This window comes from Bacillus silvicola (genome assembly GCF_050524305.1).
Classification (GTDB): Bacteria; Bacillota; Bacilli; order Bacillales; family Bacillaceae_G; genus Bacillus_A; species Bacillus_A cereus_AT.
In genome coordinates, this window is the sequence record NZ_JBNGVC010000007.1 from 1 (window position 1) to 57,671 (window position 57,671).

Sequence of the window (57,671 nt, forward strand, 5' to 3'; positions counted from 1 at the left end):
TATAATAATTTTTACTTGTGTCAATTCGATCTACTACCACATCTACCGAATCGGATGGGGTAGATGCACTTGCTTTCTCTATTGGGGAAAATCCTAACAATGTAACTAAAACCAGAAAGTATAGTAATAATCCTTTAAATTTCACAAAAACACGTCCTTTCATATTTAAATATTATAGAGATAAAAACATTTTGAGAACATAAAAGCCTACTAGCTTAATATTAATTACTTATTCACGTATTATCATTTAAACAAGTTATATTTAAAAACTTATATAAACTTTAAGACGCGGGTACTAATTTCCACACAACTTTTTCTTTACCTAAGCGAGCAAATGTAAGAGGACCATACAGTGGTGATTCACCATCTTTATAATCAAGGTATCCACCTTCCGCTTGCAGTATATATCCTCCTTCTACAGGAGTTATTGTCCAATCAGCCGCGTATTGTTCGCCCAAAATAAGGTGTAAGCTACTACCTATAAATTGATCCACAAGTCCTATCCCAGGCATCGGATAAGGCATCCCAATATGGTATGTCTTTTTTTCTTCAGAAAAAACCAATTTCATACGAGCTTCACTAGGTTTTTCTACTGTATTACCTAATGAACTAACTACTAAAGATGGTGAAAAATTAAGAGACGGGCGAGAACTTAATCCTCTTGTTGGTAAATCTGCTGGAACTATATAATAATTTTTACTTGTGTCAATTCGATCTGCTAATTCATTTAATGGATTAGATGATACAGATGCACTTGCTTTTTCTATTGGTAAAAATCCTAACAATATAACAAAAACCAAGAAAGATATTAATGCTCCTTTACTCTTCATAAAATCACCTCCTTTAAAATACTTAACTTATATAATAACTAAACAAACAAAAAATCTGAATATTAAGAAAATTAATTGTAAAATTTAGCATAATTCTTGTTCAACTATTGTATTGCGAATACTATAGTTAACACATTTATCGCTGTAAAAGCCTATTCAATTGCATTAGTAAGGATTCAAAATTTTAATAGGGCAAATTTAACCATGCTTAATAACATACATTATTCATGACCATTGCAAAAATTATTCTTTTGGAGTCTTTCCATGAAATAAATCCATCGTGTTTGACTTATAGGTGTAGTAGTGTGAAGTGTGATTGTTTAAGTAATTAGTACAATATATAAATGACTGGGGAGTTACAAAGAAAAGTTTTCATATACAACCATTCCCAAAGGGTATTGGGATATAAGGTGACAGTTGGATTCGAACCAACATAAAAGGGTATGCTAACCTTGTACCATTCCTAATTGGCATGCCACCATATGAAAAATATTGATATACTAAAATAAAAGGCGACAATCGGATTTGAACCGATGATACAGGTTTTGCAGACCTGGGCCTTACCACTTGGCTATGCCGCCATATAATTCTCTATAAAAGAGAATTAACACTTTGTTTTACGATTAAAACAATGTTAAATATCATATCAATTAACCATTAATTCTGAATAAACGGATTCCACACCACATTATAACATTGTTTATTTAATTTAGTAAATGAAATTACTGATTCTTCAAACATAACAATCCTTTATAGGAAGCCTTCGACATTTTGTCTTCTGTGCTTATTAAAATTTCGTAGCCTCCCCTAGACAAATAAGAGAAGAGGCATGTGAATTCAACGTACAAATATGTGTTTTATTATATGCACCATGATTTGATCCTGCTAAAATAGTGAACGGAAATTAGATATTACAGGATTCTCCTGCCCCTATAAATAGGAATTCCAATATTGTTGTAAATCATCTAATTCTCTAAATTTAATTTTTCTATTTAGCATATTTAAGGATTTTAGATTCCTATTTTTAGGTCAACAGATATACATCCTAAATATAGAATAAGTATCTAATAAAATAATTTTGTACCTTGATAACACCCAATACCTTTTCTATCGAATAGCTTTTCTTTAAATGCTATAAGATCAGTGTAATAAACTATACCTATGACAACCTAGATTCAAGTATAAATCTTTTAGTGTTAATATGTTCTCTTTTTTAATCTTGAGTCCTTCGTTATCTATACTTAGGCATGATCATTGGATCAGGATATGTGTTCATCTGATTTGGTAAAAATGCAGCTATAGCTGCTGGAACTGTCTCTATATAGATATCGTCTGAACCCGCGCCAGTTACAACCTGTTTTAATTCATTTTCATCAACTACACTAATCAATCCACCAGTATTCCATTTTTGTTTTCGCATTTCATCTGATTTTTTTCTTCTAAACATTTGATATCCATCCTTTTTTATAATTTTTTAGTTTGAATTTAAGTACATAGAAAATATTTAAGATATTTCTCTTTTAAATTGCTACTTTTTATATTTTTAAAGCCTAAATGTTAAATTTATAGTTTGTATTGGTATGAATGATTATTTATGATTCCTCTATATAATTTTTTAGGAAACCGCACTTGAGAAATAGATCTCAAGCGCGATTTAAATTAATTAGCATCTTTTTTTCTTTGAGGCATAAAGGTAGTAACAAATGCGACAAGAGCTATCCCTAAACCGAGTCTTTCAGGAATGTCAATATTTAACCCATTATTCCATTTATATATAAAGGAAGCCAAGATTAAAAGGGTAACTCCCCCAGTTGCGAATCTGATTATATTACGGTCTTTTTTTGTTTGAGCTTTCATATCTATCCCTCTTTCTTTTTTATTAGGTTCATAAATATATATGCTTAATTTGCTAGTAACTTGTAATTCGGTTCTATATCCTTGAAGAAGGAAGAGTAATAACCAGCTTTTAGCATTAACTCCTTATGAGTACCTGATTCTATAATAGTTCCTTTATCCATCACAATTATTAAGTCTGCATTCATTACTGTAGTAAGTCGATGTGCAATTACAACCCTTGTACATTTTATTTCATTGAGATAATCATCTACCTTCTTCTCATTCAGATGATCTAATGAACTTGTTGCTTCATCTAATACTAAAATGGATGGTTTATGAACTAAAGCTCTCGCAAGTGCAATACGTTGTCGCTGTCCTCCTGAAATATTGAACCCCATCTCAGATATGAACGTATTATATTGCATAGGCATCTTCATAATGTCATCATGTATTTGTGCTACCTTAGCAGCTTCAACAACTTCTTCTATCGATATATCCTTATCATAAATTGCAATATTTTCAAAAATAGTCTTATTAAATAGTGTAACGTCCTGAGGAACTACACCAATTTGACGTCTCAATGATGATTTTTCGATATTACTTAAATCCACATCATCATAATATATTTTTCCTTCACTCGGATTATGCAATCCCAATAGTAGACGGGACATGGTACTCTTTCCAGCACCAGATTCTCCAATAATCGCTACTTTTTGGCCCGGTTTAATTTCTAAATTAATATTTTCAACAGACATTGGACTATATTTTGTATATTGATAACTAACATCTTCAAAACGTATACGACCTTCAAGATTAGTTATCTCTTTCATATCCGGAGTTTGTTCTTCTTTTGGTGCGTCTAATACATCTTGTACCCTTCTTAAATACGTACCAGTTACAAAGAAAGAATTAAACATTTGGACAATTGACTGACTTAGCCCAAAAAATTGATTGGAAATAGCATGAAAAGCTACTAGATTTCCTAATGTTAACTGATTGTTTAAAATTAAATATGCACCAAGCCACAGAGTGAATAAGGGAGCTAAATTCCCAATAGAACCACTTACTGATTGAATATAATTATTAAGATTTTGCTTCTTTCTATAAGCTTTTAGCAACTTTTTAAAATTTTTATTCCATCGAGTAAATATTTTATCCTCGATTCCAGCTGTTTTAACATTGAATATTCCATACAAAGTCTCCGTTTGAATACTTTGAACTTCACTATTCGCCATAATTTCTTCTTGGCTAACCTCTTTTACTTTGGAGCGTGTAGCAATTAATAAAACTGCGTTAAGTACTGTGAACACTAAAACAGATACCGTTAAAATTGGTGATTTAATTATCATGAAAACAAATATTACAATTAGTAACCCAACATCTAATATACCCTTAATAAGGTTTGATCCAATCATATCTCGAATTATTCTTAGACTATTTACCCTAAATAGAAGATCTCCAAATTTTCTTAGGAGGAAAAAATGATAAGGTAAATGAAGTAAATGATTAATAAATTTACTCATCATTTGTTTATCTAAAAAGTTCTCCATTACAATTACAACCTTACCTCTAACTATATTGAATAGAAATTGGAATCCCACCACAAATACTATTGATATTAAAAAGATATTTAACAAATTAAAATTTTGAGGTGAAATAACATGATCTATTAAATATTGAATTAGAAGGGGTATACCTAAAGTGAATAACTGTAAAACAAAGGACAGTAAGACTAAATTTATTAATAGGGATGGTCTCTCTTTCAAGATGTTAATATATGGTAACCACAAACTTTTAGGCTTCTTTTTAACAAACCTTTCACCTGGTACGCATGTCATAACATATTTTGAAAAATCCCTTTCGAACTCTTCCTTTTTTACCTTATTTCTTCCCACAGCGGGATCAACAATTATTACTCCATGTTCAGCTACTTCCTCTAGTACTACATAATGTTTTTCCTTCCAATAAATAATGCAAGGGAGTGGGATTTTATATAATTCATCATATTCTTGAATTTTAAAACAATTTGCTTCATATCCTAATCCCTCAGCTAGATGCTTTAAATGAAATAGTGACGTTCCATCTCTACCATTACCAATCCTTTCATACATGTCATGAAAAGATACGGTACTATTATGATATTCGGTAATCATCGCTATACAACAAAAACCACATTCAGTCTGTTGGGCTTGTTCTATAAATGGTACCTTTTTCTTAAACATCAACTAGTCTCCTTTCTATATAATTTATGGTACTTAAAATATAAACGCTTCCTAATGTTAATAACAATTAGTAAAATAGGATCAAAAAAACAGCAAATTAATGCTTATTTTTTTGATCCTATTTTACTAATACAAAAAAATTTAGAGTTAAATTCCTTCTAGATATGGAGTTTAATAATAAATGCATTATCATGAATCGTATCAAAGAACCTATAGAACATGTAGAATATCTCGTAAGAGCGTTAAGTGACTGGGAGTTCTGTTTTGATTAAAAAATAAATTGCGTATAAACAGTAAAAAGAGTCCATCATAACCGATGGGCTCTTTTTACTGTTTATTAAAATGAGATACTATTAAGATTTCTCAAGATTCAATTCTCATATTACACGGTCTTTCTCAATGTCTTTACATAACGCACTGTAATTAAAATCATACCAATGGTAAATGCGCTTATTGATGTTAATAATATACCAATAGACAATATACCTTGATCAACTAATTCTATAGACTGTAATGGTAGAGACCATATATATAAAAACCCCCACTTTGCTTCTGAAAAAATAAATACCCCGATTAAAGATAGAATTATATTAAGAAATGTAAAAGTGATAGATGTTTTTATAAATAAGAATAAGAAAAGTTGCACTGTTATTAGAGGCAGTGTTGCAGCGACAGAAATAAAAAATACTTTAACCATGAATAATAAAGGAAATGGATCTGTAAAATCAAAATATCGTCCTGATACATATAGGCTTATTAAAGCGATTAAGTGTACTACAGAAAATAATAACACACTAGATACTAATTTAGATAAAACAATCTTAAAGTTAGTAATCGGAGATAAATGCATTATTTTCCAATTAGTTTTACTTTCAAACTGGCAGAAGAAAGTTGTTATCATCCCTGAAATGACAGGGAGAAAAAAACCAACATAGAAAAAAGATACAAACATCCATACGCCCATCCATGCATTATCCAAACCGTGATTATATTTTCCTACAACGTATTTAGTGTACATAACCATTGAATATATAATCGGACAAAGTGCTAAGATGAAAAATGTAATTTGTTGTGGATGCTTTCTTATTTTTATCCAGTCGGAATAAATTAAATTTATCATTTGAAATCTCCTTTTTTAGTTTTTATTATTGGTTTTAATAAATATGATATATCCAATTCCTAAAATAAGAGCAGTAATAGGAATTCCCGCTAGCATGTACCATTTATCGTACGCCCATAATGTATTAAAAACCTCTAGATTATTCACATAATTAATTGGAGAATATAAAGTTTGATATGAAATAGGGAACCACCAAAGCTTAGTTGAGCTTAATATATCGCCGAAAAGATACGAACATAGGGCTAGCGTAACAATCACTGATTGATTCGATACGTTAATGGATATAATGAACGCCAAAGCGCAGAATGGAACGCTAATAAGAAATGGATATAACGTAAAAACAAATACTTGCTGCATTGAAACCGCATCCAAAGGGATACCTAAACCTGGAATTAATAATACTGTACAAAGCATATGCATTAAGGTTGTAATAATAAAGGCAATCATAACAACCACAAACTTACTTAGATACACATTTAATTTCTGTACTGGATACGATAGTGTTCTGGCCCACGTAGAATTTTTATATTCAATATTGTTTACACTCGCTATAATAAACACAATAAAAAAGTTTAAGATGTATTTTAAGATTTGTAGATTTATGCCAAATACCGTTTCTAATTTAATAGCATGATAATTACTATAATAATTTAATCCGATAAATTCACCCAATCCAAGTATAATAGGCCCTAAAATAATCAAAAACAGTAAATGACTTTTTCTATATTTTATATACTCAGTAGCTAATACACTCCTCATACACTTACAGCACCTTGTCCAACAATATCTAAATATGCTTCCTCTAAATTTTGTTTTTTAGTTTGGAAAGATTGAATGAAAATCTGATTAGATACTAGTAATTGTTGAATATCATTAAGTGATTTATCATCATAATATTCAACACTAAAGATATTATTATTTACATGGAATATATAGTTAGATTGTTCAAGTAATTTCTGAGTAAGAGCTGTATTATTAACTGTAAATTCAACAATATTTAATGATTGTTTATTTTGTAGGGAAGATAATAAACCTTGGTACTTTATTTCTCCTTGATGAATAATCCCGATATGATCGGCCATTTGTTCAACTTCACTTAGAATATGACTTGACAAAATTATAGTAGAATTAAATATACTTGGTGCCTTTTTTATAAATTCTTTTACTTCATAAACTCCCTGTGGATCTAATCCATTAGTGGGCTCATCTAATATTAATAATTCAGGGTTATTCATGAATGCAGCAGCTAATCCTAAACGCTGTTTCATACCAAGGGAATATTTTTTAAAGGCACGGTTTCGGTCTTCATATAGTTTAAATAAATTCAAAAGTTCCTTTATATGTTCTTTATCATTAACATTCTTCAATTTAGAAGCAATTAATAAATTTTCGTACCCCGATAAATGATCATAAAAGGTCGGAGCTTCAATTAATGAACCTGTTTTAGATAAGATTTCAATTCTATTTTTTTTGATATCCTTTCCTAATACTTCTACAGTTCCCTCGTCTGCTTCTATTAATCCTAGTATGATTTTAAAAAAAGTAGATTTACCCGCTCCATTCGGACCTAATAATCCAAATATTTCTCCCTTTTTAATAGTTAAATCAATTCCTTTTAAAACATGTTTGTCTTTATACTTTTTATGCAAACCTTTAATATTTAAAACTTGATTGTTCATAATATCAACCACCTGAATTTAGAATTTTAAATCAATTACAAGTTTAAATTTCTTCCTTATATTTACTTATTATTAATAATTTTTTTACTAAAATCTCCAAATAGAATATAAAGCAAAGATTAATACCCAGTTTCTATGATCTACATGTCATTTTTAATATTTAATTGTCGTTCCACTACACGCTTTTACTACATGATAATAGTAATTCACTCACTATTATCATGTAGTAAAATAATAGTGAGTGAAATTTACAAAGTATCATTAAAACAGGTTAATTAAGAACAAAATTATTTAACACTATTTGTACTCTTATAACTATTAATTAATCCATATCCATACTGATCATCTTTACCAGTTGCACCTAAATCGGTAGCACCATCTTTTAAATACTTGATAGTTATATCTGCCGAAGGTTTTGTAGAATGAAGCTCATAATACCTTGAGATAATAGCTCCTAATGTACCAGATACTGATGGTGCAGATAAACTAGTCCCTAGGTTTAGCGTGTAGCCTTTCGGTGTATTTAGTTGAACATCCAACATAGTAGGTTCTAAATAAGTTGGATAGGTAGTACCAATTAAATAGGATGGATCAAATTTGAATTGGTTATCAATAATTGTTCCATATGAACCACTTGGTGCACTAAAGTCTACCTCTGGACCAAAGTTGGAGTAATTTACAAATTCATCGTTCTTGTCTGTTCCTGATACCGTTAATACATTACTTAATCCACCAGGTACATGAATTTTATATAATACACCTTTCTCATCATCTACTTTTTCAAATGGTTTATCCAAGCTTATTCCTTCATTACCTGCTGAGGCAACTACAATAGAATTTTTTTCTTTCGCGTATTGAATAGCTCTTTCATACGCCTTTATAATTGCGTTCTCATCCTCTAAATTTATAGCCTTATATGTTCCTAAACTTAAGTTTATTACGTCTGCTCCGTTATTTGCTGCATCAATAATAGCCTGTATAGTCCAGACTGATTCACCATCTTTTTTCCCTATAACTTTATATGGAGTAATAGTTATATTGGGAACAATCCCTTTTAATTTATCATGAGCTGCAATAATTCCTGCAACCTGAGTACCATGGCCATTTTGATCTAACAGATCCGGCTCGCTAGGAACATAGGATTTCCCTTCTAAATACTTAATACTATCTTTAAGTTCAGGGTGGTTATAATCTACGCCGCTATCAACTAAAGCGATGTTTACATTTTTTTCTCCTAAAGTTATCTCGTGAGATTTATAATTATCAGTTACCTTGGCAATTTGCCAAGGTGGCGAAACATTCGAGACAGGTTCATTAATAGTAATGGAATTCAATGTTCGTTTCGAAGATAAACTATATTTCAACTTATTATTTGCAAACTGCTCGTTTGGATTTAAAACCTTTGGATCTTGTAAAGTTAATTTAGCACTATTAGCAACATTTTCTATAGATGCTTTAAACTTAGTACGTATTTTACTATCTAAATCGGATTGAATATTACTATTAGTTTCTTTATATGAAATCATTTGGATTTCTGGAGTATATTTAATCTCAATTGCGTTATTTTCCTTTAAAAAGTTTATAATATTTTCTTTGTTATTCTTTTGAATCTCGTTATCCAAAAGAATAAATTTATAATTATCCGTTGTATCTATTTTTTCTGCTTTTACCGGTTGTGTAACTAAACTTAACAAGAATACGGAAAGTATAGTCATAAGAATTTTTAGCTGTTTCATGTATCCGTCTCCTTTTATAATTTAGCCTCTTCTAACCTTAAAATAGAAGGAATTGAATTATAGTCAGATTGTTGTAAAAGACCTACTCCAATCCCACTAAGGCCTGTCATTAAACCAAACGATTCAGTTCCCGTACTAACCCCTTTTTTCCAATTATGCGTTTTAGAATACTCTAAAAGTTGTATACCAATAGAATTTGCTCGTTCGTAAGATGTTTTATCTTGTAACACTTTTGCCGCATACAAAAGAATATCTAAATTTCCAAAATCTCCATGGCATAGTGAACGATTATGACCAAACGATTTATCAATAGTTGTATCTAGAGCCGCATATATATTTTGATCGAGTATACTATTTTCATAATTACTTTCTTTTAACATTAGCCTACTTAATAAGATTCCTGGTGCACCATGACACCAAGCAACAGAATGATTATCTTTAGAAGGAAGTTTCCAATTTTTATGCTTTGGATCATAGAAACTATTTTCATAGGATAAAACTTTATCTGCTAGTTCTAAAATATTAGGATTGTTTATATATTGATTAGCTGCTACCAAAGCAGTAATAATACCCGCCGTTCCATGAGAATATCCTATCCATGAAATATCATCTCTTTGTTTCCAAGAAACATGTCCCTCTTTTCCAGGATGATGATATGCAGCATTTATTAAGTATTCACTTGCTTGTTTGAGAAGTTTTAGATATTCCTTATTACCACTATCTTTATAAAGAGCTATTAGTACCCCGATTACCCCCGCAGTTCCATCAATAATATCAAATACTTTATCTTGCGATAATTTACTAACAACCATTTTCATAGAATCGAGTATGAGTTGTTCATATTGTTTAGTATGTGATAATTGATTAATATGATTTAAAGCATAAATTGAGCCACTAACGCCACTAAAAGTACCAATATTAAACATTCTTTGCTCAGGTAATCTTTGGAGTGAATTAATTACAGGATAAATAGACTTCTCAGCCGTTAGTTTATAATCATTTCTTCCCGTCAAATGATATAAATAACTAAAGAATAGAGAAATACCGCTTAAGCCATTATATAAATCTAAATCAACAGGATAAATATCCCATTTATATTCATTAGAGGCAGATATTACGGTACTAATCCAGCAAAGATCAGATTGATCATTTCCTTCTATAGCATTAGCAATTAAATAATCCCCTATATGACGTGCCTCAATTAAAAATTCCTTAGATTTATTAGCATGAATATTGATCTTACGATATGGATCAATAACTTGTTCATTTGCACCAAATGTAGCTGAATGTGCTAAAAAGCTCATTCGCATAATTCGAATTTGTTGTGCGCAATCTACAATATTAAGGTCATCGATCTTCTGTATTACAGCTTCTAAAGGAGATGACTCAAAAAAGTTTTGAATACAAATTTGCTCTCTATGATATAAATGATTGCTACTCACCGTTGTATAAAAATATGGAATATCATCATTGAGTAGATCAGTTTTTTCGGATTTAATAATTTCTTTTGGTTTGTTCTCTGGTTCCAATGCCAGAGTGTGGAAATAAATATCTCGGTTATATCCTTTTTGTAAAAAATCAGGATGTTTACTTTTTCTTAGTAATTCACCGTATACAGCGGTAGGTCTTAAAATCATTCTTACTATCGTATTTTTAAATTTATCTGATATATAATTGCTATACTGTTGTTTATTATTTAAAATCCATTCATAAATATATTTAAAGCCATCTATTATAACGTCTACATGATCTTTATATGAAACTTTTTCACCTTTAAAAATCGGCTTATTTTTTTCAAATTCATTTACTTTAACATATTTATATTTTGCATCTACGTACATCACATCTGTATTCTTTGCTTCTACTGAAGGTACCTTTAATGGATATAATTGGTCATTTTTATCACTAAGACCACTTAAATCAAGACCTTTATAGTTAGGATTATCGCTATTAAATGCAAGAAATGGAATAATTCCAGTGGATCTAACAGATCTATTAATTAGATTTAGAGCTTTATTATGAGCAGATCCATTCTTTTCTTCTAATATTTTTGCATGGTGGAATAAAGATTCAAGGTCAATTGGAACCGGATACTCACCCATCGCTATAATATTCTCATAATGAAAGTCCACAGCATTTAAACTATATAAAACGCCTAAAAGACTCCCCATTTTAAAATAAAATGATTTAAGTTGCTCCTCCGTTTTGCATTCTATATTCTCAATATATTCAACCCAACCATAAGAATGTTTATCGATGATTTTTGGTGAATACAGTTGAGCTTTATCATTAACTTGATTATTTATCCAAGTAGTTAGATCATTAAATGCCGCTTCGACACCAATTGATCGAGGCTTATAAATAAGTTTTATATTAGGAAGAAATTCAATTAATGAAACCGTTTTGCCATCATTATGTTCATCACCAAGCCCTAATGTAATGGTCATTAGTTTATTTGTCTGAGTATCAATATTAAATGTCTCTTGAATTTGTACCTTATCTTGTTCAAGATTATAGTAAAGAGTAATAATATTATTTGACCAATGGATTAATGTAGTTAACATTGTTCTATATAAAGCAGGATATGTATCCTTAAAATAAACAAAAAATTCATTTGTACTAATGTAAGAACAAAAATGATTGTAACGTTCTTCCGGGGTTTCCCCTTTTAAATTTTCAAGAACGCGTTGAATATTAAGTTCTAATATTAATGTTTTATGGGATAATTCATATAATCTTTTATACATATATTCTAGTGGTGCCAATAATTGTGACTCTTCGAAGAACGAATATGTATTCAATGATTTATGAACTTTAGAAAATGAGTAACTCATAAATTTTTTAAAAAAATTGTAAAAAGTTGCTTTTGATAAATGCTCTTCGATTGTTGGGGGAATTTCATATGTTTGGAAACTGTCAAACTCTGAGAAGGTTAATGATAGCAATGCATCTACTTTATCTACACTGTATTCATCATGTTCTAATTGAGACAGAGTTGATAACTGAATACCTGAAAGATCCTTTAAGATCCCTTCAAATTTATTTTCGTTGTTTTCAAATGTTTTTTTCCAATAATTTATGTAATCCGTAGAATCTGGAACTATCTGATCATTAGTTTTTATTTCATCAATAAATGCACTATGCTTTACAGACACTTTACTACTCCTTTCATTAATAAGAGAAGTAGATTCTCTACTTCTCTTATATATTTTATAAAGATAATTAATTACAAGAAGGCATACATTCTTTTGTTAACGCACAGTATCCACCATTATTACTTAACCGTTACAAGAAGGCATACACTCTTTTGTTAACGTACAGTACCCACCATTATTACCTAACCAACTGCTTAGACCTTCTGGCGTTACATCGCCTTCACCAGCGCCAAATAGAGACTGAATTTCTTTAGAATCAACTTCTCCTGCTGGGTGGTTTGGTGCATCCTCGTTTTTAGAACGTTCTACTGGATTTTTCCATGCTTCTACTACTTTTTTTGATGAACTCATATTTAACACTCCTATTTTTATATTTTTATATAGATAATTAATTACAAGAAGGCATACATTCTTTTGTTAACGTACAGTATCCACCATTATTACTTAGCCGTTACAAGAAGGCATACACTCTTTTGTTAACGTACAGTACCCACCATTATTACCTAACCAACTGCTTAGACCTTCTGGCGTTACATCGCCTTCACCAGCGCCAAATAGAGACTGAATTTCTTTAGAATCAACTTCTCCTGCTGGGTGGTTTGGTGCATCCTCGTTTTTAGAACGTTCTACTGGATTTTTCCATGCTTCTACTACTTTTTTTGATGAACTCATATTTAACACTCCTATTTTTATATTTTTATATAGATAATTAATTACAAGAAGGCATACATTCTTTTGTTAACGCACAGTATCCACCATTATTACTTAACCGTTACAAGAAGGCATACACTCTTTTGTTAACGTACAGTATCCACCATTATTACCTAACCAACTGCTTAGACCTTCTGGCGTTACATCGCCTTCACCAGCGCCAAATAGAGACTGAATTTCTTTAGAATCAACTTCTCCCGCTGGGTGGTTTGGTGCATCCTCGTTTTTAGAACGTTCTACTGGATTTTTCCATACTTCTACTACTTTTTTCGATGAACTCATATTTAACACTCCTATAAATTTCATTATTCTTTTATATAGATAATAAGTTAAATAAAAATACATTTTTTAGTTAACTTATGTTATCTATATAGAAATTAACAACGACTTGTACATTTTGTTGTTGGACAAATACTTACTGTAGCTGCAATAGTAGCCTCAACGATTGTTGGTGTTGCTGGCGTTGTTTCTGGATTTACATCTCCCGCTCCCGCTACTTTCTTTAATTCATTTTCATCAATTGAACCGATTAATTCTTTTGTATCAAACTCTTGATTTCGTAATTTAGCTAATTTTTCATTCTTTGACATATTGAACATCCTCTCTTTTTTTAATTTATTATTAACAACGGCTTGTACATTTTGTTGTTGGACAAATACTTACTGTAGCTGCAATAGTAGCCTCAACGATTGTTGGTGTTGCTGGCGTTGTTTCTGGATTTACATCTCCCGCTCCCGCTACTTTCTTTAATTCATTTTCATCAATTGAACCGATTAATTCTTTTGTATCAAACTCTTGATTTCGTAATTTAGCTAATTTTTCATTCTTTGACATATTGAACATCCTCTCTTTTTTTAATTTATTATTAACAACGGCTTGTACATTTTGTTGTTGGACAAATACTTACTGTAGCTGCAATAGTAGCCTCAACGATTGTTGGTGTTGCTGGCGTTGTTTCTGGATTTACATCTCCCGCCCCCGCTACTTTCTTTAATTCATTTTCATCAATTGAACCGATTAATTCTTTTGTATCAAACTCTTGATTTCGTAATTTAGCTAATTTTTCATTCTTTGACATATTGAACATCCTCTCTTTTTTTAATTTATTATTAACAACGGCTTGTACATTTTGTTGTTGGACAAATACTTACTGTAGCTGCAATAGTAGCCTCAACGATTGTTGGTGTTGCTGGCGTTGTTTCTGGATTTACATCTCCCGCCCCCGCTACTTTCTTTAATTCATTTTCATCAATTGAACCGATTAATTCTTTTGTATCAAACTCTTGATTTCGTAATTTAGCTAATTTTTCATTCTTTGACATATTGAACATCCTCTCTTTTTTTAATTTATTATTAACAACGGCTTGTACATTTTGTTGTTGGACAAATACTTACTGTAGCTGCAATAGTAGCCTCAACGATTGTTGGTGTTGCTGGCGTTGTTTCTGGATTTACATCTCCCGCTCCCGCTACTTTCTTTAATTCATTTTCATCGATTGAGCCGATTAATTCTTTTGTATCAAACTCTTGATTTCGTAATTTAGCTAATTTTTCATTTTTTGACATATTGAACATCCTCTCTTTTTTTAATTCATTTTCATCTACTGATCCAATTAATTCTTTTGTATCAAATTCTTGATTTCGTAATTTATTTAGTTTTTCATTTTTTGACATACTTAACTTCTTCTCTTTTTTAGCTATTGATTAGCATTATAAGCATCTCGCTGTACAACTTGGTGTCGGGCAAAGGTGTTTAGTAAAATCAGGATTTGTAAGTATTGGTGTCGCTGGTGTTGTTTCTGGATTTACATCCCCAGCACCCGCTATTTTTTTTAATTCATTTTCATCTACTGATCCAATTAATTCTTTTATATCAAACTCTTGATTTCGTAATTTGTTTAATTTTTCATTTTTTGACATAACAACCACCTTTTTTGAATATTCTCAAAATAAATATTATAATACTTCAAATTTCATTAACAAAGATTGGTGACAGGTTTAGATGTTATAGAAGGTAATTTATGTTTCCTTCTATCTCCAGCATCACCAACCTTTTTTATTCCTTTAATATAAAGCTGTCTGTTTAATCCATTGTAAGACTATTAAAGGCATCATTATTTTCTTGAAATCAAATGATAACTGAATTTGATCTTCTAACTCTCCATGTATGTGTAATTGCTTTTGTAAGGCTAACATACACTCTGTAGTTTGGTCCTGTAACCTTGGATACATAAATTCTTTTGAATGATGAATGCTTGTACTTTGGTTTATCATATACCCAATAGCTATGGGCCCTTTTTTTTCACCTATTCCTGCTTTAAATTCTTGAATATTGATGGCTTTTAAATGAATAAAATAATCATTATGAAAATCTATTGCATAAGCACCTGGGGTAGAGATACCAGTTACAATATTCGGTTGGAAAACAAATAGAATAGGTACCAAAGCTGTAAATGTTTGATTGTGAAATGCTTCATATAAAATTTGTGCTAAGGTATCAATATGAATAAAAGGTTGAGCTAGACTAATCGATTCTTTTTGGAATACTTGTTTATTCAATAGTTGTTTGTAAACATGATATGGCAATACGTCTTGTTCATTCGAAAAGTCTTGTAAATGTTGATTATTTTCCCTACCAAGATCCAAATGATAATTTATATTGTTTATCATATCTATAGAATTTTTTGTCTCTAGCATCAGATTAACTACCTCCTTGCTGTCTAACTTTCTGTACCTAAAATATACGTGTTAATTTATGTTAATAACAATTAGTAAAATTCAGTTAAAAATATCTAAAATTATTGTTGTTTTTTTCTATATTATTTTACATGTTTTGTAATTCTAGAAAGTTCCTATAGGATTTAAACTTGTACAAGTAAAAATATGGCTATCGTTGAACATAAAGTTAGCTGATTAATTGAGTTTCAGACAAAGTTAATATAATAAATAAACAGGTGGAATTTACTTTCCACCTGTTTATTATCTATGTATTGTTTTATAAAGGATATGTATTTAAAGGATATCTTGAATATCGAGGGCTTAATTACTCTATATCTGGTATCACATCACCGTAAAAAGTTGGAATATCTTCGATACTAGTTTGTGCAGCTACATTTTGTGTAGTATCTGTATTAGTTAGATTTTCAGATAAAGAAATACCGGATAACATAATAGCTGTAGTAAGAATGACATAAATTTTTTTGATTTTCATAATTCCAACCTCCGTTAGTAGTTGCTTTGTTAATTTAAATACTAATGGATGTCCTTTGTTAAACGGAATTAGTAAAAATTTCCGATTTGTAATTCACTTTTTTTATCAAAATAAGTTACCTATTTAACCAATTTTATTTGTAATTTATCTCCTGAAAAATTAACCTTGTACAAATAAAAATATTACTATCGTCAAACATAAAGTTAACTAATTAATTAAGTTTCAGACAAAGTTAATATAATAAATAAACAGGTGGAATTTACTTTCCACCTGTTTATTATCTATGTATTGTTTTATAAAGGATATGTATTTAAAGGATATCTTGAATATCAAGGGCTTAATTACTCTATATCTGGTATCACATCACCGTAAAAAGTTGGAATATCTTCGATACTAGTTTGTGCAGCTACATTTTGTGTAGTATCTGTATTAGTTAGATTTTCAGATAAAGAAATACCGGATAACATAATAGCTGTAGTAAGAATGACATAAATTTTTTTGATTTTCATAATTCCAACCTCCGTTAGTAGTTGCTTTGTTAATTTAAATACTAATGGATGTCCTTTGTTAAACGGAATTAGTAAAAATTTCCGATTTGTAATTCACTTTTTTTATCAAAATAAGTTACTTATTTAACCAATTTTATTTGTAATTTACCTTATAGTAAATTACCTTAATCCAATATCTACTATTACTATAGAATCACATAGAGGGGATATTGCGGATATCATTACCAAAATTCTTAATTAATATCCCTCTATCTATGTATTTTTAGTTTGTTTTAATTCGTTGAATTTTCAATTGACATTTTCAGATATTTTGCCGACATTTTATAAGCACGATTATCAAAAAAATAGTCCCCTAGTTCATGAGCCAGTTCACTTACTAAAGGATATTGTTTCTTTTCTAAACCCATTTCAATTGCTTTTTGCAAATGTTTTTCATATCCATAATCATCTCCTCTTAATTTAGATATCTTCCCCTTCAATCCATATAATTGAACATGGGCGTAAGGTACATCAAAAATTGATAAAAAATCAAATGCTTCATCCATAAATTTATTAACAGTTTTCCAATCCTTAAATTCTATATGAATCTCTATTAAGCTTCGTAATGTGTATACCTTTTGATGTTTTTGTTGGAGAAACTCACTTAATTGCAAACATTCTTCATAGTACTTAATAGCATTAGTATAGTCTTTTAAACCTTGATAAATTTTCCCGTAATTATACGCGATTATAGGTGAATACATGGAATTATTATTATCTTCCAATCCGCTTTCTGCTTGCTGTAAGCATTCGAGGGCTTTGTCATATAATGCATCTAAATCATACAGTATCGTAAGCATTAACAAAGTATCTATTACTCTATTTTTTACATTGAATTTCAAAAATATTTTGTAAGCTTTCCGTGCATACAAACGACTAATACTTTTATCTTTATACAGCTCTTTATTTACATGACACAGATTATAATATATATTAGCGTGTTGTATGGTTTCTTCCAGACCAAGTAAACTCTCTACCTTTACATAAATTTCATGTGCAGCCATATAGTCCTGTTTCCTATAAAAATAATGGCCCCGAGCCATTAAATAATATATTAAATCTTCGTTGTATTGAGAATCTATTTGATTTGGAATGACTTGCGAAGCCTGATTTACAATTGGTTCTACATGTGAAAAATTATTATTTCGGGAATGATAGTATATTAAAACACCATAAGCCTTTAATAATAAAAGAATAGAGTCTATATCACGAACATACAGTTCTAAAGAAGATAAGTCTTTTTCACTTATGATTTTATCTTTTTTATACTTATTACATATTCCAAGTAGCATAGGTTCCATGTCCTGATAATCTGCATCTACAAGAAAATTGTAATCAATATCTAACTTTTCAGCGACCTTTTCTAAAAAGGAAGCTGAAGGTTTGATTTGTCCATTTTCAATTCTGCTTAAATACGTTATAGAGCATATTTCTGATACTAATTCCCCTTGCGTAAATTCTTTATGTATACGGATTTGTCGAATACGTTCGCCAATATTCATATTTCCAATCCCTTCTTCTAATAACTTAATTGAATTATTTTTGAGTAATATTATATGTATGAATTACCACACTAGATACATTATTTGATGCTAAACAGGGGAATAATATTGTATATTCCCCTATACATATCAATCCAAATATGAAAAATAAGTTTAATACAATACAACTGTAACTAATTACTTTATTTATCAATACTTGTTTCAATGCAACTGAAATGTTTAACAATTATTTTATACTATTGGCTTTCCCTTTCCCCCTCTTGCATTTCTATATTATACCAATTTAATAATAATCACGCTTAAAAAAATGCATCTTTTATACCTTCAAACTTTTGAGATAAAAGCCCTCTGTCTAAAAACGATGATTACTTACAAGACCTTATATGTTGTAAAAATTTTCTCAAATACCCAAACATGTAAAACAATACATAAAAAACCATGAAAAATTCACAATTTTTTTAATTAAATTTTACTAATTGTTATTAACATAAATTAAAACATACATTATAGATATAGAAATTCGATTAGTTAAAAGAGAGTTACCCTGATGTTAGAAAAAATTTTATAAATACGATAAGCAACGTTATATTTATAAACTCTTAAAGAATCTATCACTTCAGTTTACTCGTTTATTTATATTAGTACATTGGCATAAGTTTTAATGGATATTTGTTTTATTGCTGAAACATGTTAGAAAAATACGCTGAAGGAGAATGCTATATGACGTTACAACATGGCACATATTTATTAGAAAGAAAAAATAAAAAAAATACATTTGATGAAGAGCGATATCAGAAATGGTTAAGTAAGACAGGATTAAATGAATCAGCTATTGATACTCTAATTCAGGAAAACAATATGGAGTTAGAATATTTCAAAACTGTTTTATCAAACAAAGAGAATCCTGAGTTAACTACTTCTTTAGAATGGATCGCTATTGTCAATAGATTAATAAATAATGATACCTATTACAATAAAGATATTGAATACTTAGATGGATTTGAAAACATTCCATTTTTCGCATTTTATGTTCCATTCTTTAACTATAGTTTGGAAGTAATATCAAATAAATTTAAAGGTGTACATGAAGAAAAAATGTGCTCTATTAATATAGAAAACATTACAAAAAGTATTCTATTAACTGTAGCTGATAGAATTGGCCAAATTGGATTAAAAGTATTAATAACAGAGATTAATATGGCGAGAACTGGTGATTTACTAAGTGGTGAGACTGAAAAGGAAAGATATGATAGCTTTATTAATGAATTTCTTCAAGATAAGGAGTATATCCAGAACCTATTTAATTCTTATCCTGTGATGGTAAGACTAATGGTAGAAACTGTGCATAGTACTGTAGATGCAATGTTTGAGATAGTCTATCATTATGCGGAAGATCGAGATCAACTAGTTGAGATTTTTGGTGGAGATTTCAGCACTTTAACATCAATTGACTTGGGCGCGGGTGACACTCACCAAAATGGAAGAACTGTAGCTATGCTAAACTTTAATAATAAAGGCAAATTAGTATATAAACCTCGCTCGTTAAAAACAGATGAGCTATTTAATGAATTATTAATTTGGATTAATAAAAAAGGATTTAAAAAACCATTAAAAAATTTAACAGTATTAAGTAGAGATGAATATGGATATCAGGAGTTTATTACAGGGAGTGGATGTAATACCTCGCAGGAAGTTGAAAACTTCTATTATAGACAAGGTGGATATATAGCTTTATTTTATATACTAAATTCTACAGATTTCCACCATGAAAATATTATTGCTGATGGTGAGTATCCTATATTTATAGACCTAGAAACACTATTTAGTAATTCAATTGAATTCAATAATGAACTAACAGATAATAAAAGTGCTTTTTTAAAATTATCCTTAGACATTAAAGATTCTGTTTTTCAATCGTTAATGCTGCCTGTAAAATTCAGTGATGATCCTCTTATTGATTATGATCTAAGCGGTTTAGGAATAAGTGGTGAACTAGAAGTAGAGCCTTCTGCAGTAAATGCATTGGATAATGTATATAGTGATCAAATTAAAATGGTTAAACAAAAAGTTAAATTAAAAGAATTCAATAATATCCCACGCATTAAACAAAAGAAAACAAATGCTAGTGATTATATTCAAGAAATTATTAATGGGTTCACGGATATGTATAAATTAATATTAAATAATAAACAAGAATTCACATTAGATAATGGGCCTTTATACGCATTTAAAAACACTTTTGCAAGACAAGTTTTCAGAGCAACTGAGGCATATGCAAGATTTGTATCGGCAAGTATTCATCCTAATTACTTAAAAAATGGAATTGATAGAGAAGGCTTATTTTATTATCTATGGCATGGTATTAACCATCAACCGAAATTCAGCCGAATTGCAAAGTATGAAATACAAGACCTTTTAAGAACTGATATACCCTACTTTACTTTCAAAGTTGGTTCAACGAGTTTATTTAGTTCAGATAAAATTGAAATTAAAGGCTTTTTCGATAAAACTTCGATAGATGTAATAAAAGAAAAGCTAAATAAATTAAGTGACATAGATCATGATCAACAAGTAGAATTTATAAAGCAATCACTGGGCGCGATTGCTACAAACGAACAAAAAGAATACACTCCGTACGGCTATAAAGAGGTCGAAAAGGGTCTTTTAGATACCCAAAAATATCACAAAGATCAATTTCTGAATGAAGCGAAAAAAATAGGCGATGAAATAGTGAATCGTGCTATTGTAGGTGATAATTTCAAAGATGCATTGTGGTTTGGGCTTAACTTAGATAATAATGAACAATTTAAATTATCCCCTATAAGCATTGATTTATATAACGGTAGCTTAGGAATAGTACTATTCCTTGGGGTACTAGCAAAAGAAACTAACGATGAAAAATATAAAAAATATGCTGTTGCTGGATTGAATTATATTGAAAATAAGTTAATTCATACAAAATTACAATCGACTTCAGCATTTTCAGGGTATAGTTCACTTTCATACGTATACGCTTATTTAGGGAAAATTTTGGGCGATCAAAAACTCATTAATCAATCTAGAGAATATATCAATAAAATTGATTCGCTATTAATTGAACATGAGACCACATATGATTTTGTAGGTGGATTAAGTGGTTCCCTTCTTGTATTAGTCCGACTATATGAGGAGTTTAATTTTACTGAATTAAAACCTATTTGCGATTTAATAGCTCAAAAATTATTAAATCAGGCTTCTAACCAAATAAAGACTAATACTTTGCTCACTGGATTAGCACATGGTGCTTCTGGATATGCTTGGCCATTACTAGAATATGCTTATAAAATGGATCAGAATCACTTACTAAATGATATATTGGCAATATTAGATTATGAAAATAGCAAAGTAAATGATAATCAAGATAATTGGTTAGATTTAAGAGAAAATGAAAGTTTTGACGCGCCAGCATTTTGGTGTCATGGGGCCGGTGGAATAGGCATAAGTAGATTAATGATGTCCCAAATTATTGAGAATACTAATATTAACGGTGATTTGCAAAAATGTATTAATGTACTTATGACTAAAGGATTTGGTACTAGTAATACCTTATGCCATGGTGACTTTGGAAATCTTGATTTTCTTTTAACTTATGCTCAAGTAACAAAAAATAATGAGTATATAGAAATCTCAAGAGAAATCGGAAAACATGTATTGAAACAGAAAGAAAAGAATGGACAGTGGAATTTAGATCAACACGGCGATGTAAATATCTTAGGATTCATGATTGGAATTTCAGGTATAGGTTTTGAATTGCTGCGTTTAAATAACCCGGATATTCCTTCCGTATTAAGTTTAGATTTACCGTAAGTTTAAAGATATCTCTATCACTTGTGATTATGTAACTGAAAATATAACAATTAAACTGCTTTTATAGTCAAAAGGTAAACTAATAGAGGTCACCATATCAAAAAAGAAAATTGTACATTCGGACACAATTTAGACACAAAACATCCGGTTCCTTGTACGCTAAGGGACCGGATATTTATTTTACTGTTTTATATAGCGTACAATTTCTCGCTTATTTAGATACTATAGAACATTAAAAAAATATCAACTTGTACTACAGTATCTGTTGTAGCATTAGAGCTTCCTGTAGTTACTTTTAATGAAATACGATCACCTGCTTGAAATGTCATAGAAATATTATTATTGATATTGGAAGTGAGGATACCATTTAGTGTAACGATAAGAGGTGTATCTACAACATTTTTTGATCCAGATTCAAATGCGAATGTTGGAAAAATTACATATCTTTAATATCGTCTTTTGAGCTACTTTAAAATAATATATCGAGCGAGTTCGTTTACATTACAAAGATGCTAGGCAAATGTAAGGTTAATCTACAGCAGATTATGTCAAAAAACAGAATAGGAAAAGAAAGAGAGTATAGGAGGATATATATGAATAAACCAGTTGTAGTCGTTAAAAACATCCAAAAAGTATACGGTAAAAAAGGCGAAAACCAATCACACGCATTAAAAGGTGTGTCGTTCTCGATTCAAGAGGGGGAATTTGTTGGAATTATGGGACCATCTGGTTCAGGGAAAACAACGTTACTAAATGTAATTTCAACATTAGATAAAGCAACAGGCGGTGCTGTTGAAATTGCCGGCACGGATATTACAAAAATGAAACAGGGTGAACTTTCTGATTTCCGTTCGAAAAAATTAGGGTTCATTTTCCAAGACTTTAACTTATTAGAGAACTTATCTATCTATGAAAACATTGCACTTCCACTTTCGCTTCAAGGTGTTCCATCACGTAAGATTGGACCGAAAGTAGAGAAAGTAGCGGATATGTTAGGAATTTCAGCTATACTTCAAAAATATCCATCGGAAGTATCTGGTGGACAGAAGCAACGTTCAGCAGCAGCGCGTGCGCTTGTGCATGAACCAGCTATCATTTTAGGAGACGAGCCAACAGGAGCGCTTGATTCTAAAAATGCCACAAGTCTTTTAGATGCGATGACAAACTTAAATGAAGAACAAGGTGTATCAATCATGATGGTTACACATGATCCATATAGTGCAAGTTACTGTCAGCGTATTTTATTCATTCAAGACGGAGCGTTATACAAAGAAATTCACCGCACTGGTGCACGTGAAGTGTTTTATAAAGAGATTTTAGATGTACTTGCAGACTTAGGTACACAAAAAGCATAAGAAAGAAGGTTCAGGCATGTTATTTAAACTTTCTATGTCAGGACTAAAAAGTAAGCTAAAGGACTATATCGTCTTACTTGTTGGTCTTGTCATGTCCATTTCAATTTTTTATATGTTCCAAACATTAGCGTTAAACGAAGCTTTTCTTAAAGCAAACTCTATTATTAGTGAAATTGGAATAGTATTCCAAGCTGGTTCAATCTTATTAGCAATTATTACATTCTTCTATATTCTATATGCAAACTCATTCTTATTATCGCTTCGTCAAAAAGAATTAGGTATGTATATGATGTTAGGGGCCAAAAAACATAAGGTTACATTCCTTATGTTCATCGAAACAATTGTATTAGGTGCGGCTTCCCTTGTAATCGGGATTGCAGTAGGTGTAGGGCTTGCACAAGTAATTGGTAAACTACTTATGCAGCAACTGGATTTTACTGCAGATGGTTATGAAGCGTTTTATGTTTCATCCATGATTGTAACTTGTGTTTTCTTCTTTGTGCTATTTGTATTATCAGCAATTATGAATAGTATCAAATTATCACATATTACAGTCCTACAACTTGTACATGCAGATTCAAAAACAGATCGTGTTTCTGTAAAAGGTGCGAAGACTGTTATCTTTGCAGTATTGGGGATTATTTTATTGGCAATTGGCTATGCTTCTATGATTTACATGGATAAGTTAAAGCTAGCTGGGATTTTTATCGCTTTAATTACTGTAACGTCTGGAACTTACATGTTATTTGGAACGTTCCTACCTCTTATTATTAAAAAGATGAAAAGTAATAAAAAACGAACTGAAAAAGGACTTAATGCTTTTACATTTGCTCAGTTAAACTTCCGTATTAACAGCTTAACAAAAGTACTAGCGACAGTAACGATGTTAGTTGCACTTGGAGCGGGGGCAATCTCAGGTGGTATGGCATTTAAAAATAACGTTATGATGAATGTAGATGCTCTTGCGATTTATGATGTTACGATTCATAATCCGACGACTGAAGAAAAGAAAACCTTAGATGATATTACGTTTAAAGAGAAAAGCGAATATCGCTATAAAACAGATGATAAATACGTTTATTATGTAAAAGAAGATTTAGAGAAAAATCGTCCTTTCGTAAAGGATGTTAAATATATTAAAGAAGGAGTAAAAGATCCTACTAAAGTGAAAAAAAGAGTTTCTGAAAAACTACCAACAAGAGAGATTTCTGAAAATACCGACAATTTAATTTCGGCAGAGTGGAAGGATGCCTTCGGAACGCTGGAGCCCTCTTATGTGCATCCCGATCAAACAATTAAAATTGTCGATCAAAAAATGTATGATAGCTTGAAAGATACAGAAGGTACTGTATTCATTGGAAAAACAGATGATTTCTTAACATACACAAAAGAATGGAAAAAAATTGACGAGTTACAGTTAATCAAATATAAAAATATAAAAATTGATGATATACCAAGTAAATACGCAATATATACTGGTTTTTACGGCATTTCAAGCGGGACAGTATTTATGGGCTTCTTCTTAGGCATTGCTTTCTTAGCAATGATGGCAAGCTGTTTAATGTTTAAAATTCTATCTGGTGCATCAAACGATATTACGCGTTATCAAATGCTTCGTAAAATCGGTGTGCGCCGTGAATTATTAACAAAATCAATTTATAAAGAATTATTCTTAGTATTCCTATTCCCAGCGATTGTCGGAATTGCACACGTACTAGTTGGTATGAACATCTTCTCGTTCATCCTAATCAATCCGTATTTCCGTATTTGGCTTCCAATTGTAATTTTCATAGGCATTTACTCAATTTACTACTTCATTACAGTTCAATTGTATAAAGGCATTGTTCTTCCGAAAAAAGAATAAAAATTAGAAACGTAAAATAACTCCAAAATATACAATAGAAATTGATTTTGGAGTTATTTTTGTTTATTTCACTTTTTTTCAGCACGTTGCATCTAGACATTAAATCTATCGACCCCAACAAGAATGTATCAATTTCCTCTTTATTCTTTAAATCGATGTTGAAAAATGTTTCTAACAAATAACGAAGATAATGATCAGAACTTAAATTATTTTCATTTGCGGTTTCAACCACAATATACATGAAGATACTTCCTCTAGCACCTCACTGTATATTTGAGAGCATCCAATTTTTTTCCCTATTACAAACAATTTAATAGAACATACACTTCTATTGTTATCAATTTCTAAAAAACCATCTAAAAAAAAGCTACAAAAAAATTCCATTAATTCAAACAGGACTTACTGTAGGAGATAGGACAGTACCTAATGAAAATAGAGAATTCAAAAAAACTAAGAAACACTCAACAGTACTAATACACCTTTCAAATAACAAACAATAAATCATAAAAATAAAATCTAAGTATCCTCCGAACAAAATAAAAGAGCAACAAATAATTTCACGTACTGTAGTACATAGAGAAAACCAATAGAACAAAACCCAACAAGTATAATAGAAATATGTATTGGCAGAGTGGACAAAGTACCAAATTAGCCCGTATTTAGTGTGATAGAATCACTGTTATCCCTTTGGAGTAGACCATATAATCGCTCTGCAGTTCCTGGGACGATTGATTGAATAAACTCCAAGTACAACTCTTTTTGTTCAGTTGTACGACCAATAGCATTATTAAAAAGCAGCAACAAAGTAGACAGTCCTGTTTGTCGTTGACTACCTTTACCGATCACATGAATATATATTTGTTTTGATTTCTTTAGCACGTTATTTAACGTACTTCTTGGAATTTGCAACGCTTCACATATTTCTTTTTGAGTAAAATATACGAATCCTTTTTCGGTATTTTTTTGCACGTTTAAGAAGTCAATGATATCGTGTTCCCACTCATACCAATGACTACGCACACGATCCTTGCGTGCTTTCTTATGTTTATACCAATACTGTGATGGTACTAGACTTGAAAATGTTACCTTTCTATCTGACCAAATTTCTAAAATTTGATTGATGTACTCTTTATTTGCGCCTTTATATTTACCTGAAAAAGCACTACGAATAGCCTTTTGAATACTTGAACTTTTCAAAGGGCTTTTTAGGTTTGTATTAAATTCATCCAGTAAATTATATGCCTCGTCTTGAGTCATTCCTGAAGAATAGCATGCCAACGCGAGCGTAAATACAGCGTTATCACGTCCAAATACACCTTTTTGACCTCTGATATGTGTGCATGCTAATACCTTTTGCACCCATCCTTCAGTAATTTGCGTAGTTTTAATTTGCTTATTCGAAATAACTGTAAATAAACTTCTACGATGGCCGGTATCTTGATCTTTAGACCATTCAATTAAATGAGATAAATTACATGTACTGTTTGCATCAAACCATACAATGTTATCTTCGTTTGGCATACGGAAGAATCCGAAATCATTACATGTCAAATCAACACCAGGTAAAAGCTCGCTTAGAGCTTTTCTGATGTTCTCACTGATTCTTTTTGCACTACGTAATCCACGAAAATCGTTCTTATTCGAAATAAATAATGGATTATCCAACACAAAATAAGCCTGGTATCCCTTCACACTTTCAACAATAACTGTAGGCATTCCTAGCTGCTTGTCCATTGCTGCAAGTACGATTTCCCCTGGAGTAAGGTCTTTTGTATCAATATCAACAGTAAAACAATTAATTTGTTTTAGATTTCGTTCTTCATGCCCTTTAATGATTTTTCTGTTTCTATCTATGTACGTTCCCACTCTAAAAACATTCGGAGTCCAATGTGTAGCTTGTCCAATATGGTCCAGTACTGTTTCTTGAGAAGTCAATACAACTCCCTTTGTACCATATGAGTTCGTTAAATCTTCTTTTGTACGTGTAATAAATACAAATCTGTCATCCATTTTGATACTAGTATCCTGAGAATCTAACATGGATATGCTAGCTCTTGAGTTTTTATATTTATATTTTCGTAACCCCTCATGTAAAATCAATTCGATTGCTTGTTGCGCTTTATCCATGTTAAATCTCCTTTCCACTAGATTTTTGACAATAAAAAAGGTGAGCAGTTATAACACTGCTCACCTCGAAAATTCTCTGAAAAGTAGATAAAAAACAGATTTTTCCCCGTATTCAAACAAACTTAAATACGGATTTCTACCTTTACAATCTAGCTCTAATTAACTATACTAAATACAGATATTTTTATATCTCTAATAACATAGTTAACTAGAACGGACGGAGAATTTTACATACTGGTTGTGCAGTGTGTAAATGGAATACAAGTTGTTGATAGCAACGTGTATTCGCCGGGGAGTAAAGTTATTGTCAGTAACTCTACTTTTTCTGTCAGATTGGGACCTGAGAAATCTCAATTAGACAGCCGTTCTTTTTTTATTTATTTTTTATTTATTTTTTATCATTTATTTACCTCAAAAGCTCTTTATGTATAGTATCGAATTAAATCACTTTTTGTTGAAAAACTTGCTAATTCTTACATTACAGCAAGTTTTTTTGTTTGTAAATACAGAAATGACAACAAAAAACTACGCAAAAGTAGAAATGTAGAACTACGTAAAAGTGGAATTTTCTACATTTCTACCTAAATTTAAAATCCGGTATATCATCTACAACTTACGCGAAAGTAGAAATGTATACTTTAATCCTCATATTTATACTTTTCTTCTCTTTAAAAAATTTCCAATAACCCTTAATTATCAACAATTAGAGTAACTTAACAACAACTACGCGAAAGTAGAAAAGTATACATTTCTACTTAAAACTCATCTACTTTATAAACTACGCGAAAGTAGAAAAGTATACAAAAAAATCTTACGAGCAAGTATACTTTTCTACTTTTGCGTTAAATTAATTTAAAAAATATATGTTTTTCCATGGTATGCTGTTGCGAATATTGTATGTAGATGTTACATTTTACTCAAAGGTATACTTATTCGGAGTTTTAGGGGGGAATGTCGAAAATGACTAGACAAGCAACTACATATGTGATTGGTAACTTCAAGGGTGGAGTTGGAAAAACTAAAACAGCAACAATGTTAGCTTATGAAGCAGCTACTGTATTTAATGAAAAATGTCTTTTAGTAGATATGGATCCTCAAGGTAATGCAACAAGAGTTCTTGCAAAAACAGGTGACATTGAACAAATAGACAAGTCTATTACAAATGCATTTCTAAATCAAAATTTAGAAAATGAGATTATCCCAGTAATTGAGAATTTGGACATTGTTCCATCTAATACTTCATTCAGGAAACTATCAAAAGTATTATTCGATCTGTTCCCTGAAGATGAACTTGCACAAATTACATGTTTAAAAAAAATGTTAGAACCCTTAAAAGGTAGCTATGATCGTATCTACATTGATGTACCACCAACAATCAGTGATTACTCGGATAACGCTATGATGGCAGCTGATTATTGTATCATTGTTCTACAAACACAAGAATTGTCTTTAGAAGGCGCTCAAACATACATCGCATATATGCAATTCTTAGCAGAAACATACGATGCTGATTTACAAGTTCTAGGTATTATCCCAATGATGTTACAACAAGGTAAACGCGTGGATAACAAAGTCTTACAACAAGCACAAGAAATGTATGGTGGAAACGTCCTAGATACAATTGTTAAATATCAAGAACGTCTAAAGGTGTATGATATTGAAGGCATCCATAAAACAATTAACGTTAGCGGTACAATTGATATGTGGGATGAAAAGGCTCATCAACTATTCATTGATGTACTTAGCGAGCTTAATGAACATGAAAACTATTTTGCTACTATTAATGCATAAGAAGGAGGTTCATAATGTCTAATACACCATTTTCACCTATAATCTCGAAACCTAATGGCAAGAACACTTTGCATGACAAAGGTGTGAAGATAAAAGGAACAAACGATTTCGGTCGTAATAATGAGCCTGTTAAGAAAAAGGTTATGACCCCTATTATTAATAAAGGTAAAATGAATCTTCCTGAAAAACCGGATCGACGTTTAGTTCCATCTAAAACAGCTAAAATTTCACCTGCAGTTTTATTAAAACTAAACACCCTTAAACCGTTTATTAAAGAACAAGAAAGCCTGGAGAAAACATCGATTAATAGCATTATCGATATGCTTCTCGAAAGCTATGTAAATACGAAACTAACAACTCGACAGTCTGAAGGTTATAAAGGAATGTACAAGCACCTTTATGAGATGTTGGATAAGAAATAAAACAAAGAGCCGTTAAAGGACTAAACCTTTAACGGCTCTTTAATATAGGAACATCCCTATTATCAGAAGTAGAAAAGTATACATTTCTACTTTCACGTAAATTATTTGTCAATACTCACCAGAACCTTCACCACGACTTTTATCTTCTCACTTGCTGCTGTAATTTTTTTCACGATATTCCTGTATTATTTTAAATATTAATAAGAAACAGAAAAACAAGGAATACATTCTTGATTCCAATGTAAACTTTTAGATATTAGTTTACATTCATTTTCCCTTAAACATTGACTTCTCACCAATTCCCCTGATATCCTCAAAATACATAATAAAAGTATACATTCAAAATTCTATAAATAAAGAGGTTAAAACCCATGAACAAAAAACCACATCTCATTGATGTCCAACCTATCCGTAGTAAAGAACAGATCGAAGATATGAAATGGGCTCTTAAACGTCATTGTTCTGAAAGAGACTATATTCTCTTTCTAATTGGAAGCAATACAGGATTACGTGTCAGCGATCTACTCCAAATTCAAACAAAAACCATAGTAAAGTTAAAACGGAAAAAGAGAAAAGAATTTATGATCAAAGAAGGAAAAACCAAGAAAGAACGCATGATTAATCTTACTTCTATTTTTGATGAGGTCCATTCCTATGCCGAAACCTTAGAAAACACCTGGTTATTTCCTTCTCGAAAAGGAAATCAACCAATTAGTAAAATTCAAGCTTATCGACAATTGCAAAAAGCCGGAGATTTTGCCGGTGTAGAATCCATCGGAACCCACACCATGCGTAAAACCTTCGGCTATTGGTTCTATAAACAAACAAAAGATGTCGCTATGTTGCAAGACATACTCAATCACAGTACACCACAAATTACACTTAAATATATTGGTATCAATAAAGAAGAGAAAGATAATATCTTAGATACATTTCAAATTTAAAAAATAAACCATGCTAAGCAAAAACATACAATAAGCTGCCCATATGGACAGCTTATTTACATAATTTTCGTTACCGGAAGTTGTTTTTACATTCCAGAAGTGTAGAGTGATAATAAAGTTGTTTAATTCGCTATAATAAAGCAAGAGCCTTACTACATATCAAATGTAATAAGGCTTTAAAAAAGTTGTTTAAAACTGAATTGATCTAAAAGAATATTGTTACTTAAAATGATAATAAAGTTGTTTAATTTTTTTCAACTAAAGCACCTGTTACTTTAAGTACAACATTTCACAATCTTACACATTGATGTTAATCACATTTCTTTCAGAAAGGGGAATTATAGGTTAATTTGCGCCCCTGTTAGATAATGGGGGCTGTTCATGTAGTCGTGGCTTCGCCACTCCTGCAAAGACGTTTCGTTTATATAAACGGCTATTCAACAAACTGGAATTTGGCGAACACGGATTATGCTTATACTATTCGCCTGTTCTTTTTGTCGTATATCACAACGGTTACAATTGAAACAAGAACAATCACAGCATTTGCGGCAATGGTTCCTGCCCAAGTCATAGTCATGGTGCCGAAGATGGGGGATGCCGCATTGAACATGGTGTGGAATAATACGCACATAAACACACGGCCTTTTCCTGATATTTTGTAGATTGCCCCGTTGAAAAACCGAAACGCAATGAGTTGAACTGCAAACATCCAAAAGTTAATGAGTCCCTCTCCGTGATTCGTCCCCGGAATGAAGAAGAGAGGGATATGCCATAAAATCCAAATGATTCCAACAAAAACAGAAGACAAGACAAAACCGTATTTTTTGTCAAGTTCAGGCTGCAATATGTACATCCAGCCAGCTTCCTCCAAGCCACCGATAATAAGATTACCAAGCAGGGAAAGGAAGAACGTATAAAATGGAAGCACCATTTCCGTGTGGCCTGAAACTGCAACATGTATCAAAAAATACAGTGCAAGTCCTGCAACAACGAACAAATAGAGAGATATGCTATTTTTGGCATAAAAAACAGTTCTCAACCATTCCTTGAAACCGGCTATTTTGTTATTTTTCTTCAGAACGATATATGAAGCAATAGCGGGCGACAAAATATAGATTGCAAAGGGGATATTCATCCCGAATTGCTGTAACGAGTGAACCCAATTGTGAACCGAATATCCGAATTGCCCAAGAGCAATCAAAGCACCTGACACAAGATAGGCTATGCAAAATGTCAGCATCGTAAATTGTACTGTGATTTTTTTGTCTGTCATGATTTCTTCACCTCACATTTTAAATGTATACATTAAATTTTAACGGATGGACGCTTTGACTTTTATCACCTAATGTTTGCTTTCTGCCAATTCAAAGTTGCGCTCCGCACAAAATATAAATAATCTCCATTACAAATTCTAATTTATCGACTTGTTTCTAAGCCCCAATTATGGCACTATTTCGTGGTACAGTTATTTTTCCGGTACTTCATTAGCTCATGCTTTATCAAGTAGTTAAGCATTACTTCCCAACTTATTAAACTAGACTGCTCCGTTAGCTCTATAGGGAATTAAACAACTTTATTATTTCTTAAAGGACTTTATTGTAAATTAAACTACTTTATTATCACTCTACAAGAAGACCCTGCTATGACAACAAATGTTGTCCAAATCAGCGTTATAGTGACTATGAGTAAATTAATAGACCTCAAAACATTACTCATTGTACCCCGCTGTATATTTTTGGTCTGTAAGAATACAAGAATAATTGATGTAATGGTACAGGCATATGTTAAGCCTACTCCAATCCAAAACCATGCGATACTGAATGTACCTACTACTCTTGTTTCATTTCGCTCCCAATACGCCATATCTTGAAATTTTAGGCTGAATATAAATCCAATAATTGCCATAATAAATGGAGCAATATTCCAAGCATTTATTCTCACCATAATCGAATCCCCTTCCATTACACAGCAAATCCCTCTCGTTTGGAGAAAGGGGGTATCGGTTCTTACAATTTGTTTTTTTTAAGTAAGTAAAGCCCCGTTAAATTGGCTCCGAATCCAATGATAATTGCAACAATAAAGATTTTCGAGGAAACAACATGATTCGGAATCAACTTAGCAGTATTTGCCACGATTATTGCGAGGATTCCTAATGATAATAAACCAATGAGATAGGTCCAACCTGTTTTCTTTACCATGCTACATGCACCTCCATTTTCCTAATTATACCATTCGGAAGAGGTAATTTGTTGGGGGTATTTGTTTGTATATCCTATACATGCTCGGTTAACATAACGTCTCATTATCGGTAGAAAGAAAAAGGCAAATCCCTACTTTCACAAGGAATCCGCCTTTTTCTTCTTCTATGACTCTATTCATTTTTTATACATTCCTATCCTGGCGCGGTTTTAGATTTCTCTTTTGTTGCCGGATTAGCCGAAAAACTGTATAAAATCTTGCATGCTCTTAGCTTGGATTTTTTCCGAAATGCTGGCGGTACCCCATCGCTATCAAGCTAAGCTCATACAACGTCAATCATAGTAGAGGTTGCTTCTTTTTTCTAAAGGCTACGTGTAGGAAATTTAAAGATTTGCATACGGAATAAACCCTAGCGGGTTTCATTTTTTTGAATTAAGCCGCTTGATTATCAGACAAGGTGCAATTGTAAACGTCACCTAATATATCAAAGACTGTTTTCTTCTCATATCGATGAGATTTTCTCCCGTTTTGCTGTAAGATGTTGAACAAGCGAATTAGAATCTTTGATAGCTCTTGGGTGTCATTCTGTATAGCTTGGAAAAGAAGAAGAAAGTAATCTTTAATCATATATATGGCCTTATATTCACTCAGTTCTCGTTTCTTTTTCATAAGAAGTAATTGCCGCATTTGAAACATGGTAGAAGAACAGAGTAGAATGGCAATCAGTTGCCCATACAAATGGCATTCCAATCGTTCTCGTTTTATTTTTTTACAATGATGAATATGAAAGAATGATTTCCATGTTTTAAATATAATCTCGATTTGCCAACGTAAAGAGTACCAATCATGTACTTGTTCCATCGGGACAATATCTGTAGGGGTGTTTGTCATATATACATTGATACCACTGAGACGTTTACTACGAGGGGAATACTTCATTCCTTTCTTTTTCTCTCTTACAGCTTGATCTTGTAATCGTTTTTGTTGCTGTTGTTTTGTTAATCGGTGAACAATTACACGAGCTGGCACTTTATCAATCATTCCTACATAAGCATCAGCTATTTCACATGTTTGTCCTGGTTGAAGGGAGATCATTAACGTCTCCATATCTATCTGTATATACTCTGTACCTTTCTTAATTCTTCCGTCTTGAAAATAATCAGGGTTAGGATTTTTTTGATAAATACGTGTATTCGACTTGATACGAGAGATATAGTAGGCCTCTTTATCTTGTATATATTGAAGGTCTTTTAAATGAAAATAACCTAAATCTCGGATACATAAATCATTCGCTGTCACAGTTGGGGCACACAGAGAGCCGTAAGTACGATCATGTTGTTTACCTGGACCTGTATGAATATGTAGGAACTGTCCACTTAACAAATCATACTCAAGTTGAATTTTTATCCCAGCCGTATGGCTGCATCCTCCTGCACCTGGATAAACCGATGAAAATACATCCGGGAGTTGAAATGCAGTTGAATCTAAAATACGAATACGCTTAAAAACAGAAGTGTATGGAGAAGAAATCGGCATAGATGCGGCCAATTTTTTGCTTAGTAGTTCGGCTAGTAGGTGTTGTAAAAGTTGGACGGCCGCCTTATTAAACCGTTGATTCAGTCCCTCAGGACTGATGAGTACTTCTGTTGATGCTTCTAAACAGCTAGATAACTGAGTTAAAGAGGCCATAGCTACATTTTGGCTCAACCATACACATAAAGCGACTAAATCTTTTGCTTGGTACTTACTAGTTCGTTGCACAAAGCCAACATCTCTAGCCAGATTTCGAAAAATATTAGGGGATAAAAAGCTTTGAATTTCTTGAGCAAATAGTTGTAATTCGTCAGACACAGAAACAGACATAAAAAACGCCATCCTTTCCTATGATTCTACAGAAAGAATAGCGTATTTTTTCATTTTAGGGGATACTTCAAAATCTCAGATTGATAGGTATATGGCGTTTCTGTTAAGTCAATTACAGGAACCAAAAGTAATTACTTATTTTTCATTTTCACTAAAATTTTTGATATTGCTATCCATAAATTTATAAACATTAAAGTTCCGAAAATATCAGCAACAACTACATAATGTCCTATAAATAGGTTTTCAAAGTGAAAGAATGGAGTGTTATAAATGGCTATTAATAAAGATATAATCATCGGAAACAGAAAAAATTTTTTCTTAGTTATCATATAACTGCAAAACAAGAACGTATAATAAGCCCAAAATTGTGCAGCATACCAGGCATGAGATAGCCGAATACCTGCTTTTGTATGCAGAGTTGTTAAAACCAGTACGAATAATACAAGTAATGCAATTAATGGAGCAAATTTAATGAATTGTAAAAGGTTTAAATAGCGCTTGTTTGAATTTGGATGGTTTACTCCATACTTAAATACCGATTTCGTTATATAATGAATAAAAAATATAAAACCCACATTAATAATTAACATAAAAAACATCATTATTATTCCTTCTTTTCCAATGTATTAATCAACTAAAAAGTTAATTGATAGTTTATTCAAACTTATCTTTATTAAACTCTTTTTTTGGGTAATTTTCAAGTTTGTTTAAGTGGAATGGTCATTTTTTTCGATTATTTTGGGGAGTGACCATTGTCATCAACCTAAGAAAACAGGTCACCTCAAAAACGATAAATAAGCTTTTTCGTTACAAGAAAGCCTAAAAATTTCGTTCTGGGGGTATAATAAAACCTTAGCTTGATAGCGATGTGGCGGTACCCCAAAAAGATGAAAATAATATTATATGTTTTTTTAACACTAGATATATTAATCTTTTTATTCCTAATAAATATGACATATATAATAGCAACAGCATCAAAATATTATTACCATCACTATAGCAAGGGAATGCTTGTAGACTGATCTATACTGCATTCCCTTATTGTATGTATGCTATATTCTTATTCTCCTTTTTCTAACAGTAGAACCACGAATCTTGGCGAAGACCTTCGTTTTTGCCCTGTCCTGGGGTCCGTCCTCGTTTTTTATTCCACGGTTCCCTTGACCACGAGCCTCCGAACCGTCATCGTCAAGGAACTTTCGCGGCATAAACACCAGGACTCAGCAAATCACTTCCAAAATTGATACCATTTCTTTTCATTACTTGCTGCAACCATCTGTTTTACTTCTTGAAGTTCTCGCATAACAGTCATAACCGCTTTATCCCGATCAGTAACCTGTTGTTTTTCTATATTATTAGAATGAGTCAATAGCTTTTGTTGAGATTCCAATACGTTTGTTAGTTTAGCTATTTGCTCATTTTGATTCTGTAATTGTTTTTGTTGTAACTCTACTGTATCTTTTAATTCTCTCAATACTTCTTTTAAATCATCAGATCCAGGAGTTATAACAGTCATATTTTTATTATTAACTGTTAATCCTTCTTCTTTTAAAAGTAATTTGCAAGCATCTTCCAATGTAACTTGTGGCATATTTTTTAACTCTACTAATCTTTGTAATAACCTAACATCATAATCATTAAAAATAATTCGTTCTCGTTCGTCCCTTTTAAAGGCATAACAGTTATAACTCTCAATTAGTAAGTAATATTTTTTAACCGTAGAAGGTGATATTTTTAATCTTTTTGCAATCTGGGATACATTTTCATAAATAATAGGTGTCATAATAGTCATAACCTCCTTTTCAATATTTCAAATTCGTTATAACAGTTATAACTCCTTTATCTTAACACTTCACATAAAATTAAGTTAAATCAATCCTAATTCTTCATGCACAGTATTCATTAGATCTTGTACTTACGAAATAGGTAGTTTTAATTTCTTTTTCTTCTTTGATACTCACTTTACTTAAATTATTCAATAAAAAACATACAAATTAATTAACACTTTGTTTTTTAACATAATAATTTCCGACTAAAAATGAACTACTCTATAAAATTGGAAATTCTGAATCAAAAAAAAGAGAAGAGCATAAGGGGTTTTTGGGCCCAACTAGGGGGTGGGACTAGGCGGAGCCTAGCTTAAACATGGGTACACGAAAATTCCCAGGATGTCCACTCACTGACGACACAAAACCCTTCAAATGTCCCCATTGTGTTCCTAGATGTAGACTCAGTGAGTACACAAAGTCCCTTTGATGTTTCCATATGAGTACTCACTAAGGACATGGTATTTTTAATAAATTGCAATCAAACATTACTTTAAAATACTAAAAGAAAACAATAGGCATCAAATAAATATAAATTCTTCATCTAGAAATAAATACAAACAAAATACAAGATACTATTCAGGAGCTTCAGAATCCTTTCTTAAAGAATATAAACCTCTCGTATGCTATCCTTCTTTTTTTACCTCATATTTTGATTGCCCAATACAAATAATTTCTTTTATTGCATTTTCAATTTTCCTTACAAGGGATACTTTTGAAGATCCTCGCCGTCTTCCTATATTTCCCCCGCCCTTCGGTCGGTCCGTTTTCGCTTACGCTCAAACGGGCATAATCCACCTTATGGTGCGCGGCAAATGCGCCGCACACCATAAGGTGTCAATCCGCTACTCCATATGTATTTGTAAAACTTCAATTTAAGCCTACGCCTGTCGCTCCATATTTAGCGTGGAGAGCAACTGTTATATCCACGTTTCTTTAGCAAATCCACTTGTCTTCGCAACGGCACGGCTATAGCCGTGCTTTCTTCGTACCTTACGGTTCTCACTCCTTTTTTATATTGTTTAATTCAAAAACACATTCGTTCATGTTCATGATCTCATTAAAAATAAATAATTATATATAAAAAGAGCCGTTTCGGACTCAGAGTCATAAACACCATATTAGTGTCTGAATCTGAACCGCGAAACGGCTCTTGAATGTTTAAAAGAAATAAAAAAAGAAAAGTAAATCTATATTAAATTTAACGAATTCCCTGAAAGAATTCTCCTTCCTCAAGCGTGTGAAGGGCGTAACCCAAAGGCTTTGCTTTTTATTTTGCCTCTGATATAATCAGTCTTATAAATCATAAAGGTTGGTATATCAATGAAATTAGATAGTAATAATCATTCAGTGTTCTTGTTGTATTATCATCTTGTGCTGGTCGTAAAATACAGAAGAAATGTATTCAATGATGATATATCAGAATATGCAAAAGATATGTTTTTCAGGTTATCCGAGAATTACAACATAACACTAGTAGAGTGGAATCATGATGTAGACCATGTTCATATTTTGTTCAAGGCACATCCAAATACAGAAATGACAAAATTTATTAATGCTTATAAAAGTGCAAGTTCTCGACTCATTAAAAGAGACTTTCCACAAGTAAAAAAGAAACTTTGGAAAGAGATGTTTTGGTCAAGAAGTTTTTGCCTACTAACTACTGGTGGTTCGCCAATAGACGTAGTAAAGAAATATATTGAAAATCAAGGTAAAAAGTGAGGTGAAATGATATGACAAAGCATAATAAAGCATATAAATTCCGTTTGTATCCAACAGAAGAACAAGCATATCTTATGCGTAAAACCTTCGGTTGTGTACGTTTTGTGTATAACAGAATGTTAGCGGAACGAAAAGAAGCGTACGAAAAATACAAAGATGATAAGAAACAACTAAAGAAACAAAAGCTTCCAACTCCCGCGAAATATAAAACAGAATTTGAGTGGTTAAAAGAAGTTGATTCATTAGCTTTGGCAAATGCTCAATTAAACTTGCAAACTGCCTATAAAAATTTCTTTAGTGGTCAAAATGACTTCCCAACATTCAAAAGTAAAAAAGACAGAAAGTCTTATACAACGAATGTAGTAAACGGAAATATTATGTTGCTTAATGGTCATATCAAATTGCCAAAACTGAAAATGGTACGTATCAAACAGCATAGAGAAATACCACAAGACTATATTATCAAGTCATGTACCATCTCCATGACACCTACCGGTAAATACTATGTGTCCATCTTGACTGAATACGAAAAAGAGATTGTACAAAAAGAAGTAGAAACATTTGTTGGATTAGACTTTGCGATGGATGGATTATATGTTAGTTCTGAGGGTGAGAAAGCCAATTATCCTAAGTTCTATCGTAACGTATTAGACCGATTAGCAAAGGCACAACGAGTATTAGCAAGGCGCAATAAAGGTTCTGAGCGTTGGAATAAACAACGTATTCGTGTAGCTAAGTTACATGAGAAAGTAGCTAACCAACGTAAGAATTTTCTTCATCATGAGTCTAAAAAGTTAGCTGCTAATTTTGATGTTGTAGCTATTGAAGACCTAAACATGAAAGGAATGTCGCAAGCACTTCATTTTGGAAAAAGTGTTGCTGATAATGGGTGGGGTATATTTACTTCTTTCTTAGCTTATAAACTAAACGAACAAGGAAAACAACTTGTGAAAATAGACAAATGGTTTCCTTCCACAAAAACATGCAGCAGTTGCGGAAATGTAAAAAATATGACATTATCTGAACGGGTATATTCTTGTGTATGCGGTGTAAATCTCGATAGAGATTATAACGCAGCTATCAATATCAAAAATGAAGCAATACGCCTATTAGCGTTAGCATAAATAGCAATAAAATAACCTTTGGAACAAGGGAGTTAGCTCGGCTGTCTTAGGACGAATTCGTTAGCTATCAAAAGTAATGACTAACCGAGAAGCCCCCACTTCAAACAGTCCGTTAGGACGTTAAGTGGCGGGTAGTTCACCATAAGTTAGGTATAGATTCCATTGATTTTTAGAGTAGAGACTGATTCCCTCTTTTGAGTCTAACCCCTGTGTATTACATCTATCCATACGGTAAATGAAATTATTAACGGTTTAACTTGTATACTAACAAATTTAGGGCAATAAACGCGGCGCGTAATTGTTGTGTGAGTAATTGATAATCCTCTTTCTCCTATTATTTTCATCAAATTACGAAAACACAGATTGTAACGCGAGTACGACCTGACCATTAATAAGAATAGTTGAAGCTAATAATCTTTACGCTTGAATAGGTTTTAGATCAATGAGTATGGAACGCTATCAAAAAAAACAGTACATATCGCAAGTTAAAATGCTTTGTACTGTTGCTTACTTATCTATTATTTTTTACACCTGCTATAGTTAAAAATTGTTTAGTAAACTAATTTATTTTTCCATTAAATATATCCTATAAATCTTATATGAAATTTAAAGTACAGGTACTAATTTCCACACAACTTTTTCTTTACCTAAGTAGGCTCTTGTAATAGGACCATTTGTTACTTCGATATCTTTATAATTAAGGTATCCTCCTTCTGCTTGCAGGGTATATCCTCCTTCTACAGGAGTTATTATCCAATCAACCGCGTATTGTTCACCCAAACTAATATATAAACCACCCTCTATAAAGTGATCAACAAGTCCTATCCCAGGCATCGGATAAGGCATCCCAATATGGTATGTCTTTTTTTCTTCAGAAAAAACCAATTTCATACGAGCTCCATTAGGTTTTTCCACTGTATTGCCTAGTGAAGGAGCCACTACTAAAGATGGTAAAAAATTAAAAGACCGATGAGAACCTAATCCTCTTGTTGGTAAATCTGCTGGAACTATATAATAATTTTTACTTGTGTCAATTCGATCTACTACCACATCTACCGAATCGGATGGGGTAGATGCACTTGCTTTCTCTATTGGGGAAAATCCTAACAATGTAACTAAAACCAGAAAGTATAGTAATAATCCTTTAAATTTCACAAAAACACGTCCTTTCATATTTAAATATTATAGAGATAAAAACATTTTGAGAACATAAAAGCCTACTAGCTTAATATTAATTACTTATTCACGTATTATCATTTAAACAAGTTATATTTAAAAACTTATATAAACTTTAAGACGCGGGTACTAATTTCCACACAACTTTTTCTTTACCTAAGCGAGCAAATGTAAGAGGACCATACAGTGGTGATTCACCATCTTTATAATCAAGGTATCCACCTTCCGCTTGCAGTATATATCCTCCTTCTACAGGAGTTATTGTCCAATCAGCCGCGTATTGTTCGCCCAAAATAAGGTGTAAGCTACTACCTATAAATTGATCCACAAGTCCTATCCCAGGCATCGGATAAGGCATCCCAATATGGTATGTCTTTTTTTCTTCAGAAAAAACCAATTTCATACGAGCTTCACTAGGTTTTTCTACTGTATTACCTAATGAACTAACTACTAAAGATGGTGAAAAATTAAGAGACGGGCGAGAACTTAATCCTCTTGTTGGTAAATCTGCTGGAACTATATAATAATTTTTACTTGTGTCAATTCGATCTGCTAATTCATTTAATGGATTAGATGATACAGATGCACTTGCTTTTTCTATTGGTAAAAATCCTAACAATATAACAAAAACCAAGAAAGATATTAATGCTCCTTTACTCTTCATAAAATCACCTCCTTTAAAATACTTAACTTATATAATAACTAAACAAACAAAAAATCTGAATATTAAGAAAATTAATTGTAAAATTTAGCATAATTCTTGTTCAACTATTGTATTGCGAATACTATAGTTAACACATTTATCGCTGTAAAAGCCTATTCAATTGCATTAGTAAGGATTCAAAATTTTAATAGGGCAAATTTAACCATGCTTAATAACATACATTATTCATGACCATTGCAAAAATTATTCTTTTGGAGTCTTTCCATGAAATAAATCCATCGTGTTTGACTTATAGGTGTAGTAGTGTGAAGTGTGATTGTTTAAGTAATTAGTACAATATATAAATGACTGGGGAGTTACAAAGAAAAGTTTTCATATACAACCATTCCCAAAGGGTATTGGGATATAAGGTGACAGTTGGATTCGAACCAACATAAAAGGGTATGCTAACCTTGTACCATTCCTAATTGGCATGCCACCATATGAAAAATATTGATATACTAAAATAAAAGGCGACAATCGGATTTGAACCGATGATACAGGTTTTGCAGACCTGGGCCTTACCACTTGGCTATGCCGCCATATAATTCTCTATAAAAGAGAATTAACACTTTGTTTTACGATTAAAACAATGTTAAATATCATATCAATTAACCATTAATTCTGAATAAACGGATTCCACACCACATTATAACATTGTTTATTTAATTTAGTAAATGAAATTACTGATTCTTCAAACATAACAATCCTTTATAGGAAGCCTTCGACATTTTGTCTTCTGTGCTTATTAAAATTTCGTAGCCTCCCCTAGACAAATAAGAGAAGAGGCATGTGAATTCAACGTACAAATATGTGTTTTATTATATGCACCATGATTTGATCCTGCTAAAATAGTGAACGGAAATTAGATATTACAGGATTCTCCTGCCCCTATAAATAGGAATTCCAATATTGTTGTAAATCATCTAATTCTCTAAATTTAATTTTTCTATTTAGCATATTTAAGGATTTTAGATTCCTATTTTTAGGTCAACAGATATACATCCTAAATATAGAATAAGTATCTAATAAAATAATTTTGTACCTTGATAACACCCAATACCTTTTCTATCGAATAGCTTTTCTTTAAATGCTATAAGATCAGTGTAATAAACTATACCTATGACAACCTAGATTCAAGTATAAATCTTTTAGTGTTAATATGTTCTCTTTTTTAATCTTGAGTCCTTCGTTATCTATACTTAGGCATGATCATTGGATCAGGATATGTGTTCATCTGATTTGGTAAAAATGCAGCTATAGCTGCTGGAACTGTCTCTATATAGATATCGTCTGAACCCGCGCCAGTTACAACCTGTTTTAATTCATTTTCATCAACTACACTAATCAATCCACCAGTATTCCATTTTTGTTTTCGCATTTCATCTGATTTTTTTCTTCTAAACATTTGATATCCATCCTTTTTTATAATTTTTTAGTTTGAATTTAAGTACATAGAAAATATTTAAGATATTTCTCTTTTAAATTGCTACTTTTTATATTTTTAAAGCCTAAATGTTAAATTTATAGTTTGTATTGGTATGAATGATTATTTATGATTCCTCTATATAATTTTTTAGGAAACCGCACTTGAGAAATAGATCTCAAGCGCGATTTAAATTAATTAGCATCTTTTTTTCTTTGAGGCATAAAGGTAGTAACAAATGCGACAAGAGCTATCCCTAAACCGAGTCTTTCAGGAATGTCAATATTTAACCCATTATTCCATTTATATATAAAGGAAGCCAAGATTAAAAGGGTAACTCCCCCAGTTGCGAATCTGATTATATTACGGTCTTTTTTTGTTTGAGCTTTCATATCTATCCCTCTTTCTTTTTTATTAGGTTCATAAATATATATGCTTAATTTGCTAGTAACTTGTAATTCGGTTCTATATCCTTGAAGAAGGAAGAGTAATAACCAGCTTTTAGCATTAACTCCTTATGAGTACCTGATTCTATAATAGTTCCTTTATCCATCACAATTATTAAGTCTGCATTCATTACTGTAGTAAGTCGATGTGCAATTACAACCCTTGTACATTTTATTTCATTGAGATAATCATCTACCTTCTTCTCATTCAGATGATCTAATGAACTTGTTGCTTCATCTAATACTAAAATGGATGGTTTATGAACTAAAGCTCTCGCAAGTGCAATACGTTGTCGCTGTCCTCCTGAAATATTGAACCCCATCTCAGATATGAACGTATTATATTGCATAGGCATCTTCATAATGTCATCATGTATTTGTGCTACCTTAGCAGCTTCAACAACTTCTTCTATCGATATATCCTTATCATAAATTGCAATATTTTCAAAAATAGTCTTATTAAATAGTGTAACGTCCTGAGGAACTACACCAATTTGACGTCTCAATGATGATTTTTCGATATTACTTAAATCCACATCATCATAATATATTTTTCCTTCACTCGGATTATGCAATCCCAATAGTAGACGGGACATGGTACTCTTTCCAGCACCAGATTCTCCAATAATCGCTACTTTTTGGCCCGGTTTAATTTCTAAATTAATATTTTCAACAGACATTGGACTATATTTTGTATATTGATAACTAACATCTTCAAAACGTATACGACCTTCAAGATTAGTTATCTCTTTCATATCCGGAGTTTGTTCTTCTTTTGGTGCGTCTAATACATCTTGTACCCTTCTTAAATACGTACCAGTTACAAAGAAAGAATTAAACATTTGGACAATTGACTGACTTAGCCCAAAAAATTGATTGGAAATAGCATGAAAAGCTACTAGATTTCCTAATGTTAACTGATTGTTTAAAATTAAATATGCACCAAGCCACAGAGTGAATAAGGGAGCTAAATTCCCAATAGAACCACTTACTGATTGAATATAATTATTAAGATTTTGCTTCTTTCTATAAGCTTTTAGCAACTTTTTAAAATTTTTATTCCATCGAGTAAATATTTTATCCTCGATTCCAGCTGTTTTAACATTGAATATTCCATACAAAGTCTCCGTTTGAATACTTTGAACTTCACTATTCGCCATAATTTCTTCTTGGCTAACCTCTTTTACTTTGGAGCGTGTAGCAATTAATAAAACTGCGTTAAGTACTGTGAACACTAAAACAGATACCGTTAAAATTGGTGATTTAATTATCATGAAAACAAATATTACAATTAGTAACCCAACATCTAATATACCCTTAATAAGGTTTGATCCAATCATATCTCGAATTATTCTTAGACTATTTACCCTAAATAGAAGATCTCCAAATTTTCTTAGGAGGAAAAAATGATAAGGTAAATGAAGTAAATGATTAATAAATTTACTCATCATTTGTTTATCTAAAAAGTTCTCCATTACAATTACAACCTTACCTCTAACTATATTGAATAGAAATTGGAATCCCACCACAAATACTATTGATATTAAAAAGATATTTAACAAATTAAAATTTTGAGGTGAAATAACATGATCTATTAAATATTGAATTAGAAGGGGTATACCTAAAGTGAATAACTGTAAAACAAAGGACAGTAAGACTAAATTTATTAATAGGGATGGTCTCTCTTTCAAGATGTTAATATATGGTAACCACAAACTTTTAGGCTTCTTTTTAACAAACCTTTCACCTGGTACGCATGTCATAACATATTTTGAAAAATCCCTTTCGAACTCTTCCTTTTTTACCTTATTTCTTCCCACAGCGGGATCAACAATTATTACTCCATGTTCAGCTACTTCCTCTAGTACTACATAATGTTTTTCCTTCCAATAAATAATGCAAGGGAGTGGGATTTTATATAATTCATCATATTCTTGAATTTTAAAACAATTTGCTTCATATCCTAATCCCTCAGCTAGATGCTTTAAATGAAATAGTGACGTTCCATCTCTACCATTACCAATCCTTTCATACATGTCATGAAAAGATACGGTACTATTATGATATTCGGTAATCATCGCTATACAACAAAAACCACATTCAGTCTGTTGGGCTTGTTCTATAAATGGTACCTTTTTCTTAAACATCAACTAGTCTCCTTTCTATATAATTTATGGTACTTAAAATATAAACGCTTCCTAATGTTAATAACAATTAGTAAAATAGGATCAAAAAAACAGCAAATTAATGCTTATTTTTTTGATCCTATTTTACTAATACAAAAAAATTTAGAGTTAAATTCCTTCTAGATATGGAGTTTAATAATAAATGCATTATCATGAATCGTATCAAAGAACCTATAGAACATGTAGAATATCTCGTAAGAGCGTTAAGTGACTGGGAGTTCTGTTTTGATTAAAAAATAAATTGCGTATAAACAGTAAAAAGAGTCCATCATAACCGATGGGCTCTTTTTACTGTTTATTAAAATGAGATACTATTAAGATTTCTCAAGATTCAATTCTCATATTACACGGTCTTTCTCAATGTCTTTACATAACGCACTGTAATTAAAATCATACCAATGGTAAATGCGCTTATTGATGTTAATAATATACCAATAGACAATATACCTTGATCAACTAATTCTATAGACTGTAATGGTAGAGACCATATATATAAAAACCCCCACTTTGCTTCTGAAAAAATAAATACCCCGATTAAAGATAGAATTATATTAAGAAATGTAAAAGTGATAGATGTTTTTATAAATAAGAATAAGAAAAGTTGCACTGTTATTAGAGGCAGTGTTGCAGCGACAGAAATAAAAAATACTTTAACCATGAATAATAAAGGAAATGGATCTGTAAAATCAAAATATCGTCCTGATACATATAGGCTTATTAAAGCGATTAAGTGTACTACAGAAAATAATAACACACTAGATACTAATTTAGATAAAACAATCTTAAAGTTAGTAATCGGAGATAAATGCATTATTTTCCAATTAGTTTTACTTTCAAACTGGCAGAAGAAAGTTGTTATCATCCCTGAAATGACAGGGAGAAAAAAACCAACATAGAAAAAAGATACAAACATCCATACGCCCATCCATGCATTATCCAAACCGTGATTATATTTTCCTACAACGTATTTAGTGTACATAACCATTGAATATATAATCGGACAAAGTGCTAAGATGAAAAATGTAATTTGTTGTGGATGCTTTCTTATTTTTATCCAGTCGGAATAAATTAAATTTATCATTTGAAATCTCCTTTTTTAGTTTTTATTATTGGTTTTAATAAATATGATATATCCAATTCCTAAAATAAGAGCAGTAATAGGAATTCCCGCTAGCATGTACCATTTATCGTACGCCCATAATGTATTAAAAACCTCTAGATTATTCACATAATTAATTGGAGAATATAAAGTTTGATATGAAATAGGGAACCACCAAAGCTTAGTTGAGCTTAATATATCGCCGAAAAGATACGAACATAGGGCTAGCGTAACAATCACTGATTGATTCGATACGTTAATGGATATAATGAACGCCAAAGCGCAGAATGGAACGCTAATAAGAAATGGATATAACGTAAAAACAAATACTTGCTGCATTGAAACCGCATCCAAAGGGATACCTAAACCTGGAATTAATAATACTGTACAAAGCATATGCATTAAGGTTGTAATAATAAAGGCAATCATAACAACCACAAACTTACTTAGATACACATTTAATTTCTGTACTGGATACGATAGTGTTCTGGCCCACGTAGAATTTTTATATTCAATATTGTTTACACTCGCTATAATAAACACAATAAAAAAGTTTAAGATGTATTTTAAGATTTGTAGATTTATGCCAAATACCGTTTCTAATTTAATAGCATGATAATTACTATAATAATTTAATCCGATAAATTCACCCAATCCAAGTATAATAGGCCCTAAAATAATCAAAAACAGTAAATGACTTTTTCTATATTTTATATACTCAGTAGCTAATACACTCCTCATACACTTACAGCACCTTGTCCAACAATATCTAAATATGCTTCCTCTAAATTTTGTTTTTTAGTTTGGAAAGATTGAATGAAAATCTGATTAGATACTAGTAATTGTTGAATATCATTAAGTGATTTATCATCATAATATTCAACACTAAAGATATTATTATTTACATGGAATATATAGTTAGATTGTTCAAGTAATTTCTGAGTAAGAGCTGTATTATTAACTGTAAATTCAACAATATTTAATGATTGTTTATTTTGTAGGGAAGATAATAAACCTTGGTACTTTATTTCTCCTTGATGAATAATCCCGATATGATCGGCCATTTGTTCAACTTCACTTAGAATATGACTTGACAAAATTATAGTAGAATTAAATATACTTGGTGCCTTTTTTATAAATTCTTTTACTTCATAAACTCCCTGTGGATCTAATCCATTAGTGGGCTCATCTAATATTAATAATTCAGGGTTATTCATGAATGCAGCAGCTAATCCTAAACGCTGTTTCATACCAAGGGAATATTTTTTAAAGGCACGGTTTCGGTCTTCATATAGTTTAAATAAATTCAAAAGTTCCTTTATATGTTCTTTATCATTAACATTCTTCAATTTAGAAGCAATTAATAAATTTTCGTACCCCGATAAATGATCATAAAAGGTCGGAGCTTCAATTAATGAACCTGTTTTAGATAAGATTTCAATTCTATTTTTTTTGATATCCTTTCCTAATACTTCTACAGTTCCCTCGTCTGCTTCTATTAATCCTAGTATGATTTTAAAAAAAGTAGATTTACCCGCTCCATTCGGACCTAATAATCCAAATATTTCTCCCTTTTTAATAGTTAAATCAATTCCTTTTAAAACATGTTTGTCTTTATACTTTTTATGCAAACCTTTAATATTTAAAACTTGATTGTTCATAATATCAACCACCTGAATTTAGAATTTTAAATCAATTACAAGTTTAAATTTCTTCCTTATATTTACTTATTATTAATAATTTTTTTACTAAAATCTCCAAATAGAATATAAAGCAAAGATTAATACCCAGTTTCTATGATCTACATGTCATTTTTAATATTTAATTGTCGTTCCACTACACGCTTTTACTACATGATAATAGTAATTCACTCACTATTATCATGTAGTAAAATAATAGTGAGTGAAATTTACAAAGTATCATTAAAACAGGTTAATTAAGAACAAAATTATTTAACACTATTTGTACTCTTATAACTATTAATTAATCCATATCCATACTGATCATCTTTACCAGTTGCACCTAAATCGGTAGCACCATCTTTTAAATACTTGATAGTTATATCTGCCGAAGGTTTTGTAGAATGAAGCTCATAATACCTTGAGATAATAGCTCCTAATGTACCAGATACTGATGGTGCAGATAAACTAGTCCCTAGGTTTAGCGTGTAGCCTTTCGGTGTATTTAGTTGAACATCCAACATAGTAGGTTCTAAATAAGTTGGATAGGTAGTACCAATTAAATAGGATGGATCAAATTTGAATTGGTTATCAATAATTGTTCCATATGAACCACTTGGTGCACTAAAGTCTACCTCTGGACCAAAGTTGGAGTAATTTACAAATTCATCGTTCTTGTCTGTTCCTGATACCGTTAATACATTACTTAATCCACCAGGTACATGAATTTTATATAATACACCTTTCTCATCATCTACTTTTTCAAATGGTTTATCCAAGCTTATTCCTTCATTACCTGCTGAGGCAACTACAATAGAATTTTTTTCTTTCGCGTATTGAATAGCTCTTTCATACGCCTTTATAATTGCGTTCTCATCCTCTAAATTTATAGCCTTATATGTTCCTAAACTTAAGTTTATTACGTCTGCTCCGTTATTTGCTGCATCAATAATAGCCTGTATAGTCCAGACTGATTCACCATCTTTTTTCCCTATAACTTTATATGGAGTAATAGTTATATTGGGAACAATCCCTTTTAATTTATCATGAGCTGCAATAATTCCTGCAACCTGAGTACCATGGCCATTTTGATCTAACAGATCCGGCTCGCTAGGAACATAGGATTTCCCTTCTAAATACTTAATACTATCTTTAAGTTCAGGGTGGTTATAATCTACGCCGCTATCAACTAAAGCGATGTTTACATTTTTTTCTCCTAAAGTTATCTCGTGAGATTTATAATTATCAGTTACCTTGGCAATTTGCCAAGGTGGCGAAACATTCGAGACAGGTTCATTAATAGTAATGGAATTCAATGTTCGTTTCGAAGATAAACTATATTTCAACTTATTATTTGCAAACTGCTCGTTTGGATTTAAAACCTTTGGATCTTGTAAAGTTAATTTAGCACTATTAGCAACATTTTCTATAGATGCTTTAAACTTAGTACGTATTTTACTATCTAAATCGGATTGAATATTACTATTAGTTTCTTTATATGAAATCATTTGGATTTCTGGAGTATATTTAATCTCAATTGCGTTATTTTCCTTTAAAAAGTTTATAATATTTTCTTTGTTATTCTTTTGAATCTCGTTATCCAAAAGAATAAATTTATAATTATCCGTTGTATCTATTTTTTCTGCTTTTACCGGTTGTGTAACTAAACTTAACAAGAATACGGAAAGTATAGTCATAAGAATTTTTAGCTGTTTCATGTATCCGTCTCCTTTTATAATTTAGCCTCTTCTAACCTTAAAATAGAAGGAATTGAATTATAGTCAGATTGTTGTAAAAGACCTACTCCAATCCCACTAAGGCCTGTCATTAAACCAAACGATTCAGTTCCCGTACTAACCCCTTTTTTCCAATTATGCGTTTTAGAATACTCTAAAAGTTGTATACCAATAGAATTTGCTCGTTCGTAAGATGTTTTATCTTGTAACACTTTTGCCGCATACAAAAGAATATCTAAATTTCCAAAATCTCCATGGCATAGTGAACGATTATGACCAAACGATTTATCAATAGTTGTATCTAGAGCCGCATATATATTTTGATCGAGTATACTATTTTCATAATTACTTTCTTTTAACATTAGCCTACTTAATAAGATTCCTGGTGCACCATGACACCAAGCAACAGAATGATTATCTTTAGAAGGAAGTTTCCAATTTTTATGCTTTGGATCATAGAAACTATTTTCATAGGATAAAACTTTATCTGCTAGTTCTAAAATATTAGGATTGTTTATATATTGATTAGCTGCTACCAAAGCAGTAATAATACCCGCCGTTCCATGAGAATATCCTATCCATGAAATATCATCTCTTTGTTTCCAAGAAACATGTCCCTCTTTTCCAGGATGATGATATGCAGCATTTATTAAGTATTCACTTGCTTGTTTGAGAAGTTTTAGATATTCCTTATTACCACTATCTTTATAAAGAGCTATTAGTACCCCGATTACCCCCGCAGTTCCATCAATAATATCAAATACTTTATCTTGCGATAATTTACTAACAACCATTTTCATAGAATCGAGTATGAGTTGTTCATATTGTTTAGTATGTGATAATTGATTAATATGATTTAAAGCATAAATTGAGCCACTAACGCCACTAAAAGTACCAATATTAAACATTCTTTGCTCAGGTAATCTTTGGAGTGAATTAATTACAGGATAAATAGACTTCTCAGCCGTTAGTTTATAATCATTTCTTCCCGTCAAATGATATAAATAACTAAAGAATAGAGAAATACCGCTTAAGCCATTATATAAATCTAAATCAACAGGATAAATATCCCATTTATATTCATTAGAGGCAGATATTACGGTACTAATCCAGCAAAGATCAGATTGATCATTTCCTTCTATAGCATTAGCAATTAAATAATCCCCTATATGACGTGCCTCAATTAAAAATTCCTTAGATTTATTAGCATGAATATTGATCTTACGATATGGATCAATAACTTGTTCATTTGCACCAAATGTAGCTGAATGTGCTAAAAAGCTCATTCGCATAATTCGAATTTGTTGTGCGCAATCTACAATATTAAGGTCATCGATCTTCTGTATTACAGCTTCTAAAGGAGATGACTCAAAAAAGTTTTGAATACAAATTTGCTCTCTATGATATAAATGATTGCTACTCACCGTTGTATAAAAATATGGAATATCATCATTGAGTAGATCAGTTTTTTCGGATTTAATAATTTCTTTTGGTTTGTTCTCTGGTTCCAATGCCAGAGTGTGGAAATAAATATCTCGGTTATATCCTTTTTGTAAAAAATCAGGATGTTTACTTTTTCTTAGTAATTCACCGTATACAGCGGTAGGTCTTAAAATCATTCTTACTATCGTATTTTTAAATTTATCTGATATATAATTGCTATACTGTTGTTTATTATTTAAAATCCATTCATAAATATATTTAAAGCCATCTATTATAACGTCTACATGATCTTTATATGAAACTTTTTCACCTTTAAAAATCGGCTTATTTTTTTCAAATTCATTTACTTTAACATATTTATATTTTGCATCTACGTACATCACATCTGTATTCTTTGCTTCTACTGAAGGTACCTTTAATGGATATAATTGGTCATTTTTATCACTAAGACCACTTAAATCAAGACCTTTATAGTTAGGATTATCGCTATTAAATGCAAGAAATGGAATAATTCCAGTGGATCTAACAGATCTATTAATTAGATTTAGAGCTTTATTATGAGCAGATCCATTCTTTTCTTCTAATATTTTTGCATGGTGGAATAAAGATTCAAGGTCAATTGGAACCGGATACTCACCCATCGCTATAATATTCTCATAATGAAAGTCCACAGCATTTAAACTATATAAAACGCCTAAAAGACTCCCCATTTTAAAATAAAATGATTTAAGTTGCTCCTCCGTTTTGCATTCTATATTCTCAATATATTCAACCCAACCATAAGAATGTTTATCGATGATTTTTGGTGAATACAGTTGAGCTTTATCATTAACTTGATTATTTATCCAAGTAGTTAGATCATTAAATGCCGCTTCGACACCAATTGATCGAGGCTTATAAATAAGTTTTATATTAGGAAGAAATTCAATTAATGAAACCGTTTTGCCATCATTATGTTCATCACCAAGCCCTAATGTAATGGTCATTAGTTTATTTGTCTGAGTATCAATATTAAATGTCTCTTGAATTTGTACCTTATCTTGTTCAAGATTATAGTAAAGAGTAATAATATTATTTGACCAATGGATTAATGTAGTTAACATTGTTCTATATAAAGCAGGATATGTATCCTTAAAATAAACAAAAAATTCATTTGTACTAATGTAAGAACAAAAATGATTGTAACGTTCTTCCGGGGTTTCCCCTTTTAAATTTTCAAGAACGCGTTGAATATTAAGTTCTAATATTAATGTTTTATGGGATAATTCATATAATCTTTTATACATATATTCTAGTGGTGCCAATAATTGTGACTCTTCGAAGAACGAATATGTATTCAATGATTTATGAACTTTAGAAAATGAGTAACTCATAAATTTTTTAAAAAAATTGTAAAAAGTTGCTTTTGATAAATGCTCTTCGATTGTTGGGGGAATTTCATATGTTTGGAAACTGTCAAACTCTGAGAAGGTTAATGATAGCAATGCATCTACTTTATCTACACTGTATTCATCATGTTCTAATTGAGACAGAGTTGATAACTGAATACCTGAAAGATCCTTTAAGATCCCTTCAAATTTATTTTCGTTGTTTTCAAATGTTTTTTTCCAATAATTTATGTAATCCGTAGAATCTGGAACTATCTGATCATTAGTTTTTATTTCATCAATAAATGCACTATGCTTTACAGACACTTTACTACTCCTTTCATTAATAAGAGAAGTAGATTCTCTACTTCTCTTATATATTTTATAAAGATAATTAATTACAAGAAGGCATACATTCTTTTGTTAACGCACAGTATCCACCATTATTACTTAACCGTTACAAGAAGGCATACACTCTTTTGTTAACGTACAGTACCCACCATTATTACCTAACCAACTGCTTAGACCTTCTGGCGTTACATCGCCTTCACCAGCGCCAAATAGAGACTGAATTTCTTTAGAATCAACTTCTCCTGCTGGGTGGTTTGGTGCATCCTCGTTTTTAGAACGTTCTACTGGATTTTTCCATGCTTCTACTACTTTTTTTGATGAACTCATATTTAACACTCCTATTTTTATATTTTTATATAGATAATTAATTACAAGAAGGCATACATTCTTTTGTTAACGTACAGTATCCACCATTATTACTTAGCCGTTACAAGAAGGCATACACTCTTTTGTTAACGTACAGTACCCACCATTATTACCTAACCAACTGCTTAGACCTTCTGGCGTTACATCGCCTTCACCAGCGCCAAATAGAGACTGAATTTCTTTAGAATCAACTTCTCCTGCTGGGTGGTTTGGTGCATCCTCGTTTTTAGAACGTTCTACTGGATTTTTCCATGCTTCTACTACTTTTTTTGATGAACTCATATTTAACACTCCTATTTTTATATTTTTATATAGATAATTAATTACAAGAAGGCATACATTCTTTTGTTAACGCACAGTATCCACCATTATTACTTAACCGTTACAAGAAGGCATACACTCTTTTGTTAACGTACAGTATCCACCATTATTACCTAACCAACTGCTTAGACCTTCTGGCGTTACATCGCCTTCACCAGCGCCAAATAGAGACTGAATTTCTTTAGAATCAACTTCTCCCGCTGGGTGGTTTGGTGCATCCTCGTTTTTAGAACGTTCTACTGGATTTTTCCATACTTCTACTACTTTTTTCGATGAACTCATATTTAACACTCCTATAAATTTCATTATTCTTTTATATAGATAATAAGTTAAATAAAAATACATTTTTTAGTTAACTTATGTTATCTATATAGAAATTAACAACGACTTGTACATTTTGTTGTTGGACAAATACTTACTGTAGCTGCAATAGTAGCCTCAACGATTGTTGGTGTTGCTGGCGTTGTTTCTGGATTTACATCTCCCGCTCCCGCTACTTTCTTTAATTCATTTTCATCAATTGAACCGATTAATTCTTTTGTATCAAACTCTTGATTTCGTAATTTAGCTAATTTTTCATTCTTTGACATATTGAACATCCTCTCTTTTTTTAATTTATTATTAACAACGGCTTGTACATTTTGTTGTTGGACAAATACTTACTGTAGCTGCAATAGTAGCCTCAACGATTGTTGGTGTTGCTGGCGTTGTTTCTGGATTTACATCTCCCGCTCCCGCTACTTTCTTTAATTCATTTTCATCAATTGAACCGATTAATTCTTTTGTATCAAACTCTTGATTTCGTAATTTAGCTAATTTTTCATTCTTTGACATATTGAACATCCTCTCTTTTTTTAATTTATTATTAACAACGGCTTGTACATTTTGTTGTTGGACAAATACTTACTGTAGCTGCAATAGTAGCCTCAACGATTGTTGGTGTTGCTGGCGTTGTTTCTGGATTTACATCTCCCGCCCCCGCTACTTTCTTTAATTCATTTTCATCAATTGAACCGATTAATTCTTTTGTATCAAACTCTTGATTTCGTAATTTAGCTAATTTTTCATTCTTTGACATATTGAACATCCTCTCTTTTTTTAATTTATTATTAACAACGGCTTGTACATTTTGTTGTTGGACAAATACTTACTGTAGCTGCAATAGTAGCCTCAACGATTGTTGGTGTTGCTGGCGTTGTTTCTGGATTTACATCTCCCGCCCCCGCTACTTTCTTTAATTCATTTTCATCAATTGAACCGATTAATTCTTTTGTATCAAACTCTTGATTTCGTAATTTAGCTAATTTTTCATTCTTTGACATATTGAACATCCTCTCTTTTTTTAATTTATTATTAACAACGGCTTGTACATTTTGTTGTTGGACAAATACTTACTGTAGCTGCAATAGTAGCCTCAACGATTGTTGGTGTTGCTGGCGTTGTTTCTGGATTTACATCTCCCGCTCCCGCTACTTTCTTTAATTCATTTTCATCGATTGAGCCGATTAATTCTTTTGTATCAAACTCTTGATTTCGTAATTTAGCTAATTTTTCATTTTTTGACATATTGAACATCCTCTCTTTTTTTAATTCATTTTCATCTACTGATCCAATTAATTCTTTTGTATCAAATTCTTGATTTCGTAATTTATTTAGTTTTTCATTTTTTGACATACTTAACTTCTTCTCTTTTTTAGCTATTGATTAGCATTATAAGCATCTCGCTGTACAACTTGGTGTCGGGCAAAGGTGTTTAGTAAAATCAGGATTTGTAAGTATTGGTGTCGCTGGTGTTGTTTCTGGATTTACATCCCCAGCACCCGCTATTTTTTTTAATTCATTTTCATCTACTGATCCAATTAATTCTTTTATATCAAACTCTTGATTTCGTAATTTGTTTAATTTTTCATTTTTTGACATAACAACCACCTTTTTTGAATATTCTCAAAATAAATATTATAATACTTCAAATTTCATTAACAAAGATTGGTGACAGGTTTAGATGTTATAGAAGGTAATTTATGTTTCCTTCTATCTCCAGCATCACCAACCTTTTTTATTCCTTTAATATAAAGCTGTCTGTTTAATCCATTGTAAGACTATTAAAGGCATCATTATTTTCTTGAAATCAAATGATAACTGAATTTGATCTTCTAACTCTCCATGTATGTGTAATTGCTTTTGTAAGGCTAACATACACTCTGTAGTTTGGTCCTGTAACCTTGGATACATAAATTCTTTTGAATGATGAATGCTTGTACTTTGGTTTATCATATACCCAATAGCTATGGGCCCTTTTTTTTCACCTATTCCTGCTTTAAATTCTTGAATATTGATGGCTTTTAAATGAATAAAATAATCATTATGAAAATCTATTGCATAAGCACCTGGGGTAGAGATACCAGTTACAATATTCGGTTGGAAAACAAATAGAATAGGTACCAAAGCTGTAAATGTTTGATTGTGAAATGCTTCATATAAAATTTGTGCTAAGGTATCAATATGAATAAAAGGTTGAGCTAGACTAATCGATTCTTTTTGGAATACTTGTTTATTCAATAGTTGTTTGTAAACATGATATGGCAATACGTCTTGTTCATTCGAAAAGTCTTGTAAATGTTGATTATTTTCCCTACCAAGATCCAAATGATAATTTATATTGTTTATCATATCTATAGAATTTTTTGTCTCTAGCATCAGATTAACTACCTCCTTGCTGTCTAACTTTCTGTACCTAAAATATACGTGTTAATTTATGTTAATAACAATTAGTAAAATTCAGTTAAAAATATCTAAAATTATTGTTGTTTTTTTCTATATTATTTTACATGTTTTGTAATTCTAGAAAGTTCCTATAGGATTTAAACTTGTACAAGTAAAAATATGGCTATCGTTGAACATAAAGTTAGCTGATTAATTGAGTTTCAGACAAAGTTAATATAATAAATAAACAGGTGGAATTTACTTTCCACCTGTTTATTATCTATGTATTGTTTTATAAAGGATATGTATTTAAAGGATATCTTGAATATCGAGGGCTTAATTACTCTATATCTGGTATCACATCACCGTAAAAAGTTGGAATATCTTCGATACTAGTTTGTGCAGCTACATTTTGTGTAGTATCTGTATTAGTTAGATTTTCAGATAAAGAAATACCGGATAACATAATAGCTGTAGTAAGAATGACATAAATTTTTTTGATTTTCATAATTCCAACCTCCGTTAGTAGTTGCTTTGTTAATTTAAATACTAATGGATGTCCTTTGTTAAACGGAATTAGTAAAAATTTCCGATTTGTAATTCACTTTTTTTATCAAAATAAGTTACCTATTTAACCAATTTTATTTGTAATTTATCTCCTGAAAAATTAACCTTGTACAAATAAAAATATTACTATCGTCAAACATAAAGTTAACTAATTAATTAAGTTTCAGACAAAGTTAATATAATAAATAAACAGGTGGAATTTACTTTCCACCTGTTTATTATCTATGTATTGTTTTATAAAGGATATGTATTTAAAGGATATCTTGAATATCAAGGGCTTAATTACTCTATATCTGGTATCACATCACCGTAAAAAGTTGGAATATCTTCGATACTAGTTTGTGCAGCTACATTTTGTGTAGTATCTGTATTAGTTAGATTTTCAGATAAAGAAATACCGGATAACATAATAGCTGTAGTAAGAATGACATAAATTTTTTTGATTTTCATAATTCCAACCTCCGTTAGT

At 31.3% G+C, this 57,671-nt stretch carries 59 protein-coding genes, 3 tRNA genes and 7 pseudogenes; 8 read left to right on the plus strand and 61 right to left on the minus strand.

Annotated elements, in window-relative coordinates:
* Positions 1 to 281: 281 nt before the first annotated feature.
* The 26 genes and pseudogenes from ACP6L7_RS10880 to ACP6L7_RS10990 form a co-directional block, all read right to left on the minus strand.
* Positions 282 to 830 (minus strand): hypothetical protein, encoded by a 549-nt coding sequence (locus tag ACP6L7_RS10880; protein WP_430529222.1) that lies wholly within the window; start codon positions 828 to 830, stop codon positions 282 to 284.
* 510 nt (positions 831 to 1,340) lie between these two features.
* Positions 1,341 to 1,411, minus strand: a tRNA-Cys gene (locus ACP6L7_RS10885).
* 650 nt (positions 1,412 to 2,061) lie between these two features.
* Positions 2,062 to 2,277: a hypothetical protein gene (locus ACP6L7_RS10890; RefSeq protein ID WP_097832704.1), complete on the minus strand. Its 216-nt coding sequence runs from the start codon at positions 2,275 to 2,277 to the stop codon at positions 2,062 to 2,064.
* Positions 2,278 to 2,489: 212 nt separating this feature from the next.
* Positions 2,490 to 2,687, minus strand: coding sequence for a hypothetical protein (locus ACP6L7_RS10895; protein WP_097832705.1), 198 nt, complete (start codon positions 2,685 to 2,687; stop codon positions 2,490 to 2,492).
* 44 nt (positions 2,688 to 2,731) lie between these two features.
* Positions 2,732 to 4,888 (minus strand): peptidase domain-containing ABC transporter, encoded by a 2,157-nt coding sequence (locus tag ACP6L7_RS10900; protein WP_097832706.1) that lies wholly within the window; start codon positions 4,886 to 4,888, stop codon positions 2,732 to 2,734.
* A 382-nt stretch (positions 4,889 to 5,270) separates the two neighbouring features.
* Positions 5,271 to 6,008, minus strand: coding sequence for an ABC transporter permease (locus ACP6L7_RS10905; RefSeq protein WP_097832707.1), 738 nt, complete (start codon positions 6,006 to 6,008; stop codon positions 5,271 to 5,273).
* A 15-nt stretch (positions 6,009 to 6,023) separates the two neighbouring features.
* Positions 6,024 to 6,767 (minus strand): ABC transporter permease, encoded by a 744-nt coding sequence (locus ACP6L7_RS10910; RefSeq protein ID WP_097832708.1) that lies wholly within the window; start codon positions 6,765 to 6,767, stop codon positions 6,024 to 6,026.
* Complete coding sequence (locus ACP6L7_RS10915; protein ID WP_001064855.1) at positions 6,764 to 7,687, minus strand: ABC transporter ATP-binding protein; 924 nt, start codon at positions 7,685 to 7,687, stop codon at positions 6,764 to 6,766. The genes ACP6L7_RS10910 and ACP6L7_RS10915 overlap by 4 nt, the downstream gene beginning before the upstream one ends.
* A 287-nt stretch (positions 7,688 to 7,974) precedes the next feature.
* On the minus strand, positions 7,975 to 9,423 hold the full coding sequence (locus tag ACP6L7_RS10920) for a S8 family serine peptidase (RefSeq protein WP_097832709.1): 1,449 nt from the start codon (positions 9,421 to 9,423) through the stop codon (positions 7,975 to 7,977).
* Between the two features lie 14 nt (positions 9,424 to 9,437).
* Positions 9,438 to 12,578: a type 2 lanthipeptide synthetase LanM family protein gene (locus tag ACP6L7_RS10925; RefSeq protein WP_097832710.1), complete on the minus strand. Its 3,141-nt coding sequence runs from the start codon at positions 12,576 to 12,578 to the stop codon at positions 9,438 to 9,440.
* A gap of 67 nt (positions 12,579 to 12,645) precedes the next feature.
* Positions 12,646 to 12,699, minus strand: a pseudogene (locus ACP6L7_RS36270) (lichenicidin alpha family lanthipeptide); the annotation flags it as partial.
* Between the two features lie 2 nt (positions 12,700 to 12,701).
* Entirely contained in the window at positions 12,702 to 12,929 is a 228-nt protein-coding gene (locus ACP6L7_RS10930) for a plantaricin C family lantibiotic (RefSeq protein ID WP_097832711.1), read from the minus strand.
* Positions 12,930 to 12,966: 37 nt separating this feature from the next.
* Positions 12,967 to 13,020, minus strand: a pseudogene (locus ACP6L7_RS36275) (lichenicidin alpha family lanthipeptide); the annotation flags it as partial.
* A 2-nt stretch (positions 13,021 to 13,022) separates the two neighbouring features.
* Positions 13,023 to 13,250, minus strand: coding sequence for a plantaricin C family lantibiotic (locus ACP6L7_RS10935; protein WP_097832711.1), 228 nt, complete (start codon positions 13,248 to 13,250; stop codon positions 13,023 to 13,025).
* Positions 13,251 to 13,287: 37 nt separating this feature from the next.
* Positions 13,288 to 13,341: pseudogene (locus ACP6L7_RS36280) on the minus strand (lichenicidin alpha family lanthipeptide); the annotation flags it as partial.
* A gap of 2 nt (positions 13,342 to 13,343) precedes the next feature.
* Positions 13,344 to 13,571 carry a plantaricin C family lantibiotic gene (locus ACP6L7_RS10940; protein WP_430529223.1) on the minus strand — a complete coding sequence of 76 codons (228 nt, stop codon included), beginning with the start codon at positions 13,569 to 13,571 and terminating at the stop codon, positions 13,344 to 13,346.
* A 95-nt stretch (positions 13,572 to 13,666) separates the two neighbouring features.
* A complete protein-coding gene (locus ACP6L7_RS10945) occupies positions 13,667 to 13,879 on the minus strand; it encodes a class II lanthipeptide, LchA2/BrtA2 family (RefSeq protein ID WP_000041628.1) in 213 nt (70 codons plus the stop codon).
* Between the two features lie 31 nt (positions 13,880 to 13,910).
* A complete protein-coding gene (locus tag ACP6L7_RS10950) occupies positions 13,911 to 14,123 on the minus strand; it encodes a class II lanthipeptide, LchA2/BrtA2 family (protein WP_000041628.1) in 213 nt (70 codons plus the stop codon).
* A 31-nt stretch (positions 14,124 to 14,154) separates the two neighbouring features.
* Positions 14,155 to 14,367 carry a class II lanthipeptide, LchA2/BrtA2 family gene (locus ACP6L7_RS10955; protein ID WP_000041628.1) on the minus strand — a complete coding sequence of 71 codons (213 nt, stop codon included), beginning with the start codon at positions 14,365 to 14,367 and terminating at the stop codon, positions 14,155 to 14,157.
* Between the two features lie 31 nt (positions 14,368 to 14,398).
* Positions 14,399 to 14,611: a class II lanthipeptide, LchA2/BrtA2 family gene (locus tag ACP6L7_RS10960; protein WP_000041628.1), complete on the minus strand. Its 213-nt coding sequence runs from the start codon at positions 14,609 to 14,611 to the stop codon at positions 14,399 to 14,401.
* A gap of 31 nt (positions 14,612 to 14,642) precedes the next feature.
* Complete coding sequence (locus tag ACP6L7_RS10965) at positions 14,643 to 14,855, minus strand: class II lanthipeptide, LchA2/BrtA2 family (protein WP_000041628.1); 213 nt, start codon at positions 14,853 to 14,855, stop codon at positions 14,643 to 14,645.
* A gap of 144 nt (positions 14,856 to 14,999) precedes the next feature.
* Positions 15,000 to 15,209, minus strand: coding sequence for a class II lanthipeptide, LchA2/BrtA2 family (locus ACP6L7_RS10970; RefSeq protein WP_430529224.1), 210 nt, complete (start codon positions 15,207 to 15,209; stop codon positions 15,000 to 15,002).
* Between the two features lie 144 nt (positions 15,210 to 15,353).
* Entirely contained in the window at positions 15,354 to 15,986 is a 633-nt protein-coding gene (locus tag ACP6L7_RS10975; RefSeq protein WP_097832123.1) for a hypothetical protein, read from the minus strand.
* A gap of 346 nt (positions 15,987 to 16,332) precedes the next feature.
* Positions 16,333 to 16,500, minus strand: a complete 168-nt coding sequence (locus ACP6L7_RS10980; protein ID WP_170961045.1) for a hypothetical protein — start codon at positions 16,498 to 16,500, stop codon at positions 16,333 to 16,335.
* Positions 16,501 to 16,841: 341 nt separating this feature from the next.
* Positions 16,842 to 17,009: a hypothetical protein gene (locus ACP6L7_RS10985; protein ID WP_170961045.1), complete on the minus strand. Its 168-nt coding sequence runs from the start codon at positions 17,007 to 17,009 to the stop codon at positions 16,842 to 16,844.
* A 272-nt stretch (positions 17,010 to 17,281) separates the two neighbouring features.
* Positions 17,282 to 18,550 carry a helix-turn-helix domain-containing protein gene (locus ACP6L7_RS10990; protein ID WP_097832124.1) on the minus strand — a complete coding sequence of 423 codons (1,269 nt, stop codon included), beginning with the start codon at positions 18,548 to 18,550 and terminating at the stop codon, positions 17,282 to 17,284.
* Positions 18,551 to 19,270: 720 nt separating this feature from the next.
* Here ACP6L7_RS10990 and ACP6L7_RS10995 point away from each other — a divergent pair.
* The gene (locus ACP6L7_RS10995) at positions 19,271 to 22,396 is read left to right on the plus strand and encodes a type 2 lanthipeptide synthetase LanM family protein (protein ID WP_097832125.1); all 3,126 of its coding nucleotides are present in this window, start codon (positions 19,271 to 19,273) and stop codon (positions 22,394 to 22,396) included.
* 215 nt (positions 22,397 to 22,611) lie between these two features.
* Here ACP6L7_RS10995 and ACP6L7_RS11000 read toward each other — a convergent pair.
* Positions 22,612 to 22,800: pseudogene (locus tag ACP6L7_RS11000) on the minus strand (hypothetical protein); the annotation flags it as partial.
* Positions 22,801 to 22,989: 189 nt separating this feature from the next.
* Between ACP6L7_RS11000 and ACP6L7_RS11005 the strand changes: the two are divergent.
* Positions 22,990 to 23,751 (plus strand): ABC transporter ATP-binding protein, encoded by a 762-nt coding sequence (locus ACP6L7_RS11005; RefSeq protein ID WP_097832126.1) that lies wholly within the window; start codon positions 22,990 to 22,992, stop codon positions 23,749 to 23,751.
* 16 nt (positions 23,752 to 23,767) lie between these two features.
* Positions 23,768 to 25,615 (plus strand): FtsX-like permease family protein, encoded by a 1,848-nt coding sequence (locus ACP6L7_RS11010; RefSeq protein WP_430529225.1) that lies wholly within the window; start codon positions 23,768 to 23,770, stop codon positions 25,613 to 25,615.
* 648 nt (positions 25,616 to 26,263) lie between these two features.
* Here the strand turns inward: ACP6L7_RS11010 and ACP6L7_RS11015 are convergent.
* Complete coding sequence (locus ACP6L7_RS11015) at positions 26,264 to 27,742, minus strand: primase C-terminal domain-containing protein (RefSeq protein ID WP_430529226.1); 1,479 nt, start codon at positions 27,740 to 27,742, stop codon at positions 26,264 to 26,266.
* Between the two features lie 960 nt (positions 27,743 to 28,702).
* Here ACP6L7_RS11015 and ACP6L7_RS11020 point away from each other — a divergent pair.
* From ACP6L7_RS11020 to ACP6L7_RS11030, 3 genes are all read left to right on the plus strand, one after another.
* Complete coding sequence (locus tag ACP6L7_RS11020) at positions 28,703 to 29,533, plus strand: ParA family protein (protein WP_097832129.1); 831 nt, start codon at positions 28,703 to 28,705, stop codon at positions 29,531 to 29,533.
* 14 nt (positions 29,534 to 29,547) lie between these two features.
* Entirely contained in the window at positions 29,548 to 29,955 is a 408-nt protein-coding gene (locus tag ACP6L7_RS11025) for a hypothetical protein (RefSeq protein ID WP_097832130.1), read from the plus strand.
* A 371-nt stretch (positions 29,956 to 30,326) separates the two neighbouring features.
* Positions 30,327 to 30,899 (plus strand): tyrosine-type recombinase/integrase, encoded by a 573-nt coding sequence (locus ACP6L7_RS11030; RefSeq protein WP_098361874.1) that lies wholly within the window; start codon positions 30,327 to 30,329, stop codon positions 30,897 to 30,899.
* 472 nt (positions 30,900 to 31,371) lie between these two features.
* Here ACP6L7_RS11030 and ACP6L7_RS11035 read toward each other — a convergent pair whose 3' ends face one another.
* The 6 genes from ACP6L7_RS11035 to ACP6L7_RS11060 form a co-directional block, all read right to left on the minus strand.
* Entirely contained in the window at positions 31,372 to 32,172 is an 801-nt protein-coding gene (locus ACP6L7_RS11035; protein WP_430529227.1) for a CPBP family intramembrane glutamic endopeptidase, read from the minus strand.
* A gap of 335 nt (positions 32,173 to 32,507) precedes the next feature.
* A complete protein-coding gene (locus ACP6L7_RS11040) occupies positions 32,508 to 32,843 on the minus strand; it encodes a hypothetical protein (RefSeq protein ID WP_087955553.1) in 336 nt (111 codons plus the stop codon).
* A 62-nt stretch (positions 32,844 to 32,905) separates the two neighbouring features.
* Positions 32,906 to 33,097, minus strand: a complete 192-nt coding sequence (locus tag ACP6L7_RS11045) for a hypothetical protein (protein ID WP_087955552.1) — start codon at positions 33,095 to 33,097, stop codon at positions 32,906 to 32,908.
* A gap of 433 nt (positions 33,098 to 33,530) precedes the next feature.
* Positions 33,531 to 34,961, minus strand: coding sequence for an IS4 family transposase (locus ACP6L7_RS11050; RefSeq protein ID WP_430529228.1), 1,431 nt, complete (start codon positions 34,959 to 34,961; stop codon positions 33,531 to 33,533).
* Positions 34,962 to 35,092: 131 nt separating this feature from the next.
* Complete coding sequence (locus tag ACP6L7_RS11055) at positions 35,093 to 35,563, minus strand: hypothetical protein (protein WP_097832698.1); 471 nt, start codon at positions 35,561 to 35,563, stop codon at positions 35,093 to 35,095.
* 626 nt (positions 35,564 to 36,189) lie between these two features.
* The gene (locus tag ACP6L7_RS11060) at positions 36,190 to 36,744 is read right to left on the minus strand and encodes a DUF3967 domain-containing protein (RefSeq protein ID WP_430529229.1); all 555 of its coding nucleotides are present in this window, start codon (positions 36,742 to 36,744) and stop codon (positions 36,190 to 36,192) included.
* Positions 36,745 to 38,110: 1,366 nt separating this feature from the next.
* Here ACP6L7_RS11060 and tnpA point away from each other — a divergent pair.
* Both tnpA and ACP6L7_RS11070 read left to right on the plus strand, forming a co-directional pair.
* Positions 38,111 to 38,509: an IS200/IS605 family transposase gene (tnpA, locus tag ACP6L7_RS11065; RefSeq protein ID WP_098361821.1), complete on the plus strand. Its 399-nt coding sequence runs from the start codon at positions 38,111 to 38,113 to the stop codon at positions 38,507 to 38,509.
* A gap of 11 nt (positions 38,510 to 38,520) precedes the next feature.
* Positions 38,521 to 39,633 carry an RNA-guided endonuclease TnpB family protein gene (locus tag ACP6L7_RS11070; RefSeq protein ID WP_098791585.1) on the plus strand — a complete coding sequence of 371 codons (1,113 nt, stop codon included), beginning with the start codon at positions 38,521 to 38,523 and terminating at the stop codon, positions 39,631 to 39,633.
* A 606-nt stretch (positions 39,634 to 40,239) separates the two neighbouring features.
* On the opposite strand, the gene ACP6L7_RS11075 is transcribed toward ACP6L7_RS11070, so the two are convergent.
* The 27 genes and pseudogenes from ACP6L7_RS11075 to ACP6L7_RS11190 form a co-directional block, all read right to left on the minus strand.
* A complete protein-coding gene (locus tag ACP6L7_RS11075) occupies positions 40,240 to 40,788 on the minus strand; it encodes a hypothetical protein (RefSeq protein WP_097832702.1) in 549 nt (182 codons plus the stop codon).
* Positions 40,789 to 40,924: 136 nt separating this feature from the next.
* Positions 40,925 to 41,473 carry a hypothetical protein gene (locus ACP6L7_RS11080; protein ID WP_430529222.1) on the minus strand — a complete coding sequence of 183 codons (549 nt, stop codon included), beginning with the start codon at positions 41,471 to 41,473 and terminating at the stop codon, positions 40,925 to 40,927.
* 408 nt (positions 41,474 to 41,881) lie between these two features.
* A tRNA-Ala gene (locus tag ACP6L7_RS11085) sits at positions 41,882 to 41,953 on the minus strand.
* A gap of 30 nt (positions 41,954 to 41,983) precedes the next feature.
* A tRNA-Cys gene (locus ACP6L7_RS11090) sits at positions 41,984 to 42,054 on the minus strand.
* Between the two features lie 650 nt (positions 42,055 to 42,704).
* Positions 42,705 to 42,920, minus strand: a complete 216-nt coding sequence (locus ACP6L7_RS11095) for a hypothetical protein (protein WP_097832704.1) — start codon at positions 42,918 to 42,920, stop codon at positions 42,705 to 42,707.
* Between the two features lie 212 nt (positions 42,921 to 43,132).
* Positions 43,133 to 43,330, minus strand: coding sequence for a hypothetical protein (locus ACP6L7_RS11100; protein ID WP_097832705.1), 198 nt, complete (start codon positions 43,328 to 43,330; stop codon positions 43,133 to 43,135).
* Positions 43,331 to 43,374: 44 nt separating this feature from the next.
* Positions 43,375 to 45,531 (minus strand): peptidase domain-containing ABC transporter, encoded by a 2,157-nt coding sequence (locus ACP6L7_RS11105; protein ID WP_097832706.1) that lies wholly within the window; start codon positions 45,529 to 45,531, stop codon positions 43,375 to 43,377.
* A gap of 382 nt (positions 45,532 to 45,913) precedes the next feature.
* Positions 45,914 to 46,651: an ABC transporter permease gene (locus ACP6L7_RS11110; RefSeq protein ID WP_097832707.1), complete on the minus strand. Its 738-nt coding sequence runs from the start codon at positions 46,649 to 46,651 to the stop codon at positions 45,914 to 45,916.
* Positions 46,652 to 46,666: 15 nt separating this feature from the next.
* On the minus strand, positions 46,667 to 47,410 hold the full coding sequence (locus tag ACP6L7_RS11115; protein WP_097832708.1) for an ABC transporter permease: 744 nt from the start codon (positions 47,408 to 47,410) through the stop codon (positions 46,667 to 46,669).
* Positions 47,407 to 48,330: an ABC transporter ATP-binding protein gene (locus tag ACP6L7_RS11120; RefSeq protein WP_001064855.1), complete on the minus strand. Its 924-nt coding sequence runs from the start codon at positions 48,328 to 48,330 to the stop codon at positions 47,407 to 47,409. The genes ACP6L7_RS11115 and ACP6L7_RS11120 overlap by 4 nt, the downstream gene beginning before the upstream one ends.
* Positions 48,331 to 48,617: 287 nt before the next feature.
* On the minus strand, positions 48,618 to 50,066 hold the full coding sequence (locus tag ACP6L7_RS11125; RefSeq protein ID WP_097832709.1) for a S8 family serine peptidase: 1,449 nt from the start codon (positions 50,064 to 50,066) through the stop codon (positions 48,618 to 48,620).
* 14 nt (positions 50,067 to 50,080) lie between these two features.
* Positions 50,081 to 53,221 carry a type 2 lanthipeptide synthetase LanM family protein gene (locus ACP6L7_RS11130; protein ID WP_097832710.1) on the minus strand — a complete coding sequence of 1,047 codons (3,141 nt, stop codon included), beginning with the start codon at positions 53,219 to 53,221 and terminating at the stop codon, positions 50,081 to 50,083.
* A 67-nt stretch (positions 53,222 to 53,288) separates the two neighbouring features.
* Positions 53,289 to 53,342: pseudogene (locus tag ACP6L7_RS36285) on the minus strand (lichenicidin alpha family lanthipeptide); the annotation flags it as partial.
* A 2-nt stretch (positions 53,343 to 53,344) separates the two neighbouring features.
* Positions 53,345 to 53,572, minus strand: a complete 228-nt coding sequence (locus tag ACP6L7_RS11135) for a plantaricin C family lantibiotic (protein ID WP_097832711.1) — start codon at positions 53,570 to 53,572, stop codon at positions 53,345 to 53,347.
* A gap of 37 nt (positions 53,573 to 53,609) precedes the next feature.
* Positions 53,610 to 53,663, minus strand: a pseudogene (locus tag ACP6L7_RS36290) (lichenicidin alpha family lanthipeptide); the annotation flags it as partial.
* Between the two features lie 2 nt (positions 53,664 to 53,665).
* Entirely contained in the window at positions 53,666 to 53,893 is a 228-nt protein-coding gene (locus tag ACP6L7_RS11140) for a plantaricin C family lantibiotic (protein WP_097832711.1), read from the minus strand.
* A gap of 37 nt (positions 53,894 to 53,930) precedes the next feature.
* Positions 53,931 to 53,984, minus strand: a pseudogene (locus ACP6L7_RS36295) (lichenicidin alpha family lanthipeptide); the annotation flags it as partial.
* A 2-nt stretch (positions 53,985 to 53,986) separates the two neighbouring features.
* Positions 53,987 to 54,214 (minus strand): plantaricin C family lantibiotic, encoded by a 228-nt coding sequence (locus ACP6L7_RS11145; RefSeq protein WP_430529223.1) that lies wholly within the window; start codon positions 54,212 to 54,214, stop codon positions 53,987 to 53,989.
* Between the two features lie 95 nt (positions 54,215 to 54,309).
* The gene (locus ACP6L7_RS11150) at positions 54,310 to 54,522 is read right to left on the minus strand and encodes a class II lanthipeptide, LchA2/BrtA2 family (RefSeq protein ID WP_000041628.1); all 213 of its coding nucleotides are present in this window, start codon (positions 54,520 to 54,522) and stop codon (positions 54,310 to 54,312) included.
* Positions 54,523 to 54,553: 31 nt separating this feature from the next.
* On the minus strand, positions 54,554 to 54,766 hold the full coding sequence (locus tag ACP6L7_RS11155; protein WP_000041628.1) for a class II lanthipeptide, LchA2/BrtA2 family: 213 nt from the start codon (positions 54,764 to 54,766) through the stop codon (positions 54,554 to 54,556).
* A gap of 31 nt (positions 54,767 to 54,797) precedes the next feature.
* Positions 54,798 to 55,010, minus strand: coding sequence for a class II lanthipeptide, LchA2/BrtA2 family (locus ACP6L7_RS11160; RefSeq protein WP_000041628.1), 213 nt, complete (start codon positions 55,008 to 55,010; stop codon positions 54,798 to 54,800).
* Between the two features lie 31 nt (positions 55,011 to 55,041).
* Positions 55,042 to 55,254 carry a class II lanthipeptide, LchA2/BrtA2 family gene (locus ACP6L7_RS11165; RefSeq protein ID WP_000041628.1) on the minus strand — a complete coding sequence of 71 codons (213 nt, stop codon included), beginning with the start codon at positions 55,252 to 55,254 and terminating at the stop codon, positions 55,042 to 55,044.
* Positions 55,255 to 55,285: 31 nt separating this feature from the next.
* Entirely contained in the window at positions 55,286 to 55,498 is a 213-nt protein-coding gene (locus ACP6L7_RS11170; RefSeq protein WP_000041628.1) for a class II lanthipeptide, LchA2/BrtA2 family, read from the minus strand.
* A 144-nt stretch (positions 55,499 to 55,642) separates the two neighbouring features.
* Positions 55,643 to 55,852: a class II lanthipeptide, LchA2/BrtA2 family gene (locus ACP6L7_RS11175; protein ID WP_430529224.1), complete on the minus strand. Its 210-nt coding sequence runs from the start codon at positions 55,850 to 55,852 to the stop codon at positions 55,643 to 55,645.
* 144 nt (positions 55,853 to 55,996) lie between these two features.
* A complete protein-coding gene (locus ACP6L7_RS11180; RefSeq protein WP_097832123.1) occupies positions 55,997 to 56,629 on the minus strand; it encodes a hypothetical protein in 633 nt (210 codons plus the stop codon).
* 346 nt (positions 56,630 to 56,975) lie between these two features.
* Positions 56,976 to 57,143, minus strand: a complete 168-nt coding sequence (locus ACP6L7_RS11185; RefSeq protein ID WP_170961045.1) for a hypothetical protein — start codon at positions 57,141 to 57,143, stop codon at positions 56,976 to 56,978.
* A gap of 341 nt (positions 57,144 to 57,484) precedes the next feature.
* On the minus strand, positions 57,485 to 57,652 hold the full coding sequence (locus tag ACP6L7_RS11190; RefSeq protein WP_170961045.1) for a hypothetical protein: 168 nt from the start codon (positions 57,650 to 57,652) through the stop codon (positions 57,485 to 57,487).
* Positions 57,653 to 57,671 lie beyond the last annotated feature (19 nt).

Excerpts from the sequence above, each read along its gene's own strand:
- ACP6L7_RS11050 (WP_430529228.1), bottom strand. The coding sequence starts at position 34,961 with ATGTCTGTTTCTGTGTCTGACGAATTACAACTATTTGCTCAAGAAATT.
- ACP6L7_RS10895 (WP_097832705.1), bottom strand. The coding sequence starts at position 2,687 with ATGAAAGCTCAAACAAAAAAAGACCGTAATATAATCAGATTCGCAACT.
- ACP6L7_RS11045 (WP_087955552.1), bottom strand. The coding sequence starts at position 33,097 with ATGGTAAAGAAAACAGGTTGGACCTATCTCATTGGTTTATTATCATTA.
- ACP6L7_RS11025 (WP_097832130.1), top strand. The coding sequence starts at position 29,548 with ATGTCTAATACACCATTTTCACCTATAATCTCGAAACCTAATGGCAAG.
- ACP6L7_RS11145 (WP_430529223.1), bottom strand. The coding sequence starts at position 54,214 with ATGAGTTCATCGAAAAAAGTAGTAGAAGTATGGAAAAATCCAGTAGAA.
- ACP6L7_RS10935 (WP_097832711.1), bottom strand. The coding sequence starts at position 13,250 with ATGAGTTCATCAAAAAAAGTAGTAGAAGCATGGAAAAATCCAGTAGAA.
- ACP6L7_RS11120 (WP_001064855.1), bottom strand. The coding sequence starts at position 48,330 with ATGAACAATCAAGTTTTAAATATTAAAGGTTTGCATAAAAAGTATAAA.
- ACP6L7_RS11185 (WP_170961045.1), bottom strand. The coding sequence starts at position 57,143 with ATGAAAATCAAAAAAATTTATGTCATTCTTACTACAGCTATTATGTTA.
- ACP6L7_RS11115 (WP_097832708.1), bottom strand. The coding sequence starts at position 47,410 with ATGAGGAGTGTATTAGCTACTGAGTATATAAAATATAGAAAAAGTCAT.
- ACP6L7_RS11010 (WP_430529225.1), top strand. The coding sequence starts at position 23,768 with ATGTTATTTAAACTTTCTATGTCAGGACTAAAAAGTAAGCTAAAGGAC.
- ACP6L7_RS11150 (WP_000041628.1), bottom strand. The coding sequence starts at position 54,522 with ATGTCAAAGAATGAAAAATTAGCTAAATTACGAAATCAAGAGTTTGAT.
- ACP6L7_RS11140 (WP_097832711.1), bottom strand. The coding sequence starts at position 53,893 with ATGAGTTCATCAAAAAAAGTAGTAGAAGCATGGAAAAATCCAGTAGAA.
- ACP6L7_RS11155 (WP_000041628.1), bottom strand. The coding sequence starts at position 54,766 with ATGTCAAAGAATGAAAAATTAGCTAAATTACGAAATCAAGAGTTTGAT.
- ACP6L7_RS11100 (WP_097832705.1), bottom strand. The coding sequence starts at position 43,330 with ATGAAAGCTCAAACAAAAAAAGACCGTAATATAATCAGATTCGCAACT.
- ACP6L7_RS11030 (WP_098361874.1), top strand. The coding sequence starts at position 30,327 with ATGAACAAAAAACCACATCTCATTGATGTCCAACCTATCCGTAGTAAA.
- ACP6L7_RS10965 (WP_000041628.1), bottom strand. The coding sequence starts at position 14,855 with ATGTCAAAAAATGAAAAATTAGCTAAATTACGAAATCAAGAGTTTGAT.
- ACP6L7_RS11105 (WP_097832706.1), bottom strand. The coding sequence starts at position 45,531 with ATGTTTAAGAAAAAGGTACCATTTATAGAACAAGCCCAACAGACTGAA.
- ACP6L7_RS11165 (WP_000041628.1), bottom strand. The coding sequence starts at position 55,254 with ATGTCAAAGAATGAAAAATTAGCTAAATTACGAAATCAAGAGTTTGAT.
- ACP6L7_RS11190 (WP_170961045.1), bottom strand. The coding sequence starts at position 57,652 with ATGAAAATCAAAAAAATTTATGTCATTCTTACTACAGCTATTATGTTA.
- ACP6L7_RS11095 (WP_097832704.1), bottom strand. The coding sequence starts at position 42,920 with ATGTTTAGAAGAAAAAAATCAGATGAAATGCGAAAACAAAAATGGAAT.
- ACP6L7_RS10900 (WP_097832706.1), bottom strand. The coding sequence starts at position 4,888 with ATGTTTAAGAAAAAGGTACCATTTATAGAACAAGCCCAACAGACTGAA.
- ACP6L7_RS10905 (WP_097832707.1), bottom strand. The coding sequence starts at position 6,008 with ATGATAAATTTAATTTATTCCGACTGGATAAAAATAAGAAAGCATCCA.
- ACP6L7_RS11125 (WP_097832709.1), bottom strand. The coding sequence starts at position 50,066 with ATGAAACAGCTAAAAATTCTTATGACTATACTTTCCGTATTCTTGTTA.
- ACP6L7_RS10990 (WP_097832124.1), bottom strand. The coding sequence starts at position 18,550 with ATGAATATTGGCGAACGTATTCGACAAATCCGTATACATAAAGAATTT.
- tnpA (WP_098361821.1), top strand. The coding sequence starts at position 38,111 with ATGAAATTAGATAGTAATAATCATTCAGTGTTCTTGTTGTATTATCAT.
- ACP6L7_RS10930 (WP_097832711.1), bottom strand. The coding sequence starts at position 12,929 with ATGAGTTCATCAAAAAAAGTAGTAGAAGCATGGAAAAATCCAGTAGAA.
- ACP6L7_RS11035 (WP_430529227.1), bottom strand. The coding sequence starts at position 32,172 with ATGACAGACAAAAAAATCACAGTACAATTTACGATGCTGACATTTTGC.
- ACP6L7_RS10980 (WP_170961045.1), bottom strand. The coding sequence starts at position 16,500 with ATGAAAATCAAAAAAATTTATGTCATTCTTACTACAGCTATTATGTTA.
- ACP6L7_RS11070 (WP_098791585.1), top strand. The coding sequence starts at position 38,521 with ATGACAAAGCATAATAAAGCATATAAATTCCGTTTGTATCCAACAGAA.
- ACP6L7_RS11005 (WP_097832126.1), top strand. The coding sequence starts at position 22,990 with ATGAATAAACCAGTTGTAGTCGTTAAAAACATCCAAAAAGTATACGGT.
- ACP6L7_RS10920 (WP_097832709.1), bottom strand. The coding sequence starts at position 9,423 with ATGAAACAGCTAAAAATTCTTATGACTATACTTTCCGTATTCTTGTTA.
- ACP6L7_RS10995 (WP_097832125.1), top strand. The coding sequence starts at position 19,271 with ATGACGTTACAACATGGCACATATTTATTAGAAAGAAAAAATAAAAAA.
- ACP6L7_RS10975 (WP_097832123.1), bottom strand. The coding sequence starts at position 15,986 with ATGCTAGAGACAAAAAATTCTATAGATATGATAAACAATATAAATTAT.
- ACP6L7_RS11015 (WP_430529226.1), bottom strand. The coding sequence starts at position 27,742 with ATGGATAAAGCGCAACAAGCAATCGAATTGATTTTACATGAGGGGTTA.
- ACP6L7_RS11180 (WP_097832123.1), bottom strand. The coding sequence starts at position 56,629 with ATGCTAGAGACAAAAAATTCTATAGATATGATAAACAATATAAATTAT.
- ACP6L7_RS10940 (WP_430529223.1), bottom strand. The coding sequence starts at position 13,571 with ATGAGTTCATCGAAAAAAGTAGTAGAAGTATGGAAAAATCCAGTAGAA.
- ACP6L7_RS10945 (WP_000041628.1), bottom strand. The coding sequence starts at position 13,879 with ATGTCAAAGAATGAAAAATTAGCTAAATTACGAAATCAAGAGTTTGAT.
- ACP6L7_RS10880 (WP_430529222.1), bottom strand. The coding sequence starts at position 830 with ATGAAGAGTAAAGGAGCATTAATATCTTTCTTGGTTTTTGTTATATTG.
- ACP6L7_RS11055 (WP_097832698.1), bottom strand. The coding sequence starts at position 35,563 with ATGATGTTTTTTATGTTAATTATTAATGTGGGTTTTATATTTTTTATT.
- ACP6L7_RS10950 (WP_000041628.1), bottom strand. The coding sequence starts at position 14,123 with ATGTCAAAGAATGAAAAATTAGCTAAATTACGAAATCAAGAGTTTGAT.
- ACP6L7_RS11135 (WP_097832711.1), bottom strand. The coding sequence starts at position 53,572 with ATGAGTTCATCAAAAAAAGTAGTAGAAGCATGGAAAAATCCAGTAGAA.
- ACP6L7_RS11110 (WP_097832707.1), bottom strand. The coding sequence starts at position 46,651 with ATGATAAATTTAATTTATTCCGACTGGATAAAAATAAGAAAGCATCCA.
- ACP6L7_RS11060 (WP_430529229.1), bottom strand. The coding sequence starts at position 36,744 with ATGACACCTATTATTTATGAAAATGTATCCCAGATTGCAAAAAGATTA.
- ACP6L7_RS10955 (WP_000041628.1), bottom strand. The coding sequence starts at position 14,367 with ATGTCAAAGAATGAAAAATTAGCTAAATTACGAAATCAAGAGTTTGAT.
- ACP6L7_RS11080 (WP_430529222.1), bottom strand. The coding sequence starts at position 41,473 with ATGAAGAGTAAAGGAGCATTAATATCTTTCTTGGTTTTTGTTATATTG.
- ACP6L7_RS10985 (WP_170961045.1), bottom strand. The coding sequence starts at position 17,009 with ATGAAAATCAAAAAAATTTATGTCATTCTTACTACAGCTATTATGTTA.
- ACP6L7_RS11020 (WP_097832129.1), top strand. The coding sequence starts at position 28,703 with ATGACTAGACAAGCAACTACATATGTGATTGGTAACTTCAAGGGTGGA.
- ACP6L7_RS11175 (WP_430529224.1), bottom strand. The coding sequence starts at position 55,852 with ATGTCAAAAAATGAAAAATTAAACAAATTACGAAATCAAGAGTTTGAT.
- ACP6L7_RS10960 (WP_000041628.1), bottom strand. The coding sequence starts at position 14,611 with ATGTCAAAGAATGAAAAATTAGCTAAATTACGAAATCAAGAGTTTGAT.
- ACP6L7_RS11040 (WP_087955553.1), bottom strand. The coding sequence starts at position 32,843 with ATGGTGAGAATAAATGCTTGGAATATTGCTCCATTTATTATGGCAATT.
- ACP6L7_RS10970 (WP_430529224.1), bottom strand. The coding sequence starts at position 15,209 with ATGTCAAAAAATGAAAAATTAAACAAATTACGAAATCAAGAGTTTGAT.
- ACP6L7_RS11170 (WP_000041628.1), bottom strand. The coding sequence starts at position 55,498 with ATGTCAAAAAATGAAAAATTAGCTAAATTACGAAATCAAGAGTTTGAT.
- ACP6L7_RS11160 (WP_000041628.1), bottom strand. The coding sequence starts at position 55,010 with ATGTCAAAGAATGAAAAATTAGCTAAATTACGAAATCAAGAGTTTGAT.
- ACP6L7_RS10890 (WP_097832704.1), bottom strand. The coding sequence starts at position 2,277 with ATGTTTAGAAGAAAAAAATCAGATGAAATGCGAAAACAAAAATGGAAT.
- ACP6L7_RS10910 (WP_097832708.1), bottom strand. The coding sequence starts at position 6,767 with ATGAGGAGTGTATTAGCTACTGAGTATATAAAATATAGAAAAAGTCAT.
- ACP6L7_RS10915 (WP_001064855.1), bottom strand. The coding sequence starts at position 7,687 with ATGAACAATCAAGTTTTAAATATTAAAGGTTTGCATAAAAAGTATAAA.